This is a genomic window from Ramlibacter albus (assembly GCF_014297445.1).
Lineage (GTDB): Bacteria > Pseudomonadota > Gammaproteobacteria > Burkholderiales > Burkholderiaceae_C > Ramlibacter > Ramlibacter albus.
Genome location: NZ_JACORU010000001.1, coordinates 1,406,060 through 1,457,930, shown reverse-complemented (window position 1 = coordinate 1,457,930; position 51,871 = coordinate 1,406,060). Strand labels below are relative to the sequence as shown.

Here is a 51,871-nt window from a genome sequence, read left to right as displayed (position 1 = left end):
TGAAGCGCCTGGACAAGGCAATCGGACTCGCATGGTCCGACGACGTGTTTACCGACGAGGTCAATGGGCCGGCATAGCCGAGCGCTGACCGCCAGCGTCAAGGTGCCATCACCGGACGCTTACGATGTGAAGGCGATCTTGGGCGAGTCGAACGCTGCGAACCCCAGATCTAGGTCAATGAATAAGTGGGAGCGACCCCAATGAGGTGGAGCAGCTCGGATTGGTCGGAGGTACTTGCGCCACTTGAAAGTCGCACGTAGTCAGCAAGAACTTGACCATCGAAAGCGCGTGCGGCAGCACCAAAGACTGCATCCGCCTCTAATCCTCCGAGGAGGCGTGTCATGTTGAGGACGACCTGACCGCGCGCCGTCGCATTGATCGAGAAGATGGATGCCACTGCCGATTGGAGCGCCACGTAACTCGCGGCAGGTGACGGTCCGCCGAGACTGCTTGCCCCGATGCCGAAGTCCGTGAGAACGCTCGTTGCTAGAGCACCAGCAGACACACCGGCGTACGTGCCGGCAACGCTCTGCGCATACGCTGACACAGAAGATGTGCGAAGCGCGGAAACCATGCTTCCGTAGCCTGCAGCAGTCGGTGCCGTCCCGACAAACGCTCTATACACACCAAGCGCGTCCATGATGTCGGTGACCGGCGGGCCTGACGGAGCGCGAGAGGAATCATTGATGGTGAGCGATCCACTGGCACCGTTTGAGGTCAGCGTCAATGTCTCGGGTCCCTCGGTCCGCGAATCAGCTGCAATGGCAATATTGGCGACCGCCCGTCCATCACTTCCTACGGTTGCAAGCCCCGAGAGTTGCCCACCAACAATGTCTGCTGCACTCACTCCAGACAGCTGATAGGAGAGAGAAGACCCGACAGGCACATTCTGAGTAGTAATGGTGAAGACGGCCGTGCCCCCTTCGTTCACTGAAGAGGACGTACTGCTAACACTGTATCGGGGGAGCGCCTGCGTTGGAGCAACTAGCAATGAGTCGTTAGAAGAAAAGAAAGACCTGAGGGCTTCCAGTGTGAAGCCGACATCAGCCCAAACGGATGTAGCCGCGCTACCGGCAGATTTCACACCAATCACATATCCGTCACTAGAAAATAGTGGCCCCCCCGAACTGCCAGGCCCCATCGGGTTGGTCGTCGCCGTATAGATTCCAAACAGTGAATTCGAAGTCACCGTGACGTCAGCGGTCATCATTCCCGTGCTGCCGTCGGGATAGCCGATTTCGGTGACAAGCTGAGTAAAGTTTCGGTTCGGATCGACACCGAACCAACCTGTGACGTCACCTACAGGCAGAGAGACGCCAAGAACTGCGACGTCGTACTGACTCTCTGCCGATGTGAGCAGAGGATTGGAGTCCGAGAAAACAGCATCAGGGTAGGCTCTGGCAGTCCAGGAGTACGTACCGGCACGCAGCGCATACGTAAAGGTGGTTGAGTCGAACCTGTCCGTGATCCCGTTGTAATCCGCACCGAAGTAGAAGTCGAAACTGGTACCCCACCCACCGTGCTCCGGAGAATACACGGTGTGCGTCGCAGTGAGGATGTCGTTCCGACCGACCATGGCCGCAGTGCCTTGCGATCGTGTGCCATCGGGCCAATAAACGAACATGACAGCCACGGCCCCGTAGGGATATGACGACCGTTCCGCTGCCGTGACCTCTCTTACTGCCATGTGGAGCCTCCGCCATCCGCCCCCCGGAAGCTCGTCACTTTACGGCAGTCCCGGCCGAGACGCAACGCGCGTGCCCACTACGATTGAGGAATCCCTTGTGGCGCCACAAAAGGAATTGACTAGCTGCCGCGGGATCGAATCCTCAAGAGCTCAATGTAGGCGTCCACCAGCTGCCGGCACATTTCGAAGCGCGCGGCGTTTCCGGTGCTTTCCCCCTCCACATCAAGTGTCGCCTGCAGTTTCGTCGCTGCAATTCGCGCAGTTGAGGGACTTAACGATCCCATGACCGCGATAAGCCCCATTGAAAGCGCCTGGATCTGGCCGGAGAGAACATTGAATTCCTGGTCGGTCATTACTCTCCTTCCAAGCCTTTGAGCGGCAATAGTCACGTTGCTACGTGCAACCGAGACGTTTGTATAGTTGCGCCACGGCTTGCGCAAGAGGGACGATACGGCATTTGTCCGTGGAGACTGAGATGCTCACTCCCGTTGCGCAATACGTGCGGATGTCTACGGTCCAGCAGCCGCTGTCCATTTCGATTCAAATGGCAGCCATCAGTGCTTATGCGCAGAAGCACGGAATGGAGGTAGTGCGCACCTACAGCGACGAAGGCAGGAGCGGACTGAAGATCGATGGCAGGGACGGGATGAGAACCCTGCTGCGCGACGTTCTCGCGGTGCCGAGAAGGTTCGACAAAGTGCTGGTCTTCGATGTGAGTCGCTGGGGCCGGTACCTGGACGTAGATGAATCTGCGTACTACGAGTACCACTGCCGCAAGCATGGAGTGGCAGTCATCTACGTGGCGGAGCACTTCACCGCGGAGATGACGCCATTCGACTCGCTGCTCAAGCAGTTGAAGCGTACGATGGCCGCCGAGTACAGCCGCGAGCTGGGTGCGAAGTGCCGCTCGGGACAGGTGGAGACCGTCAAGCGCGGTTTCGCCACTGGGCAGCTTCCGTGCCTTGGCTATCGTAGGCAGTCTGTCTCGCAGGGTGGAGATCCAGGAAAGTTGCTCGGACCGCACGAGCGGAAGCCTATGGCCACTGATCGCGTGCGATGGGTCTTGGGACCGCCGGAGGAAGTCGCGACGGTGCAGAAGATCTTCCGGGAGTATGCGGACGGCGTCAATCTGGCCACGATCGCGCGACGCTTGAAGGCAGCGAAGGTCCGCAGTCACAACGGCAGCCCCGTGACCGTGGACATGATCAAGAAGCTCGTTCGATCTAGCGTGGTTCTGGGCACCTTCTCATGGGGGCATCGGAGTAAGCGGCGTCGCACATCGACGGGCATCCCTGCATTGCCACAACCCGCTACGAATACGCACATGGTTGATCCCATCATTGACCCGGATACCTGGGCTTCGGTGCAACAGAGGATCGCCGCTGCTCGCAAGTGGTTCGAATTCGGCTACGACGACGAACTTCTACTCAATCGCCTCCGCGAGGTTCTTGCTCGCCACCCAGATTTGTCGTACTCCAAGTTCGCGCGCTACGGATTGCCACAGCCTGCGACATACATTCGGCACTTTGGCTCAGTGACGGCAGCCTATGTAGCTGCAGGACGCGACGATCCCACGGAACGAGTCCGTCGACCTCGTCAAGCCCTCTCCAGCTGCATCGGAAAGCGGTTCACCTCGGACGTGTTCGACCTTGTCGCGCCGCATGCTGAATCGTGCAGGCTGGAAAGGCGATTGAATCTTGTCTGCTTGGATGGAGCCGAGGTCAAAGTGAGGGTCGCCAAAGCGTGTCGAACCCGCGCTTCTCAGCCGTATTGGTTCGTGGATCACCTCGAAAGAACTGAGAAGGTGGGGCGGTGGCTGCTCATCCTATGCCTGAACCACGACACCCCGACCGGGAACGAGTTCGTGCTTCTTCCGCCGAATGAACACACGAAGTTCAGTGGTCGCCTGACGACGAAGGTGCTCGAACGGTTCGCCCCATACCGCATCGGTGACGCTGAAACTCTCAGACAGAGGCTACTGCAAGTTTGCACCAGTCCTGATGGCGGCCGGCAGCTTGCGCTCGATCTCTAATTCTGCGTTGTAGCTAAAGCTGCGCGGGTGATGTAATGCGGCGCCTCAATCACTCCTTTGAGGTACCTCATGACGATTCGTGCAGCCCAATACCTGCGAATGTCCACCGACCAGCAGCCGCTGTCCATTGAGTCGCAGCGCTCGGCCATCAGCCTGTACGCCCGCGATCACGGGTACGAAGTGGTCGCAACTTACCTGGACCAAGCAAAGAGCGGCGTGAAGCTATCGGGCCGCGACGGCATGCAGGCCCTGCTGCGCGACGTGATGAACGCGCCAGACTACAAGGCTGTTCTCGTCCTGGACGTTTCGAGGTGGGGCCGCTTCCAAGACGTTGATGAAAGCGCGTACTACGAGTATCACTGTCGGAAGAACGGCGTGCAGATCGTGTATGTCGGCGAGCTGTTCCGCAGTTCATCGTCACCTTTCGACGCGGTGATGAAGCAGTTGAAACGCACGATGGCAGCTGAGTACTCGCGTGAGCTTGCGCACAAGTCCCGCTCCGGCCAGGTGACGGCTATCAAGCTTGGCTTCGCTACTGGAAGGCCGCCGTGTCTGGGGTACCGGCGAGAAGCCATCTCGGCTGATGGAAGCCGCCGCCTTCTGGCGCAAGGCGAGCGCAAACCGCGAATGACTGATCGTGTGAGATGGATTCTCGGTCCGAAGCGAGAGCGAGACGCCGTCGCATGGGTGTTCGAGCAGTACGCTTACAAAGATGCGTCCTTGCGCGACATTGCTCGGGCACTCAATCGGAGAGGGGTGACGTCGTACCGCGGCGAAGCGATCACCGACTTCATGGTGCGCAACTTGTTGGAAGCCGAAGTGGTGACCGGCAAGTTCACTTGGGGCTTACGCAGCGGAAAGACCTCCGTAACGGACATCCCCCGCCTCGCAGAATCGGCCGCGAACACGACGATGGTGCCGGCGCTTGTCGATCGCAAAACCTGGGATCGGGCGCAAGAGCGCCTTCGCCAATCTGCACATCTTTACCACCATGGCACCGACAGAACAATGATGCTTCGCAAGCTGGCGAAGGTCGTTGCGAAACATCCGGCGCTTTCGTGGTCAGAGTTTGGCCGCTATGGCTTGGTCCACGCCTCGACCTATCAAAAGCATTTCGGGTCGCTTGCCGAAGCCTACCGGCAGGCAGGTGCGCGTGCAGCGGTGGAGCATGGAGATGAGGGTACGTTGGTCCGTACGAACAAGCGCTTCTTCTTGCGCGACCTCTACAACTTGGTATCAGACGCTGGGGCTCAGGCGCGTGCACAGCCACATGAGAATCTGCTTTGGATCGGGGACGTGGCGATAAAGCCTCGTGTCGCCAAAGCAAAGCAGTTGCGCTCAGGGGCAAGGTACTGGCTCATAAAGGAGCTCTTTCGAGGAGGCCCGAACCCCTTGCCGTGGCTGCTGGTGTTATGTGAGGAGCGAGGAGCTACGACTCCGGCGTGCTACTACTTACTCAATCCTGAGCAGCATGCGCAGTTCCGTGGCCGTATTGAGCGAGGTCCGATGGAGTCCGGGCTGTACGACGAAATCCGTCCGTCATGCGTGATATCGCGGCTATGCGAGCTTGCTACCTGTTCCTAGGCGGCGCAGGCGCCAAATGCCCGAAGCGGCGGTCCGGTTCCAGCACACGATTTGCTGCAGCTCGGTCCATGATTTGACATCGCCACTTCTGGAACACCCAGTTCCGTTGAGGGCGATGACCGGCTTCCTCAAAGCCGCGAACAAGGAGCTGGTCACCTACGATCGCTACGAGTTCAGGCAGCCAGAGGACCGCCAATGGGGTGTAGCGGTCCATCACGTTCTCTTGGTAGTCGAGAGGCCACAACCGAAGACATTGCTTGCGCGTGTCGTTCGCCTGCATGTAGGTTCCGAGCTGGCCCACAAGTGGGGGCCATTGCGGGACCACTTGCCGACCATCGCGATACAGCTTCTCGACGGCAGCAAACATGTGAATACTGTTTTTATGTACAGTATAGTGCGTCTGTGCACATGCACGCACGTCCTTCAGAAGCTGCGTGCTTTTGCTCTCCAGCGGTAGAAGGCGCATAGCACAGGCAAGATGCGGTTGCTAGCGAACATAGCCTGTGTCATTGCTGAGCGTCACCGACCAAACTCCAACTCTCACCGCCAGGAATTGTCAGGGTAAACACCTATAATTGTGTTGTGGGTTGCCGACAAAGCAGTCCGCCGTTTTGCCTGACGATCCGTTGATTGAGAAAAGCGTGTAGAAATTTGGCCCCCATTTCTGTGGGACGCTGGATTCCACCCACAACAACCAGGAGGTATGAATGGATGCGTATAGGGCCTTGGTTCGCCGCCTCGCAGAAAAGCGCGACCCCGAAATCATCAGCAATAGCTCGATTGATCACGCCACTGTGTTGGTGGCGGAGATGCTTCGCCGTGGTCAAGGTGAGGCCCACATTTTTTCTGGGGCACTGAACCCCGCTCTTTACTCTACGCCGGAAGTAATCGGCGCGATGACGTCGTTTCTCACCGCTGCAGACAGCTGTGTGAAGATCATCGTGCAAGAGAAGGAAAAGGCAATCCCAAACTGGGAGATTTTTCTTTCGAGGATGACCGTCGAGCCCGAGATGCTTGATCGCATCGACATTCGCGTGGGAAATGATTTTGTGGTCAGCCAGCCTTTCCACTTCACAACTGTCGGTTCTGACTTTTTCCGGTTTGAACCGGATCGCGAAAAGCACGAGGCTTTTGCATCCTTTGGACGTCCCGGAGACGTTGCCCAGATGACGGAGGTGTTTGAGGCGTTCTGGGGCTTGTCCCCAACGTCTCTCAAAGAATTAGCTGCGACGGCCTAAGCAGTCGTACCGGCACCCAAAGGACCACGCAGTGCGTGGTCTTTTTTTAGCAGGAGGAAATGTGGCTACCGGATTTCTTAATCTGGCCTATATGGCTGAGCTCTCCTTCGTGGTCAACCTCGCCTACCTCGAGCTGAAGTCGTTGCGCTATCTGAAGAACGCGCAAGACATGATGGATGAAGTAAAGCTTGGCCTCAACGATAGGCGATTGAGCAGCGGCGCCTCCATCGAACAGTTCATGGAGCTCTACACGCAAGTCAAAAATATGTTCTGCGCCGACAGCACCGATCGCAGCGCAGCCTGGTATGTGGTTAACAACGGCGGGAAGTTACGTTTCAAGAAGTGCGCGACGATGCTGTTCCCGTTGTTCTCGCACGAGTATGACCGTCGGCTCTCGACCGGTCTCCTAGTGATCTCTGCCCTATCCGTTTTTACAATCACATTGATTTCGCGATTGGCCCCGGACGCTTGGCAGAGCACATCAGAGGCAACGTTCCTCTGGTACGCCATCATGACTCTCCTCACCGCTGGACTAGTATTTCCAAGCGCGTTCATCTTCCTGGGCCGGGAGATGAAGCAGATTAGTGAGCGGATCGCCCTTGACGTGAAGTCGCGGAAGGCAGAAATTGCCAGCGCCATCATGCACTCGCAGCTGCAACGGGCTAGACCGTCTGTGCCAAGCGTGTTCGCCCCACCACATCCTTCGTTTCAACCGGGGCCGATGCCCCGTCCACGTTAGCTGTTGTCAATCCACCCAGGCCTTCCGACCCAAGACAGGACGCAGCCAGCTAGGTAAGACTTGGCGGCTCACGCACATAGCCGCGCTGGTAATTCACGAGCGCAGCTGGGGATTGATCTGGCGCGGGCGATGGACGAGAAGATGGTGCGAATGAGGTGAAGCCCGGACCTTCCTCACGAACCACCAAAGCGCGGATTACAACAAGATTATGCAGCTACGCGTCGGCCAGTCTTCTTTACCGGGGGCGCACGTAAGAGTGCTTCCGTCCTGTCTCGATATTGCTCTAACAGGAAAGCGACACGCTCTGCATCACTTCCAAAGCTACGCCTCCCATACGCCGCATCAACCGCCCGATCGAGCTTCCGATGCGCAGCTAGCAAATCGGCAGGCATGCTCAGCGGTTCGTAGAGTTCCGCGAGGGTTTCGCCTTTGTGTGCTGCGCGGCAGTCAAGAACCGCCTGCGCACACTCAGCGATCGCGCGGCGCCTCACATCCGTGACGTTTTCCGGCCAAGGGAAGTTGTTGTAGACGATGCTCGCCGAGTAACGGAAGTCACTCTTGATGCGTCCTCCAATACCGGCTACCCAAGCGTTGTGCATCAGGGAGGACAAGACGCCGAACTCATAGAGACCGGCGTTTGGAACCATGAGATTAGCGTCTCCGCAGATCTGGTCTTGGCGCATGAATCCCATTGGGATGTAGCGCCTGTTTTCGCCAGTGTGTCGCGGCACAAGCAGATAGCGCCCTTTCGGCTGGCGAATTTCGCCAAAAAGTGCGGGGGCAGCAGCTAGCTTGCGGGTTGCTGGTCTTTCGCTTTTCGCGCGATGTGCTTTGCAGGCACCAACCCGCTCCTTGATCGGCGCAATCCGGGTAATGTCCGCACTTGGCGCGTCGACAAGCCAGAGGCAGTACCGCTTCTCGTTGTAGAGGAACTGCTCCACTTGGAAGAACGGCTTGATGTACGCTGCCGCGGCCCTGTCGCGGCTAAGCATCTCTTTACGCTCCGCTTCTTCGAGCAGCAGAGCGCCACCGTCGTTAGCCATCGACCCGAAGCACATAGCGGGCGTGGCCGTGTCGAGTGTGCTAGTGCGGTCGATCACGAGGATGTTGTCGGCGTCAACCAAATACGGGCTTATATTCCTGGCGGATTTTTCAAGCGGCTCGCCATTCACGGACGCGTAGTCGAACAATCGTTTCTTTGTGTGCGGAAAACGACTGAAGCCGATGATCACGCAATGGACTGCGGCGACCTTCCCTGCCTCGTTCGCCCACTTGAACGTACGGTGCGCAAATTTGATATCCACTCCTAGGCCCAGCAGGTAGCTCCAAAGAATGCCGACCTGCTCGCCCTGAGTGATCGAGTTCGTCGAGACCAGGGCAGCTTCGGCTCGCGGGCTCAAGTAATGCGCAGTCTTCACATACCAACCTGCAACATAGTCGAGGTTGTTTGCACCGGGAACACCATGCAGTGCGAGAGCAGCAGTCGCCTTTTGCTGCGTCGACATCAACCGTGCGCCGCGGAAAGGAGGATTACCGAGCACGAAGTCGCACCGCGCGGAAGGTAGGACGTCGTTCCAATCCGTCTCCAAAGCGTCCGCCTGAAGAATATTTGCGCTCTTAACAAGCGGCACACGGACGAAAGCGTTCCCGAACTCCTTGCTCACCATGACGTTCATCTGGTGATCGATTAGCCACATCGCAACGCGAGCAATCTGGGCAGGCCACTCTTCAATTTCGATGCCGTAGAACTGATCTACGTCGACCTTCACAAACGACGCCATGGCATCTAGAGCGAGCTGGTGCCGACCCGTGCGACCGTGCCGCGCCCGTATTACGTCGAGTTCGAGAAGGCGCAATTCCCGATAGGCGATGACCAGGAAGTTTCCGCACCCACAAGCGGGATCAAGGAACCGGAGCTCTGAAAGCCTCCCATGAAACTGCTCCAGCTTTCCCTGTTGTGTCTTGATGCTTTCAAATTCGGCCCGTAGATTGTCAAGGAACAGCGGGCCAATCGCCTTCAGAATGTTCTTCTCGCTCGTGTAGTGAGCGCCGAGCGCGCGACGCTCGTCTTTCTTCATGATGGACTGGAACAGGCTGCCAAAGATTGCAGGGCTAATCTGGCCCCAGTTCACATCGCAGCACTCCAGCAAGGCGCCTCGGAGCTTGGCAGTGAATGAAACAGTCGATATCGACTCGGCAAACAGGGTGCCGTTCACATAAGGAAACTGAGCTAGTTGCTCATCAAGAGACCGATATCTTTTCTCAACTGGTCGGTTAAGCGTCTGAAAGAGTTCTTGCAGGTGCCCACCTAGGTCACTTCCATCTTCGCTGGTGCGCTGCAAGATGTAGTCGTGGAATATGTCTCTGGGCACAAAGATGCCGGTGTCGTCAGCAAACAAGCAGAACAGGAGCCGGACCAAGTAAACCTCCAGCTCATGGCCTTCGTAGCCAATCTCTTTCAGTTCATCGTGGAGCGCTCCAAGCTTCAGTGCGGCCTGTGCGTTGACAGGATCTTGTTCCCGGATCTCCCTCTTCTCGTATCCAGCAATGAACCCCAGTCGCTGAATTTCGTCCGGCAAGTCCTCTAGCTTGAATTCATTGTCATCCCCGGTGTCGAGATCGATGATGCGAAATCTCGCAAAGTCGCAAACGACAACATACCGAGGCAATTCACTATCCTTCAAGCCGGGGAAGTAGTCTTTCGCCTGTTTGTGGGCCATCTCCAAGTCCTTGCCTCGGGACTTGTGCTCCACCAACAACATCTTTTTCCAGAGTAAATCGATGTAGCCTCTGCTGCCGTCAATCTTCTTGACGCGCGACTCGAACGATGCAACACGTCGCCGTGGCACGCCAAATACACGGAACAAGTCGTCCCAAAAGCTTTTCGCGTCTGCGTGCTCCTCTTTCGCGTCAGCCCAATCACGGCTGAACGCAACCGCAAGCGTTCGAATCTCGTTCCAGCTCATTGGCATTTTCGGCTCCTCCCCGATTCAGCCAACGCGCTAGGTGTGCCAGCGAAAGCTTGCGACGGGTACATCTCTACGGTGCAACAGTATTTGTGCTGGCATTGTCCGCTGAACCTGCGTCAGGTCAATCAACGCGGATGGCACGCAACCCAAAACGATGCGTCGCGACGACAAGAGTGGGGTTCGGGTCGGCTAACGATGATAGGTACGTTTCGTAGGCGGCGACAGCGGGGATCGACGCAACACCCCGGCCGCGCCCTCCCTTCGCATGGGCACGAGCCGTATCCCGCTTTCGGCAAGCCCACTGTCCCGTCCCAATTGGCATGCGATCGAATGAAAACGCCCCGGAAGCCGAAGCAACCGAGGCGTCTAGATCTGGTGGCCTGGGGCGGAATCGAACCACCGACACGCGGATTTTCAATCCGCTGCTCTACCAACTGAGCTACCGGGCCGTGAGCCGGCAATTATATCAGCCGGCCAGCGTCTTCTTCCCGCGCGACAAATCCACCCCCAGCTGCTTGAGCTTGCGGTACAGGTGGGTCCTTTCAAGACCCGTCTTCTCCGCCACGCGCGTCATCGAGCCCCCCTCCTTCGCAAGGTGAAACTCGAAGTAGCTCTTCTCGAACTCATCCCGCGCATCGCGCAGCGGCTTGTCCAGCTCGAACATCTGCCGCGCCTGCGGCCCCATCTCCACCGGCGCGGGTATCTGCTGGCCGCCGGTCATGGCATGTTCCACCGTCAGTTCGGCCGGTGGCACCTGCATCACCGGCACGCCGGCCATGCCGGGCTTGCGCGGGGGCGCGGGCGTCGTGGGGTTGGGTGGCGTGAGGCCCAGGCCCGCTTCCACCGCACGCAGCAGCTTCTGCATGGTGATGGGCTTTTCCAGGAAGCTGTGCGCGCCGATCTTGGTGGCCTCCACCGCCGTCTCGATGGTGGCGTGGCCGCTCATCATCACCACGGGCATGTTCAGCTGCCCCGAGATGCTCCACTCCTTCAGCAGCGTCACACCGTCGGTGTCCGGCATCCAGATATCCAGCAGCACCAGGTCCGGCCGCGTGCGCTGGCGCGCGGCACGCGCCTGCGCCGCGTTCTGCGCCAGGTCCACGGTGTGGCCTTCGTCGTTCAGGATTTCGGACAGCAGGTCCCGGATGCCAAGCTCGTCGTCGACCACCAATATGTTTGCCATGCGCCCGCTTTAGTTCGCTGTTGTCAATTTGCAACTGCGAATGATAACGACACTTGCGCCCCCTGGATGACACCGTCTGAAACCCGGTTCTTCAGGTCCACCCGGGCACCATGCTCATCCGCGATCTTCTTCACCACCGCCAGCCCCAGGCCCGTGCCCTTCTCCTTGGTGGTCACGTAGGGCTCGAAGGCCCGCTTCAATATGTGCTCGGGGAAGCCCGTGCCGTTGTCCAGCACCGAGAGGCGCACGCGCTTGGTCGTGGGGTTCCACTGCGTGCGCACCGTCACCTCGCGCGCGGGCCGGCCCTCGGTGGCGTCCTGCGCGTTCTGCAGCAGGTTGTGGATGACCTGGCGCAACTGCTGGGCGTCGCCCAGCACGCGCGGGCACTCGGGGTCCAGCTCCAGGCGGATGGGCACCTGGCTGCCGTCGCGCGCGGCCTCGCCTTCGCGCACGTAGAGCTGCATCACGTCGTTGATCAGGGCGTTCAGGTCCACGGGCTTGAGCTCGGCCGCGGGCAGGCGCGCGTAGTCGCGGAACTCGTTCACCAGCCGCTTCATCGCGTCCACCTGGTCCACGATGGTGTGCACGGCCTTGGCCAGCACGCCCTGCTCCGGCTCCTGCAGCTTGCCCGTCAGCTTCATCTCCAGCCGCTCGGCGCTCAGCTGGATGGGGGTGAGCGGGTTCTTGATCTCGTGCGCGAGCCTTCTCGCCACCTCGCCCCAGGCCTGCGCGCGCTGCGCGCTGACGATCTCGCTGATGTCGTCGAACACCAGCAGCCGCCCGTTGTCCGGCATCTCGGCGCCGCGCGCCACCAGCGTCACCATGTTGGCCGCCGTGGCGCCGGGCAGCGCGGTGTTGAGCTCGAAGCTTTGCTGCCAGTGGTCCACACCATGCTGGCGGCGCTCGTTCATGAACTCGTCGAACTGCTGCTGCACCGCGTGGCCGAAGGCTTCCAGGCCCGGCACTTCTTCCAGCTTGCGGCCCTCGTTGGCGGCCAGCGGCGCGCGCAGGATGCGCGTGGCGCCGGGGTTGCTGCTTTCGATGCGGCCTTTCTCGTCCAGCACGATCACCCCGGCGGTGAGGTTGTCCAATATCGTCTGCACGTGCGCCTGCGCGGCGCTCACTTCGTCGATGCTCTTTTGCACGGCGGCGCGCGCGTCGGCCAGCTGCTGCGTCATGTCGGCGAAGCTGCGCGTCAGGCCGCCGAGTTCGTCCTTGCCCAGCAGAACGGGCTTGGGGCTCAGGTCGCCGGCCGCCACTTCGCGCACGCCGGCTGCCAGCAGCAGCAAGGGCCTGGCGAGCTGGTTGCCCAATATCACCGCCAGCAGCACCGCGCCGAACACGCTGAGGAAGAGGCTGAGCGTGAGCGTGCCGATGTACATGCGGCGCAGGCCTTGCCGTGCGAGGGCGCGCTCCTGGTATTCGCGGTTGGCCTCCTGCACCGCCAACGCGTTGGCCACCAGCGTGGGCGGGATGCCGATGGTGGCCTGCAGGAACCTCGTTTCGGCCAGCAGGCCCACGCTGGGCTGCGGCACGAGCGCGATGGCCTTGATGCGCGCATTGTTCGTGGTGGCGGGGTCGTCGAGGCCTTCTACGGAGGCGACCACGCGCTGCGCACGCGCGTTGCGCAGTTGCTGAGGCGACGGGCGCTCGGGGCTGAGCTGGTAGCGGCTCTGGCCCGCGGCCGCGATCACCTGCCCGTTGGCGCTCCACAGGATGAGGTCGCTCGCGGAGAGCTGCTCGCGCAGCTTGTCCAGCACCACGGGTGCGGTGGTGTCGGAGGTTTCGGCCAGCTGGCCCGCGGTGGCGCGAGTCTTGTTGGCGAAGTCGTTGGAGAGCGTGTCCAGCGTCACGCGGCCCAGGTTGAGGCCGGCGTCGAGCGCGCCTTCCACCTTCACGTCGAACCAGCTTTCGATGGAGCGCGAGACGAATTGGTACGACACCACGTAGATCAAGAGGCCGGGCATGAAGCCGACGAACGCAAAGATGGCCGCCAGCTTGATCAGCAGGCGCGTGCCGAACTTGCCCCTTCTCAGCCTCGAAGCGAGCCGCCAGCAGATCCACACCAGCACCGCCAGCAGGATGATCGCCACCACGATGTTCACGATGAACAGCAGGCCGTAGTTGCGCTCGTACAGCTCGCGGTTGCCGGTGGCCTGCGTCAGCAGGAAGAGCAGCACGATCGCGATGGCGACCATGATGCTGGCGCCCACCAGCACGGCCCAGCGCACGGCGCGCTGCGTCTGGAACAGCGGGCGTGACGGGGGGACGACCGGGGACATGGCGGTCACCTGGCGGGCTCGGTGATGAGGCGCATGTTGCGCGAGGCGTTGATGTTCCAGTCCGCTTGGCCGACGGCGCCGATCTGGAAGGGGCGCGGCAACTGCGACACGTCCAGGCGGAAGCGGAAGTCGATGTTGTGGCGCGAGTCGGGGTCCACGTCGGATGGGTCTGCCACCTTCCAGTGCGAGATACGTTGGATGGCTGCGAGCGCTTCTTCGCGTGTCTCAAACGTCTGGCCCAAAGCGAGGCCGGAGCTACCGATCGGCTGGCTGGAGACCTGCAGGCGCCACTTGCGCGTGAGCGGCTGGTAGCTCAGGCGCATGTGCCGCTGCGCCATGGCCACGTGCTTGTCGTACCAGTACCAGCGGTCGCGCAGCAACGTCGCCTCCGCGACGAAAAACATCGGGATGCCCTTGGCCAGCGCGTCCTCCACCACCGGCGGCAGGTCGATCCTCAGGGTGGCGGAGAGCAGCACGCCCTCGTCGGTGCGTTCGGCCTTGAGCTGCACGATCTCGGCGTTGGACGGGCCGCCCACCTGGGCGAAAGCGGGTGCCAGCGCCAAGGCCAGCAACATGCAGGCGGCCGCAAGCAGGCGCCCCGGCCTAGCCGCGCTTCCCAACCACCCCGTAGAAAAACCCGTCGTGATCACCTGCCCCATTGTCCCGGACGGCCCCCGGCTTGCCCCCGTTTTGGGGCAGCAAATGGCCCGGCGAGGGCATCAAAAAGGCCTCTTTGTTGTTGGAGAGAAACGATTGGATCTGCGCCTCTCCTTCGGCCTTGAAGACGGAACATGTGCAGTAGATGAGGGCACCACCCGGCGCCAGCAAGGGCCAGAGTGAAGTGAGCAGGCGCTGTTGTTGCTGGGCCAGGCTTGTAATGTCCGATTCGCGCCGGAGCCAGCGCACGTCGGGGTGGCGGCGGACGATGCCGCTGGCGGTGCAGGGGGCGTCGAGGAGGATGGCGTCGAATGGCACGCCGTCCCACCACTTCGCCGTGTTGGCCGCGTCTTCGGCGAGCACGGTGGCGTGCAGGCCGAGGCGGCGGAGGTTGTCGTGGATGCGTTCGCAGCGGGTGGGGTCGACGTCGAGGGCGATCAACTCCGAGTCGAGGAGTTCGGCGATGTGGGCGGTCTTGCCGCCGGGGGCGGCGCAGGCGTCGAGGATGCGCCTGGCGTTGGGGGCGTGCTGGGCGACGAGCGTGCCGGCGAGTTGGGCACCGGCGTCTTGGACCGAGACCACGCCTTCGGCGAAACCGGGGATTTCGTGCACGGGTTTCGGCTTGGCGAGGATCACGCCCTGTTCGCCGACCGGCGTGCCTTCGACTTGCGCGAGGTAGTCGTCGCGCGTGCTCTTGCGCGCGTTCACGCGCAGCGTGAGCGGCGCGGCGCTGTTGTTCGCCTCGAGGATGGCCTGCCACTGCTGCGGGTGGTCCTGCTTGAGCCGCGCGATCCACCACTTGGGGTGGTTCCACTTCGCCACAGGGTCATTGTCGGTGGCGGCGACGAGTGCATCGCGTTCGCGCAGCAGGCGGCGCAGGCACGCGTTGATGAAGTTGGCCTGGGCCTTGGTCTCCGGGCTGCGCTTCGCGGCTTCGACGGCCTGGTCGACGAGCGTGAACGGCTCGTACGGCGCGTTCGCTTCGTCCCATGCGAGTGCGATCGCCGTGCACAGCAGCGCATCCGCTTTCGGCGGCGGCGGGCGGTTCGCGAGCTGCTTGCGCAGCGCCTCCGCGCGGCCGAGATTGCGCAACGCGTGGAAAGCGAGCGATTGCGCGCCCGCGCGCACGTCACCCGCGATGCGCGCAAGCGCGGGCGTGGCGGACTCGCCTGCGCGCACCGCAGCCACCACCGAGGCCGCCGTCTGCAATTGCTGCCAGAGCGCGATCATTCAGGGCCGCGCCCGCAGGCCGCGAGCTGCGCGGAAGCCGAAGATCCACGCGAGTACCGAGGCCGGGAACTGGTCGATCGCGTCGTTGTACTGCGCGACAGCGTTGTTGAACTGCTCCGTGGCCGCGACGGACAGGCGCACGAGCTGTTGACGCTCGGCGCTGATGTTCTCCGGCAGTCGCGGGCCGGCGAGGTCGTGCGCGTCGTCGCGCTCGGCGCGATCCCATGACATGTTCAGCACTTCGTGCGCTGCGCCGAGCGCCGCCATGCGCTCAGGGTCGAGCGGCCGCGCCTTCGCTGCGGCGAGCGAGGCATTGAACTGCAGCACCGCGCCGCGCAACCCGCTCCAGAAAGCACTGCCGCCTTCGAACTGCGATTGCCCCGCCTCTTCTTCTTCGGGCAGGCACTGCAACGCCAGCGCCACTTGCTTCGCAAACTCCGCCTCGAGCGCGCCGAACGCCGTGTTCGCCTCGGATCGCTTGCGCACGAGGCGGTTGTATGCGCCCACGGCCCAGAAGGCCAGCACGGCGAGGACTACCCAGAACAGAAGCGACGAGGTCATTTGGAAAGAAAAAGGCGCCGCCCCTTTCGGGAGCGGCGCCTGAGTTTAGTGGCTAGCTGGCTCGGCTTATTCGGCCGGGCTCTCCGGCGTCTCAGCAGGCGCGGCTTCCGCACCCACGCTCGCCAGCTCGGCCGCCTCGGCGTCGGCGATGGCGCGGCGCTCGGCCTCGTCCATCTGGTCCTTCGCCTTGCGCGCACCGTGGTACGCCATGCCGGTGCCCGCGGGGATCAGGCGGCCGACGATGACGTTTTCCTTCAGGCCACGCAGCTCGTCGCGCTTGCCCATGATGGCGGCTTCGGTCAGCACGCGCGTCGTTTCCTGGAACGACGCGGCGGAGATGAACGAGTCCGTCGACAGCGAGGCCTTCGTGATACCGAGCAGCAGGTTGCTGTAGGTGGCGGCGATCTTGTTCTCGGCGTGCAGCTTGTCGTTGGTGTCGAGGATCTCCGAACGCTCGACCTGCTCGCCGGCGATGTAGCCGCTCTCGCCCGGGTTCTCGACCACGACACGGCGCAGCATCTGGCGAACGATCACCTCGATGTGCTTGTCGTTGATCTTCACACCCTGCAGGCGATAGACGTCCTGCACTTCGTCGACGATGTAGCGCGCAAGCTCTTCCATGCCCAGCAGGCGCAGGATGTCCTGCGGGTCGGCCGGGCCGTCCACCACGCTTTCGCCCTTGTTCACCACCTGGCCTTCGTGCACCAGGATGTTCTTCTCCTTGGGCACCAGCTCTTCCCACACCTTGCCTTCCGGGTCGGTGATCTGCAGGCGGATCTTGCCCTTGGTCTCCTTGCCGAACGACACGGTGCCGGTCATCTCGGCCAGCACGCCCTTGTCCTTGGGCGAACGGGCTTCGAAGAGCTCGGCCACGCGAGGCAGACCACCCGTGATGTCACGCGTCTTCTGGCCTTCGACCGGGATGCGCGCCAGCACTTCGCCGGGGCCCACGTCCTGGCCGTCGCGCACCTGGATGAGCGCGCCCACCTGGAAGGCGATGGTCACCGAGTGGTCGGTACCGGGGATCTTCACCTCGTTGCCGCTCGCGTCCACCAGCTTCACCTGCGGGCGAACCACCTTGGCGGAGCCGCGGCGCTTCGGGTCGATCACCACCAGCGTCGACAGGCCGGTGACTTCGTCCACCTGCTTGGCGACCGTCAGGCCCTCTTCCACGTTCTCGAACTTCACCTTGCCGGCGAATTCCGTGATGATGGGTCGGGTCAGCGGGTCCCAGTTGGCCAGCACCGTGCCGGCCTTGATCTGCTGGTCGGCCTTGATCGCCAGGATGGCGCCGTACGGCACCTTGTGGCGCTCGCGCTCGCGGCCGTGCTCGTCGTGGATCACGATTTCGCCCGAACGCGAGATGACGACCAGCTCGCCCTTGCTGTTGGTCACGTAGCGCATCGTGGTGTTGAAGCCCACGAGGCCCGCGGACTTGGCTTCCACGCTGGACGCCACGGCGGCGCGCGAAGCGGCACCACCGATGTGGAACGTCCGCATCGTCAGCTGCGTGCCCGGTTCGCCGATGGACTGGGCGGCGATGACGCCGACAGCCTCACCCACGTTGACCATGCCGCCGCGGCCGAGGTCGCGGCCGTAGCACTTGGCGCACAGGCCGTAGCGCGTGGCGCAGGTCAGCGCCGTGCGCACCTTCACTTCGTCGACGCCCGCGCCCTCGATCTCGTCCAGCGCGTCTTCGTCCAGCATCTTGCCGGCGCCGACGATCACCGCACGCGTCTCGGGGTGCAGCACGTCCTCGGCAGCGACGCGGCCGAGGATACGGTCACGCAGCGACTCGATGACTTCACCGCCCTCGACGATGGCGCGCATCAGCGAGCCTTCGGTCGTTTCGCAGTCGTCTTCCACCACCACGAGGTCCTGCGTCACGTCGACCAGGCGGCGCGTCAGGTAGCCCGAGTTCGCGGTCTTCAGCGCCGTGTCGGCAAGACCCTTACGGGCGCCGTGCGTCGAGATGAAGTACTGCAGCACGTTCAGGCCTTCGCGGAAGTTGGCCGTGATGGGCGTCTCGATGATCGAGCCGTCCGGCTTGGCCATCAGGCCCCGCATGCCCGCCAGCTGGCGGATCTGCGCGGCGGAACCGCGGGCGCCGGAGTCGGCCATCATGTAGATGGAGTTGAACGACTCCTGGTCCACTTCCTTGCCGTGGCGGTCGGTGACCTTTTCCTTGGCGAGCTGGGCCATCATGACCTTCGACACTTCGTCGCCGGCCTTGCCCCAGATGTCCACCACCTTGTTGTAGCGCTCGCCGGCGGTGACGAGGCCCGAGCTGTACTGCTGCTCGATCTCCTTCACTTCCTTCTCGCTGCGCTCGATGATGGCGTGCTTCTCCTTCGGCACCAGCATGTCGTCGATGGCGATGGAGATGCCCGCGCGCGTGGCCAGGCGGAAGCCGTTCTGCAGCAGCTTGTCCGCGAACACCACGGTTTCCTTCAGGCCGCAGCGGCGGAAGGACGTGTTGATCAGGCGCGAGATTTCCTTCTTCTTCAGCGCCTTGTTCAGGTTGCTGAAGGGCAGGCCCTTCGGCAGGATCTCCGACAGCAGCGCACGGCCCACCGTGGTGTCGACCAGCGACGTGGACGGCACGAACTCGCCGGTCGTCTTGTCACGGTTCCACTCGGTCAGGCGCACGCTGATCTTGGTCGTGATCTCGACCACGTTGTTGTCCAGCGCGCGCTGCACTTCCGGCACGTCGGAGAAGATCATGCCTTCGCCCTTGGCGTTCACGCGCTCGCGGGTCGTGTAGTACAGGCCCAGCACCACGTCCTGCGACGGCACGATGGAGGGCTCGCCCGAGGCGGGGAACAGCACGTTGTTGGACGCCAGCATCAGCGTGCGGGCTTCCATCTGCGCTTCCACCGACAGCGGCACGTGCACGGCCATCTGGTCGCCGTCGAAGTCGGCGTTGAACGCCGCGCAAACCAGCGGGTGCAGCTGGATGGCCTTGCCTTCGATCAGGATCGGCTCGAAGGCCTGGATGCCCAGGCGGTGCAGCGTGGGGGCGCGGTTCAGCAGGACGGGGTGCTCCTTGATCACCTCTTCCAGGATGTCCCACACCACCGGCGTGCCGGCTTCGACTTCCTTCTTCGCGGCCTTGATGGTCGTGGCGATGCCCATCGCTTCGAGGCGCGAGAAGATGAAGGGCTTGAACAGCTCCAGGGCCATCAGCTTCGGCAGGCCGCACTGGTGCAGCTTGAGCGTCGGGCCCACGGTGATGACCGAACGGCCCGAGTAGTCGACGCGCTTGCCCAGCAGGTTCTGGCGGAAGCGGCCGCTCTTGCCCTTGATCATGTCGGCCAGCGACTTCAGGGCGCGCTTGTTGGCGCCGGTCATCGCCTTGCCGCGACGGCCGTTGTCCAGCAGCGAGTCCACCGCCTCCTGCAGCATGCGCTTCTCGTTGCGCGCGATGATCTCGGGCGCCTTCAGCTCCAGCAGGCGCTTCAGGCGGCTGTTGCGGTTGATGACGCGGCGATAGAGGTCGTTCAGGTCGGAGGTCGCGAAGCGGCCACCGTCCAGCGGCACCAGCGGACGCAGGTCCGGCGGCAGCACGGGCAGCACGTCCAGCACCATCCAGTTGGGCTTCATGCCCGACTTCTTGAAGGCCTCGAGGACCTTCAGGCGCTTGGCGTTCTTCTTGACCTTGACTTCGCTGCCGGTCAAGTCGCCGCGCAGCTTCTCGATCTCGATGTCGAGGTCCAGGCCTTCGAGCAGGTCCTTGATGCCTTCGGCGCCCATCTTGGCGATGAACTCATCGCCGTATTCCTTGCGCTTGGCGTCGTAGTCGTCCTCGGACATGATGCTGAACTTCTTCAGCGGGGTCATGCCGGGGTCCGTCACCACGTACGCTTCGAAGTACAGCACGCGCTCGATGTCGCGCAGCGTCATGTCGAGCACGAGGCCCAGGCGCGACGGCAGCGACTTGAGGAACCAGATGTGCGCGCAGGGCGCGGCCAGGTCGATGTGGCCCATGCGCTCGCGGCGCACCTTGGTCTGCGTGACTTCGACGCCGCACTTCTCGCAGATGACCCCGCGGTGCTTCAGGCGCTTGTACTTGCCGCACAGGCACTCGTAGTCCTTGATGGGGCCGAAGATCTTGGCGCAGAAGAGACCATCCCGCTCGGGCTTGAACGTGCGGTAGTTGATGGTTTCCGGCTTCTTGACTTCACCGAAGGACCAGGAACGGATCTTCTCGGGCGAGGCGATGCCGATGCGTATGGCATCGAAATGCTCGTCCGGCGTGAACTGCTTGAACAGGTCGAGTAGCGATTTCATTGCTTGTCGTTCCTTTCCCGTTTAGGTGCGCTCGAGCTCGATATCGATACCGAGCGACCTGATTTCCTTGACCAGCACGTTGAACGACTCGGGCATGCCCGCATCGATCGCGTGTTCGCCCTTGACGATGGACTCGTACACCTTGGTGCGGCCCTGCACGTCGTCGGACTTCACGGTCAGCATTTCCTGCAGCGTGTAGGAAGCGCCGTAGGCTTCGAGCGCCCACACTTCCATCTCGCCGAAACGCTGGCCGCCGAATTGCGCCTTGCCGCCCAGGGGCTGCTGCGTGACCAGCGAGTACGGGCCGGTCGAGCGCGCGTGCATCTTGTCGTCCACCAGGTGGTGCAGCTTCAGCACGTGCATGTAGCCGACGGTGACCGGGCGCTCGAACTGCTCGCCCGTGCGGCCGTCGTACAGGTGCGCCTGCGTGCGCGTCGCCGTCAGGCCCTTGGCCTTGGCGATCTCTTCCGGGTAGGCCATCTGCAGCATGCCGCGGATTTCCTCTTCGGACGCGCCGTCGAACACCGGCGTGGCGAAGGGCACGCCCTTGGCCAGCTGGCCCGCCATCTCGAACAGGTCCTTCTCGGACAGCTCGGCGAGCGCTTCCTTCTTGCCGGACTTGTTGTACAGCTGGTCGAGGAACGAACGCACTTCAGCGGCGGCGGACTGCTTCTGCAGCATGTCGCCGATGCGCTGGCCGATGCCCTTGCCGGCCCAGCCCAGGTGCACTTCGAGCACCTGGCCCACGTTCATGCGCGAAGGCACGCCCAGCGGGTTGAGCACGATGTCGCACGGCGTGCCGTCGGCCATGTAGGGCATGTCTTCGACCGGGACGATCTTGGACACGACACCCTTGTTGCCGTGGCGGCCGGCCATCTTGTCGCCGGGCTGCAGGCGGCGCTTGACGGCCAGGTACACCTTGACCATCTTGAGCACGCCCGCCGGCAGCTCGTCGCCCTGCGTGAGCTTCTTGCGCTTTTCTTCGAACGCGAGGTCGAAGCTGTGGCGCGTCTGCTCGAGCGAGTTCTTGATCGACTCGAGCTGCGAAGCGATGTCGTCCTCGGCCGGGCGGATATCGAACCAGTGGTACTTCTCCACGGAGTCCATGTACGCCTTGTCGATCTTGGCGCCCTTGGCCAGCTTGTTCGGGCCGCCGTTGGCCATGCGGCCGTTCAGCAGCTTGGCGATACGGTCGAAGGCGTCGGCCTCCACGATGCGCAGCTGGTCGTTCAGGTCGAGGCGGAAGCGCTTGAGCTCGTCGTCGATGATCTGCTGGGCGCGCTTGTCGCGCTGGATGCCTTCACGCGTGAACACCTGCACGTCGATGACGGTGCCCTGCGAGCCCTGGTCGACGCGCAGCGACGTGTCCTTCACGTCCGAAGCCTTCTCGCCGAAGATGGCGCGCAGCAGCTTCTCTTCCGGCGTCAGCGTGGTCTCGCCCTTCGGCGTGACCTTGCCCACCAGCACGTCGCCGGGCTGCACTTCGGCGCCCACGTAGATGATGCCGGACTCGTCCAGGCGGTTGAGCTGCTGCTCGGACAGGTTCGGGATGTCGCGCGTGATTTCCTCGGGGCCCAGCTTCGTGTCGCGGGCCATCACCACCAGCTCCTCGATGTGGATCGAGGTGTAGCGGTCGTCGGCGACGACGCGCTCGCTGATGAGGATCGAGTCCTCGAAGTTGTAGCCGTTCCAGGGCATGAACGCCACCAGCATGTTCTGGCCGAGGGCCAGCTCGCCCAGGTCCGTCGACGCGCCGTCGGCGATCACGTCGCCCTTGGCGATGCGGTCACCGCGCTGCACGATGGGGCGCTGGTGGATGTTGGTGTTCTGGTTGGAACGCTGGTACTTGATGAGGTTGTAGATGTCGACACCGACTTCGCCGGCCGCCGCTTCCTCGTCATTCACGCGCACCACGATGCGGGTGGCGTCGACGTAGTCGACCACGCCGCCGCGGTTGGCCGTGACCACCGTGCCGGAGTCGACCGCGGAGACGCGCTCGATGCCCGTGCCCACGAAGGCCTTCTCGGGGCGCAGCACCGGCACCGCCTGGCGCTGCATGTTGGCGCCCATCAGCGCGCGGTTCGCGTCGTCGTGCTCGAGGAACGGCACGAGCGAAGCGGCCACCGACACGATCTGCGCGGGCGACACGTCCATGTACTGGATGCGCTCGGCGCCGACGAGGATGGATTCGCCCTTTTCACGCGCGGAGACCAGGTCGCCGGTGAGGCGGCCGTCCTTGTCGAGCGTGGCGTTGGCCTGCGCGATGACGTACTTGCCTTCCTCGATGGCGGACAGGTAGTCGATCTCGTTCGTGACCTTGCCGTCATGCACGCGGCGGTACGGCGTCTCGATGAAACCGTACTCGTTCAGGCGCGCATACAGGGCCAGCGAGTTGATCAGGCCGATGTTCGGGCCTTCCGGCGTTTCGATCGGGCACACGCGGCCGTAGTGCGTGACGTGCACGTCGCGCACTTCGAAGCCCGCGCGCTCGCGCGTCAGGCCGCCCGGGCCGAGGGCCGAGACGCGGCGCTTGTGCGTGATCTCGGACAGCGGGTTGGTCTGGTCCATGAACTGCGACAGCTGCGACGCGCCGAAGAACTCCTTGAGCGCCGCGGAGATCGGCTTGGAGTTGATCAGGTCGTGCGGCATCAGCGGCTCTTGCTCGGCTTGGCCAAGACGCTCCTTCACGGCCTTCTCGATGCGGGCGAGGCCGGTGCGGTACTGGTTCTCGGCCAGTTCGCCGACGCAGCGCACGCGGCGGTTGCCGAGGTGGTCGATGTCGTCCACTTCGCCGCGGCCGTTGCGCAGGTCCACGAGGATCTTCACGACGGCCAGGATGTCGTCGTTGGTCAGCACCATCGGGCCCGTGCTCTCGTCACGGCCGACCTTGGCGTTGAACTTCATGCGGCCCACGCGCGACAGGTCGTACGTGTCCGGGTTGTAGAACAGGCGCTGGAACAGCGCTTGCACGGCGTCTTCCGTCGGCGGCTCACCGGGGCGCATCATGCGGTAGATGGCCACGCGCGCGGCGAACTCGTCCACCGTCTCGTCGATGCGCAGCGTCTGGCTGATGTACGGGCCCTGGTCCAGCTCGTTCGTGTAGATCGCCTGGATGTCCTGGATGCCGGCGGCGCGCAGCTTCTTGAGCAGCGACTCGGTCAGCTCGTCGTTCGCCTTGGCGATGATCTCGCCCGTGTCGGGGTCGATGATGTTGCGGGCGACGACGCGGCCCACGAGGTAGTCCTCGGGCACGCTGATGTGAGTGGTGCCGGACTGCTCCAGCTCACGCGTGTGGCGCGCGGTGACGCGCTTGTCCTTGGCCACCACGACCTTGCCGGACTTGTCGGTGATGTCGAAACGCGCGACTTCGCCTCGGATGCGCTCGGAAACGAATTCCATCTGCGCGCCCGTGTCCATCAGGCGGAAGTTGTCGTTGACGAAGAAGTTCGCGAGGATGGTCTCCGGCGTCAGGCCGATGGCCTTGAGCAGGATCGTCACCGGCATCTTGCGGCGGCGGTCGACGCGGAAGTACAGCACGTCCTTCGGGTCGAACTCGAAGTCGAGCCACGAGCCGCGGTAGGGGATGATGCGCGCGCTGAACAGCAGCTTGCCCGAGCTGTGGGTCTTGCCCTTGTCGTGCTCGAAGAACACGCCCGGCGAGCGGTGCAGCTGCGACACGATCACGCGCTCGGTGCCGTTGATGATGAACGAGCCCTTGTCGGTCATGAGCGGCACTTCGCCCATGTAGACCTCCTGCTCCTTCACTTCCTTCACCACCTTGGACTGCGGCGTCGAGGACTCGCGGTCATAGATGATCAGTTGCACCTTGGCACGCACGGCGGACGCGAAGGTCAGGCCGCGGGTCTGGCACTCGCGCACGTCGAACGCGGGCTTGGCCAGGTTGTACTCGATGAACTTCATCTCCACGAAACCGTTGTGGGAGACGATGGGGAACGCGGCGTCGAACGCGGCCTGCAGGCCTTCGATGGTGCGCTTCTGCGGGGCCTTGTCAGCCTGCAGGAAGGCGGTGTAGGCATCCTTCTGCATCTGCAGGAGGTACGGCACTTCGAGCACGCTGTCGCGCTTGCCGAAGCTCTTGCGGATGCGCTTGCGTTCGGTATAGGAATAGGGCATGAGATCTCCGTGGTCAGGTCTCACAACTGGCGCGCCCTGATCGGGCTTCTTGGCGGGTTGGCCACTACCAACCTTGGCGGACGGCCCCGCGTTGCACGGGGCCCGAACCAAGCAGTCTTCTGCAGTCGGGTCAGAAGACACTAAAAATCGCCCTTTTGATCACTTTTTGCGTCGAACTTCGTTCGCCGCGAAAAGCGACAAAAGGTCGCTTTTTGGTGTGCTCTTCAAGCACCAAAGGCTGGAGGCCCCCGAAGGGACGCTCCAGCCTCGGACCGAGATCGAATTACTTGAGTTCGACCTTGGCGCCGGCGTCTTCCAGCTTCTTCTTGGCAGCTTCGGCGTCGGCCTTGGCAATGCCTTCCTTGACGGGCTTCGGAGCGCCGTCCACCAGGTCCTTCGCTTCCTTCAGGCCCAGGCCCGTGATCTCGCGAACGGCCTTGATGACCGACACCTTGTTCGCGCCGGCTTCGAGCAGCTGGACTGTGAACTCGGTCTTCTCTTCCGCGGCGGGGGCGGCAGCGCCACCGGCGCCACCGGCGGCCGGGGCGGCCATCGCGGCGGCGGACACGCCGAACTTCTCTTCAATGGCCTTGACCAGGTCATTGAGCTCCATGACGGACATGCTGTCGAGGGCCGTCAGGAATTCGTCTTTGTTGAATGCCATGATTGTCTACTTTCCGAAATAAGTGGGTGGTGAGCAGGGTCGCTTTCAAGCGGCAGCCGGCTCTTCCTTTTTCTTCGCCAGAGCCGCCAGCACGCCCGCGGTGCGGGAAATGGGCGACTGCAGCAGGCCGCAAAGCTGAGCCAGCAGAACTTCCTTGGTGGGAATGTTCGCGAGCGTCTTAACGCCGGCAACGTCCAGGGCCTTGCCGCCGTACACACCGCCGCGGATGACGAGCTTGTCGTTCGTCTTCGCGAAATCGGCCACCACTTTCGCGGCGGCCACGGGGTCGACGGAGAAGCCGTAGATCAGCGGGCCGGTCATCTGGTCGCCTGCCACTTCGAAGCTGCTGCCGGCAACAGCCCGGCGGGCCAGCGTGTTCTTCAGAACACTCAGGTCCACGCCCTGGCTGCGCGCTGCGCTGCGCAGTTTCGTCATGTCGGCGACCGTGATGCCGCGGTATTCCGCCATCACCAGCGTTTGAGCTTTAGCGGCGAGAGTGGTCACCTCTTCGATGACCGCTTGCTTCTCACTGCGATTCAGACTCAAGGTCTACTCCTTCACTCTAGATTGCAGCGACCAACCACTTCAGGGAACTTTCGAATCCATCTGCGGCGGGATCGCCATCTGCGTTGGCTTTGCGGTATTAAGGGGCTCCGCGCCCCGCCAACGGTCTTGGATGGCCTGCCCGCTTACGAGGGCAGCCCACCAGGTTGCGATTTACGCCGCAGACGTGCCGGTTGCGAGCGATTGCGTATCCACGCGCACGCCCAGGCCCATCGTCGACGAAACCGCGACTTTCCTCAGGTACACACCCTTGCTCGAAGCCGGCTTGGCCTTGTTCAGGGCATCGATCAGCGCCACCAGGTTGCCTTGCAGCTTGTCGGCCTCGAACGAGCGGCGGCCGATGGTGGCGTGGATGATGCCGGCCTTGTCGGCGCGGAACTGCACCTGGCCCGCCTTGGCGTTCTTCACCGCCGTGGCGACGTCCGGCGTGACCGTGCCGACCTTCGGGTTCGGCATCAGGCCACGGGGACCCAGGATCTGGCCCAGCTGGCCGACCACGCGCATCGCGTCCGGCGCGGCGATCACCACGTCGAACGGCATGTCGCCGGCCTTCACCTTGGCAGCCAGGTCGTCCATGCCGACGATGTCGGCGCCGGCGGCCTTGGCTTCTTCGGCCTTGGCGCCCTGTGCGAACACGGCCACGCGCTTGGTCTTGCCGGTGCCGTTGGGCATCACGACGGCGCCGCGGACCACCTGGTCCGACTTCTTGGGGTCGATGCCCAGCTGCACGGCCACGTCGATGGACTCATCGAACTTGGCGGTGGCGGCTTCCTTGACCATGCCGAGGGCGTCGGTCAGGGGGTACAGCTTGGTGCTGTCGACCTTGCCTTGCAGGGCTTTCTGCTTCTTCGTGAGCTTTGCCATGATTACAGGCCCTCCACCGTGATGCCCATGGAGCGGGCCGAGCCGGCGAGCGTGCGGACGGCGGCGTCCACGCTGGCGGCGTTCATGTCCTTCAGCTTGGTCTTGGCGATCTCCTCGAGCTGCGCACGGGTGATCTTGCCGACCTTGTCGGTATGGGGCTTGGACGAGCCCTTGTCCACCTTCACGGCCTTCTTGATCAGGACCGTCGCCGGGGGCGTCTTGATGATGAACGTGAAGCTCTTGTCCGCGAACGCGGTGATGACCACCGGCAGCGGCAGACCGGGCTCGACGCCCTGGGTCTGGGCGTTGAACGCCTTGCAGAACTCCATGATGTTCAGGCCGCGTTGACCGAGCGCGGGGCCGATCGGCGGGCTGGGGTTGGCCTTACCAGCTGGCACTTGCAGCTTGATGAAGCCGACGATTTTCTTCGCCATTGCTTACTCTCCTTGCGGGTACGAACGCCGGGCTTTCGCCTCGGCTCCCCGGGGTTTAAAGAAATCTCTCAGGTCTTCTCGACCTGGGAGAACTCGAGCTCCACGGGCGTCGCACGACCGAAGATCGTGACGGACACGCGGACCTTGCTCTTCTCGTAGTTGACTTCCTCGACCGTGCCGTTGAAGTCGGTGAACGGGCCGTCCTTGACGCGCACGTACTCGCCCACCACGAATTCGACCTTGTGGCGCGGCTTTTCCACGCCCTCCACCATCTGGCCCATGATCTTGGCGACCTCGTCGTCGCTGATCGGGGCCGGGCGGTTCTTGGCACCGCCCACGAAACCCGTCACCTTGTTGGTGTGCTTCACCAGGTGCCAGGTGTCGTCGTTCATGACCATCTGCACCAGCACGTAGCCGGGGTAGAAGCGGCGCTCGGAGGTGCGCTTCTGGCCGTTCTTGATCTCCACGACCTCTTCGGTGGGCACGAGGATCTCGCCGAAGACGTCCTGCATGCCCGCGCGGTTGATGCGCTCCTTGATGTTGCGCTCGACCGCCTTCTCCATGCCGGAGTACGCGTGCACCACGTACCACTTCATGTCCGGGTGCTTGGGCGCGGCGGGCGCCTGCACTTCCGGGTTGTCCTGGTTGTTGTCGGCTTCGGTCATTACTTCTTCCATCCCAGGATGAGGTCGTAGAAGACCCATTCAAGGGTCTTGTCCGTGAACCACAGGAACAGGGCCATGACGACGACGAAGCCGAACACGTAGGCCGTCATCTGGATCGCTTCCTTGCGCGTGGGCCACACGACCTTGCGCACTTCCTTCCAGGCGTCGCGGCCGAAGGCCACGAACTGCTTGCCCGGCTCGGACGTGAAGAACACGGCCACGGCCGCGACGAGGAACGCGATGAGCGCGCCCCACTGCGCGAGCTGGCCCTGCTTGGAGAGCAGGTAGAACGCCGCCAGCGCCGCGACCACGAGGGCGATCGCAGCGCCGACCTTGGCCTTGTCGGCGCCGGTCGTGACGGTTTCAACTTGAGTCGTGGCCATGTTTTGGCGCTATTCCTTAAAGAACTGAAGCCCGGCAGGTGCCGGGCTCGTGGCAGGGGCAGTAGGAATCGAACCTACAACCTTCGGTTTTGGAGACCGACGCTCTGCCAATTGAGCTATACCCCTACTCCCTAACTCACTCCATGATCTTGGCAACCACACCCGCGCCGACGGTCTTGCCGCCTTCACGGATGGCGAAGCGCAGGCCTTCTTCCATGGCGATCGGGGCGATCAGCTTGACCGTGATCGTCACGTTGTCGCCGGGCATGACCATTTCCTTGTCCTTCGGCAGCTCGATCGAGCCGGTGACGTCGGTCGTGCGGAAGTAGAACTGCGGGCGGTAGTTGTTGAAGAACGGCGTGTGGCGGCCGCCTTCGTCCTTGCTCAGAACGTACACCTCGGCCGTGAAGTGCGTGTGCGGCTTGATGGAGCCGGGCTTGCACAGCACCTGGCCGCGCTCGACTTCTTCGCGCTTGGTCCCGCGCAGCAGGATACCGACGTTGTCGCCGGCCTGGCCCTGGTCCAGCAGCTTGCGGAACATCTCGACGCCCGTGCAGGTGGTCTTGAGCGTCGGCTTGATGCCCACGATCTCGATTTCCTCGCCGACCTTGATGATGCCGCGCTCGACACGGCCCGTCACCACGGTGCCGCGGCCGGAGATGGAGAACACGTCTTCCACCGGCATCAGGAACGCGCCGTCGATGGCACGCTCAGGGGTGGGGATGTAGGTGTCCAGCGCATCGGCCAGCTTCATGATGGCCTGCTCGCCCAGCGCGCCCTTGTCGCCTTCCATGGCCAGCTTGGCGCTGCCGTGGATGATGGGCGTGTCGTCACCGGGGAATTCGTACTTGGACAGAAGCTCGCGCACTTCCATCTCGACGAGCTCCAGCAGCTCGGCGTCATCGACCATGTCGCACTTGTTCAGGAACACGATGATGTAGGGCACGCCCACCTGGCGGGCCAGCAGGATGTGCTCGCGCGTCTGGGGCATCGGGCCGTCAGCGGCCGACACCACCAGGATGGCGCCATCCATCTGGGCGGCGCCGGTGATCATGTTCTTCACGTAGTCGGCGTGGCCCGGGCAGTCCACGTGCGCGTAGTGGCGGTTGGCCGTCTCGTACTCGACGTGCGCGGTGTTGATCGTGATGCCGCGCGCCTTTTCTTCCGGAGCCGCGTCGATCTGGTCGTACGCCTTGGCTTCGCCGCCGAACTTGGTCGACAGCACGGTGGTGATCGCCGCGGTCAGCGTCGTCTTGCCGTGGTCCACGTGGCCGATCGTGCCGACGTTGACGTGCGGCTTGGTCCGCTCGAATTTGCCCTTTGCCATTTTTCGACTCTCCGAAGAAAGAAACTACGCTCAAAAAGTACCTGGTGCCCTTGGCGGGAATCGGACCCGCGACCTCTCCCTTACCAAGGGAGTGCTCTACCACTGAGCCACAAGGGCGAAATTCTTTACCTGAACCGTTGCCTTGGAGCGGGAGACGGGAATCGAACCCGCGTCATTAGCTTGGAAGGCTAAGGTTCTGCCATTGAACTACTCCCGCTTTGGGAACATTCACTTCGCCGTTACCAGGAAATCTGGTGGAGGAGGCTGGATTCGAACCAGCGTAGGCGTAAGCCAACAGATTTACAGTCTGCCCCCTTTAGCCACTCGGGCACCCCTCCGGCGAACCTCGAAATATAGCACGAGTCGTCGGCCCCTGCCTTGCCGGCGCGTCAGAAAACGCCCTGCACACCCCGCTGGGCCAGCCATTCCCGCGCCCGCACGAAATGCCCGCAGCCCAGGAACGGGACCGGCGGGCGGCTCGCGGAAAGCGGAGAGGGGTGGTTGGCTTCAAGGATCAAAGCCTCGCGGGCGTGTTGGACCGCGGTGGACCGGATCAGTTCCGCCTTTGCCTGCGCGTGCGCGCCCCAGAGGAGGTACACGCACGGCGAAGCCGTTGCGGCCACCTTCTTCAGCAGGGCGTCGGTAAGCGCCTCCCAGCCCTTGCGGGCGTGGCTGCTGGCCTGGCCCTCCTCGACCGTGAGGCTGGCGTTGAGCAGCAGGATGCCGCGCTGCGCCCAGTCCACGAGCGAGCCGTTGGCGCGCGTGACGCCCAGCTCCTTGAAGATGTTGCGCAGCGATGGCGGCACTTTGACGCCGGGTTGGACGGAGAAGGCGAGGCCGTGGGCCTGGCCCGGGCCGTGGTACGGGTCTTGGCCAAGCACGACGGCGCGCACTTTGGCCAGCGGGGTGAGCTCCAACGCGTGGAAGGGCGTGGGCGGGTAGATCACCGCGCCGGCCGCCAGCCTCTGCCGCATGAACACGGCGAGGGCCCTGCCTTCATGGCTGTGCAGGAAGTCGTGGATGACGTCCTCCCAGCCCTCGCCTACGGGCCAGCGCTCCGGCGCCCACGCCTCCAGACGGTCGGCGAACATCAGGCTTGAAACAGCTCAGCCAGCGCAGCGCCCGGATCTGGTGCGCGCATGAATGCCTCGCCGACGAGGAAGGCGTGGACACCGGCCGCGCGCATCTTCTGCACGTCGGTGCGGCCGAGGATGCCGGACTCGGTGACCAGCAGTCGGTCCGCCGGCACATCGGGCAGCATGCCGAGCGTGGTGTCGAGGGACACGTCGAAGGTGCGCAGGTTGCGGTTGTTGATACCGACGAGCTTCGTCCTGAGCTTGAGCGCGCGCTGCAGCTCGTCGCGGTCGTGCACCTCGACCAGCACCGCCATGTCGAGCGAACGCGCGATGGCCTCCAGCTCGGCCATCTGGGCGTCGTCCAGGCAGGCCGCGATCAGCAGGATGCAGTCGGCGCCCATGGCACGCGACTCGTAGACCTGGTAGGGGTCGACCATGAAGTCCTTGCGCAGCACCGGCAGGTCGCACGAGGCGCGGGCCTGCTTCAGGTAGTCGGGCTGGCCCTGGAAGAACTGGCGGTCCGTCAGCACGGAGAGGCACGCGGCGCCGTGCTCGGCGTAGCTCTGCGCGATGTCGGCCGGGATGAAGTCCGCGCGCAGCACACCTTTGCTCGGGCTGGCTTTCTTCACCTCGGCAATGACCGCGGCCTTGCCGGCAGCGACCTTCGCGCGCAATGCACCTTCGAAGTCGCGCGTGAGGACGCGGCTTTCCGCGTCGGCGCGCATCGCCTCGAAGGATTTCCTGCCCTTCGCCGCCGCGACTTCCTCGCGCTTGACCGCGACGATCTTGTCGAGGATGTCCGCCATCAGCTGCCCAGCGCCTTCGAAACGCGGACCAGCTGCTCGAGCTTGGCCTTGGCCGCACCCGACTCGACCGCCGCGCGGGCCTTCTCGATGCCGTCCTTGATGCTCCCCGCGACGTTGGCCGCATACAGCGCCGCGCCCGCGTTGAAGATGACGATGTCGCGCGCGGGGCCCGCCTGGTTGTCCAGCACGGCACGCATCATCTCGCGCGACTGCTCCGGCGTCTCGACCTTGAGCGCGCGGTTGCTCGACATCGGCAGGCCGAAGTCCTCGGGGTGGATCTCGTACTCGGTGATCTCGCCGTTCTTCAGCTCGCCCACCATCGTGGCCGCGCCCAGGCTCACTTCGTCCATGCCGTCGCGGCCATAGACGACCACCGCGTGCTCGGCCCCGAGACGCTGCAGCGCGCGCACCTGGATGCCCACGAGGTCCGGGTGGAACACGCCCATCAGGATGTTGGGCGCACTCGCCGGGTTGGTCAGCGGCCCGAGGATGTTGAAGATGGTGCGCACGCCCATCTCCTTGCGCACCGGCGCCACGTTCTTCATCGCGGGGTGGTGGTTGGGCGCGAACATGAAGCCGATGCCGACCTCGGCAATGCACTTCGCGATCGCTTCGGGCGACAGGTTGATGTTCAGGCCCAGCGACTCCAGCACGTCCGCGCTGCCGCTCTTGCTCGACACGCTGCGGCCGCCATGCTTGCTCACCTTGGCGCCCGCCGCCGCGGCAACGAACATCGAGCAGGTCGAGATGTTGAAGGTGTGCGAACCGTCCCCGCCCGTGCCGACGATGTCGACGAGGTGCGTCTTGTCCGCCACGTGCACCTTGGTCGAGAATTCGCGCATCACCTGCGCGGCGGCGGTGATCTCGCCGATCGTTTCCTTCTTGACACGCAGGCCGGTGATCAGCGCCGCCGTCATCACGGGCGACAGCTCGCCGCTCATGATCGTCCGCATGATCTTGAGCATCTCGTCGTGGAAGATCTCGCGGTGCTCGATGGTGCGCTGCAGCGCTTCCTGGGGGGTGATGGGCATGGGAGCCTCCTCGGTCTGGCTTTTAGCTGGAAGGATTGTCGGACAAGGCCAGCTTCAGCCCGAAGCCGACGAACATGAGGCCGGCCGCGCGGTCCAGCCAGCGCATGCCGCGCTGCACGGCGCCGCGCCTGGCCATCCAGGCCGCCGCCAGCGCCCACCCCGAGTTCACCGGGATGGCGTTGATGTTGAACAGCGTGCCGAGCGCGATGAACGCCAGCGCCTTGTTGTCGGCGTCGGGCGCGATGAACTGCGGCACGAAGGCCAGGAAGAAGATCGCGACCTTGGGGTTGAGCACGTTGGTGAGGAAGCCGCCGAGGAAGACTTCTCTCAACGACACGCGGCCGTCATCCCCGCGGAGGCGGGGATCCAAGGCTTCCAATTCCAACGCCTTGGGTTCCCGCCTGCGCGGGAACGACGAGGCCAGGAGCCCGAACCCTACCCACATCAGGTAAGCGGCGCCGGCCCATTTCAGCACGGTGAATGCCGTGGCTGACATCGCCAGCAGCGCGCTGACCCCGAGCGCCGCCGCAAAGACGTGCACGAAGCAGCCGCCCGTGATGCCCAGCCCCGCAACGAGCCCGGCCTTCACGCCGGAGCGCAGCGAGTTCGTCACGATGTACAGCACGTCCGGCCCCGGCGTGAGATTCAGCAGCCACCCGGCCGCGACGAAGAGGAGCAGGTGCTGCGCGTCAGGCACGGAAGAAACCCCGGATCGCGCCGATCGCGCGATCGACGCCTTGCTCATCCACGTCGAGGTGCGTGACGAACCGCAGCCGGTACAGCCCGATCGCCAGCACGCCATGCGACTTGAGGTGCGCCAGCAGCGCGGCCGACTTCTCGCGCGCGTCGCCGACGAGGTCGACGAACAGGATGTTGGTTTCGGGCGCCTCGACCTTCAGGCCGTCGATGCCCGCGAGCCCGTCGGCGAGCTTGCGCGCGTTCGCGTGGTCTTGCGCGAGGCGATCGACATGGTGGTCCAGCGCATACGACGCAGCTGCCGCGAGCACACCCGCCTGCCGCATGCCGCCGCCCGCCATCTTGCGGATACGGCGCGCCTTCGCGATGAGGTCGCGCGACCCGCACAGCGCGGAACCCACCGGCGCGCCCAGCCCCTTGCTGAAGCACACCGACACCGAGTCGAAATGCTTCGCGATGCGCCTCGCCTCCGCGCGCGCATCGCTCCCGCCGGCACGCGCCTGCGCAACGGCCGCATTGAACAGCCGGGCGCCATCGAGGTGCGCCGCCAGGCCGCGCGAATGCGCGAGGGTCGTTGCCTTCTCGATGTAGTCGTCGGGGATGACCTTGCCGCCCAGCGTGTTCTCCAGCGCCAGCAGCTTCGACTTCGCGAAGTGCGGGTCGTCGGGCTTGATCGCCGCTTCGATGTCCGCAAGCGCCAGCGTGCCGTCGGCCTGATGCGCCAGCGGCTGCGGCTGCACGCTGCCGAACACGGCCGCACCGCCGCCTTCCCAGCGGTAGCAGTGCTGCATCTGCCCCACGATGTATTCGTCGCCGCGCTGGCAGTGCGACAACACGCCGCACAAGTTGCTCTGTGTGCCCGTCGGAACGAACAGCGCCGCCTCGAAGCCGAGCATGCCGGCGATCTTCTCCTGCAGCGCGTTGACGCTCGGGTCGTCGCCGAACACGTCGTCGCCGAGCGGTGCCGAAGCCATCGCTTCGCGCATGCCGGGCGTGGGTTGGGTCACGGTGTCGCTGCGGAGATCCACTGGCTTCATGACTTCTGCTCCAGGAAATTCTTCAGCATGGCGTGGCCGTGCTCGGTGAGGATGGACTCGGGGTGGAACTGCACGCCTTCGAGCGGCAGCTCCTTGTGGCGCACGCCCATGATCTCGCCGTCGTCCGTCCACGCCGTCACCTTCAGCTCGGCGGGGCAGCTCTCGCGCTCGATCGCGAGCGAGTGGTAGCGGTTGACGGTGAACTTCTCCGGAAGGCCGGAGAACACGCCTTCGCGCGTGGTGGTGATCACGCTCGTCTTGCCGTGCATCAGCTGCTGCGCGCGGATGATCCTGCCGCCCAGCGCCGCGCCGATGCTCTGGTGGCCGAGGCACACACCCAGCACCGGCAGCTTGCCGGCGAAGTGGCGGATGGCTTCGACCGAGATGCCGGCCTCCGCGGGCGAGCACGGGCCGGGCGAGATCACGAGCCGGTCCGGCCGGCGCGCCGCGATGCCCGCGACGTCGATCTCGTCGTTGCGGAACACCTCCACGTCGGCGCCCAGCTCGCCGAAGTACTGCACCAGGTTGTAGGTGAAGCTGTCGTAGTTGTCGACCATGAGGAGCTTCATTCCAGGCCCTCCTCGACCAGCTCGGACGCGCGCAGCAGCGCACGCGCCTTCGCTTCGGTTTCCTTCCATTCCAGTTCCGGCACCGAATCGGCGACCACACCGGCTGCCGCCTGCACGTAGAGCATCTGGTCCTTGATGATGCCGGTGCGGATGGCGATCGCCACGTCCATGTCGCCCGCGTACGAGAGGTAGCCGCAAGCCCCGCCATAGATGCCGCGCTTGTTCGGCTCCAGCTGGTCGATCAGCTCCATCGCGTGCACCTTCGGCGCGCCGGTCAGCGTGCCCGCCGGAAAAGTGGCGCGCAGCACGTCCATGCTCGTCATGCCGTCCTTCAGGATGCCTTCGACGTTGCTCACGATGTGCATCACGTGGCTGTAGCGCTCCACGACGAACGCCTCCGTCACCTTCACCGAACCCGTCTTCGCGATGCGGCCGATGTCGTTGCGAGCCAGGTCGATCAGCATCACGTGCTCGGCGCGTTCCTTCGGGTCGGCGATCAGCTCCTGCTCGGTCAGCTTGTCCACCTCGGGCGTCGCGCCACGCGGGCGCGTGCCGGCCAGCGGGCGGATCGTCACCTTCTGGCCCTCGGCCGTGTGCTCCTGCCGCACCAGGATCTCCGGCGACGCGCCCACCACGTGGCAATCGCTCGACGTGCCGTCGGCGCCGGTGAGGTTGTAGTAATACATGTAGGGGCTCGGGTTGAGCGAGCGCAGCGCGCGGTACAGCGACAGCGGCGACTCGGTGTAGCGCTTCTTGATGCGCTGGCCCACCTGCACCTGCATGAAGTCGCCCGCGGCAATGAGCTCCTTCGCGCGCTCGACCGCCTTCAAGTAGTCGGCCTTGGCGAACTCGCGCTCGGCCGGGAAGCCCTGCGTCTGCTTCACCACGGGTGCGCTCACCGAGTACTTCAGCTGCTCCTTCAGCTCGCGCAGTCGCTTCTTGCCGTTGGAATACGCCTCGGGCTTGCCGGGGTCGGCGTAGACGATCAGGTAGAGCTTGCCCGACAGGTTGTCGATGACGGCGAGCTCCTCGCACTGCAGCAGCAGGATGTCCGGGCAGTGCAGCGTATCGACCGGGCAGCTTTTCTCCAGCTTCTTCTCGATGTAGCGCACCGTGTCGTAGCCGAAGTAGCCGGCGAGCCCGCCGCAAAAGCGCGGCAGCCCCGGGCGCAGCGCCACCTTGAAGCGCTTCTGGTATTCCGCGATGAAGTCGAGCGGATTGCCTTTCGCCGTCTCGACGACTTCGCCATCGGTCACCACTTCGGTCTTCGCGTCCACGCCGAAGCCGGTGGCCCGCAGGAATGTGCGCGCCGGCAGCCCGATGAAGCTGTAGCGCCCGAAGCGCTCGCCGCCCACCACGGACTCCAGAAGGAACGACAGGCGCCCGCCGCCCTTGGCGTGGGCGAGCTTCAGGTAAAGGGACAGCGGGGTCTCGAGGTCCGCAAAGGCTTCCGCGATGAGCGGGATGCGGTTGTAACCCTGCAAGGCAAGGCTCTTGAATTCGAGTTCGGTGATCAAGGGAAGGCCTCCACAAGCCCGGCGGCATACGCCGCCTCTATCCAATACATGCCTCGCCGGCGGGCGGGGCGCGGGGCACGGGCAGCCCCCGTGCGATCAGTTGCGCGCGTGAACAGGCTTGCGCCAGGGCCAGGCTCCCCGGTCACTGCAACCTGTGATGGACGTGCGGTGGATGAACATCGACGGCCAGTGTAGCAAAGGCACTTGGGCAAGCCCTCTAAACATTCAGTTACAGGCGAAAACCCTGTTGCGCCGGCTCCACGGCGCCCGAACAATCCCGGAATCGAACGCTCGTTCGTTTTTATCTGGAGTACGCAATGAAGTCGTGGAAATCGCTGCTGGCCGTGTTCGTGTTCGCGCTCGGCACCGGTGCCTGGGCCCAGACCACCGTGTCCGGCGTGAAGTACGCCGAATCGATCGACCTGGCCGGCCAGAAGCTGCAGCTCAACGGCGCGGGAGTTCGCTACCGCGCCATCGTCAAGGTCTACACCGCCGGGCTGTACATGACCAGGAAGGCCGACACGACCGACGCCGTGCTGGCAACGCCCGGCGCCAAGCGCATGTCGATCACGATGCTGCGCGACATCGACTCGGGCGAGCTGGGCAAGCTGTTCACGCGTGGCGTGGAAGACAACATGGACAAGGCCGCGTTTTCCAAGCTGATCCCCGGGCTGATGCGCATGAGCCAGCTTTTCACGGACGTGAAGAAGCTCAACACCAACGACACGTTCACCATCGACTGGATCCCCGGCACGGGCACCGTCATCAGCGTGAAGGGCGTGCAGCAGGGCGAGCCCTTCAAGGAGCCCGAGTTCTACAACGCGCTGCTGCGCATCTGGCTCGGCCCCGTCCCCGCGGACTGGAAGCTGAAGGACGCGCTGCTCGGCAAGGCCGGCTAGGCCCCGGCCTGGATCTGCGCGATCGAATCGACGAAGCCATCGGCATCCACGGCGTGCACCGGCTCGCCGTGGTTGTAGCCGTAGGTCACCAGCACCACCTTGCACCCTGCGGCGCGCGCGGCCCGCGCGTCGTTGCTCGAGTCACCGATCATCAGCGTGGCTGAAGGCGAGACGCCGAGCGCCTCGCAGGTCTTGAGCAGCGGCAACGGGTCGGGCTTCTTCTTCTCGAAGGCGTCGCCGCCGAAGGTCACCTCGAAGAAGTCGGCGACGCCCTTGTCGAGCAGCAGGGGCAGCGCGAAGGCGGTGGGTTTGTTCGTCAGGCACGCGAGCTTCAGGCCGCGCGACTTGAGGGCGCGCAGGCCTTCGAGCGCGCCCGGGTACAGGTCCGAGTGCTGCCCGTTGATCGCGAGGTAGTACTGCTGGTAGAGCGGCCACGCGGTCTCGAAGCGCTCCGGGGCGGCGCCGACGTGCGCGAGCATGGAGCGGATCAGGTGCTCCGAGCCCTTGCCGATCATCCGCTCGATCTCCTTGCGCGTGATCGAGGGCAGCGCCATCTCGCGCAGCACGCGGTTGAGCGCGACGTCGAAGTCGCCGAGGGTGTCGATCAGGGTGCCGTCGAGGTCGACGATGGCGGCGGCGAGGCCGTCGAGGGCAAAGCTTTTCACCGCGCGAGCATACCGCTCACGCGGGAATCCCCTCGACACCCGGCCGCAGCCAGTGCCGGTGCCGCCCGATCGCCGCGATGAACGCCTGCGCCAGCTCGTTGCGCGTGACGGGGTCGTTCTTGCCGATCACCACACCGGCCGCGGCCGCGCTCTCCGGCGTGAGCACATCGCGCACGCGCAGCAGCTCGACCGACTCGCCGATCACGCACAGAGGCTTGCAGTGGCGGTACGCCTCCAGCACGAAGTGCACCGCGTCGCCGCTGGCCAGCAGGTTCTGCGCGCAGCTCGGCCCGCCGGGCACGAGCACCGCGTCGAACATCACCGACGGCATCGTTGCGAACGTGTGGTCCACCGGCAGTTGCTGGCCCGACGACGACGTGATGAAGCCCAGGTGCGACGCGACGACACGCGTCGACGCACCCGCATCGAGCAGCGCCTGCTGGATCACCTTGAATGCGCCCAGCTCCACGCCTTGCGCGACGACCACCGCAACCTTGCGGCCATGGATGTTGCCGCCCTGTGCCTCGAGGCTGAGCGACGGCGACGACTCCTGCGACAAGGAGCCCTTCCCTTCGCGATAGCCGGCGCGCCCCGCGGCCGCACGCGCATCCGGCGGGCCGATGCCCAGCGGCTCGGCCACTTTGCGCGCGAGACGCATGTCGACGTGCGCGAGGTTGTCCACCACGCGCTGGCGGATCGCCGGCGTCTCGACGCGCGACAGCTCGTACTGCAACGCGGCGACGAGGTGTTCCTTTTCGCCCGCGCTCTGGCTGTTCCAGAACAGCGTGGCCTGGCTGAAGTGGTCGTCGAAGCTGGTGCTGCGCCGCCGCGTCTTCTCGCCGGTGGCCGACTCGCTGCTCTGGAAGCCCTGCTGGCCGCCGTCGTGCCGCAACTCGGAGCCGGTCGCCAGCGTGTTGGGCTCGTAGGCGACGCGCCCCTTCGCGATCAGGCTGCGCTGCGCGCCGTCCCGCTGGAAGTTGTGCATCGGGCACAGGCCGCGGTTGATCGGCAGCTCGTGGTGGTTGGGCCCGCCCAGCCGCCCCAACTGCGCGTCGCTGTACGAGAACAGGCGCCCTTGCAGCAGCGGGTCGTTGGTGAAGTCGATGCCCGGCACGATGTGGCCCGGGTGGAAGGCCACCTGCTCCGTCTCGGCGAAGAAGTTGTCCGGGTTGCGGTTGAGCACGAGCTTGCCGACCGTGGTGATCGGCACCACTTCCTCGGGGAGCAGCTTCGTCGGGTCCAGCAGGTCCACACCCAGCGACCCGGCCTTGTCCTCGTCGATGAGTTGCAGGCCCAGCTCCCATTCCGGGTACTCGCCGCGGTCGATGGCGTCCCACAGGTCGCGGCGCAGGAAATCCGGGTCACGACCCGCGATGCGCTGCGCTTCCTCGAACAGCAAGGCATGCCGGCCCAGCTTGGGCCGCCAGTGGAACTTGACGAAGTGGGACGCGCCGCGCGCGTTGGTGAGGCGGAACGTGTGCACGCCGAAGCCGGCCGTCATGCGCCAGCTGCGCGGCAGCGCGTGGTCCGACATCAGCCACATGAGCATGTGCGTGCACTCGGGCACGAGCGAGGCAAAGTCCCAGAACGTGTCGTGCGCGCTCGACGCCTGCGGCATGCCGTTGTGCGGCTCGGGCTTGAGCGCATGCACGAGGTCCGGGAACTTCATCGCGTCCTGCACGAAGCTCACCGGCATGTTGCTGCCCACCAGGTCGTAGTTGCCTTCGCGGGTGTAGAACTTGACCGCGAAGCCGCGCACGTCGCGCACCGTGTCGGCGGAACCGCGCGCACCCGTGAGGTTGGAGAAGCGCACGAACACCGGCGTGCGGCTGCCCACCTCCTGCAGGAACTCGGCGCGGGTGTATTCGACGAGCGAGCGCGTCAGCTCGAAGTAGCCGTGCGCCGCGGCGCCGCGAGCGAACACCACGCGCTCGGGGATGCGCTCATGGTCGAAGTGCTGCAGCTTCTCGCGCAGGATGAAGTCTTCCAGCAGCGAGGGGCCGCGCGCCCCCGCGCGCAGCGAGTTGTGGTTGTCCGGGACCACCACGCCCTGGTTGGTGGTCAGCAGGTTCTCGGTGGCCTGGGAGTAGCCCTCCAGCTGTTTCAACTTGCCGGCGGCGGCGTCGCCCGGCTTGGCCCGGCTGCGGGCCTCGGAACGGGATTGGGGCATGCGTCAGCGCGCTTCGAGGTCGAGCACAGTGCCGAGGATGCTCGCGACCGACGCGAGCGCAACCGCACCCGCGCACCCGGCGGCGCACCACACCAGCCAGTCGGGGATGGCTGAGAGCAACTCCATGACGACCTCCTTCACTTCGTGACCTGCCATTACACGCAAGCTCCGCAGGAAGCACCGTAGCTCGCCAGCGGGCGAGTTCGTCAGCGCCCGCCGCCATGGACCGTAGGAGGCCTCCGACACGAAAACGGGTGCGCGGCTCCTACGATGGAGGCAACCAAGGAGTGCACATGGAACGCAAAGTTGGACCCGGCGAGACCACGCCGGTACAGGGCGAGACGCAGCAGCCGTCGCCCCGCATGCCGCACGAACGCGACGAATCCTCCGGCAGCCAGGCCGCCGACGAGCCCACCGGCCGCGAGATCGGCGAGCTGGGCCGCAAGGACGTCGAGCGGGGTGTCAAGGACACCACCAAGCAATCGGAACTCGAAAAAACCTACGATCGCCTATCGGGCCGTGGCTAGCTGCGTGCGCATGGCGTCGATCACGCATTTGTAATCCGGCTTGCCGAAGATGGCGCTGCCGGCAACAAACGTGTCGGCGCCGGCGCTCGCCACGCGCGCGATGTTGTCGGCCCTGATGCCGCCGTCCACCTCGAGGCGGATGTCGCGCCCGCTCGCGTCGATGCGCTTGCGGGCCTGCTCGATCTTGCGCAGCGCCGAATCGATGAAGCCCTGGCCGCCGAAACCCGGGTTGACGCTCATGATGAGGATGAGGTCGATCTCGTCGATCATCCAGTCCAGCACGTCGAGTGGCGCAGCCGGGTTGAACACCAGCCCGGCCTTGCAACCCTTGGCCTTGATCGCCTGCACGCTGCGGTGCACGTGCGTCGACGCGTCCGGGTGGAAGCTGATGTAGTCGGCACCCGCGTCCGCGAACGCCTGCGCCAGCGCATCGACCGGTGACACCATCAGGTGCACGTCGACCGGCACCGTCGAGTGCGGCTTGAGCGCCGAGCAGATCATCGGGCCGAAGGTGAGGTTGGGCACGTAATGGTTGTCCATCACGTCGAAATGGATCCAGTCGGCGCCCGCCGCGATGACGTTCTTCACTTCCTCGCCCAGCCGTGCGAAGTCGGCGGACAGAATCGAGGGGGCAATTCGATACGTAGCGCTCATACGCGGATTGTCTCTTATGTACCATCGGGCCCATGGCCAAGTACCAGTTCGGCGTTCAGGTGGTGCCGCAATTCCTGCCGGAGCAGTCCTCGCCCGAACAGGGGTTGTGGAGCTTCGCGTACACCATCACGATCACCAACACCGGTGAGGTGCCCGCGCAGCTGATCTCGCGCCACTGGCTGATCACCCATGCGAACGGGCAGGTCGAGGAGGTCAAGGGCCTCGGCGTCGTGGGACACCAGCCCCTGCTCAAGCCGGGCGAGGCGTTCGAGTACACGAGCGGCTGCCGGCTGCGCACCCCCAACGGCACCATGCAGGGCAGCTATTTCTGCGTGGCCGAGGACGGCGAGCGCTTCGAAGTGGACATCCCGATCTTCGTGCTGGACGACGGGACCAGCCGCGTGCTCCATTAGTTGCATTAGTTCCATTGGTTCCATAAGTCCTGTCGTCCTACACGGCTGTTGAGCTTCGCGGGCTAGAGTCCCCCGCGAAGGAAAACGCTGATGGACGAAATCATGGCCATCTGGTCCGAGTGGCTCAAGCCTTCGGCCGGACTGCCCACCGTGCAATGGTCCTTCCTGCTGGCCATTGCGGCGGCCACGGGCCATTTGCTGCAACGGCGGACGGGCCTGCCGAAAGTGGTCGGCTATTCGGTCGTGGGCACACTCGCGGGCCTGGCGGGTTTCTCGGGCGCCGTGTGGCCGCTGCAGGGCGTGGGCCTGTTCCTGCTGGAGCTGGGCGTTTCGGTCGTGCTGTTCGAAGCCGGCGGGCGCATCGCGCTGCGCTGGTTCCGCCACAACCCGATGGTGCTGCTGCAAAGCGTGGCCGAGTCGCTGCTGTCCGCGCTGGCCGTCTACTACGTGCTGCGGTGGATGGACGTGCGCGGGCAGGTGGCCGAGGCGGTGGCGCTGATTGCCATGGCCGCTTCACCCGCGGTGCTCAGTCGCGTGGTGATGGACACGCGCGCCGCCGGGCCGGTCACCGAGCGCGCCATGGTGCTGTCGACGCTGAGCTCGTTCTACGCGCTCACGCTGGTGAGCGCGCGTGCGGGCACGCTTCACCGGCCGCGCACCGAGCTGCTCGAAACGCTCTACCCGGTGGCGGTGGTGCTGGGCATCTCCTTCGTCGTCGGCGCGGCGCTCGCGCTCGTGCTGCGCATGGCCCTGCGCGTGATGAGCCCCACGTCCGAAAACACCTCGATCATGTTCGTGGCGCTGATCGCCGCGGCCACGGCGCTGTCGGCGCACTTCGGCGGCTCGGCGCCGCTGGCCGCGCTGATCGGCGGGCTGATGCTCAAGCAGCTCAACCCGCGCCCGTGGGCGTGGACGCGCCCGCTCGGCGCGTCCATGTCGCTGCTGACGATGCTGATGTTCGTGCTGGTTTCCGTGGTGGCGGCCACCGCGGAATGGAGCGTCGCCGTCGCCGGGCTCGTGGCGCTGCTCGTGCTCGCGCGCGGGGTGGCCAAGATCGTCGGCGTGGAGTTCGCCAACTGGGGCAGCGGCACCAGCTGGCGGCAGGCGTTCTGGATCGGCTGCGCCCAGTCGCCGATGTCGTCGGTGGCGCTGCTGCTGGTGTCGCAGTTCGTCTCGTCCTCGCTCACGCTCGGGCCACGCATCGCCAGCATCGCCCTGCCCGCGATCCTGCTGATGGAAGTCGCGGGGGCGATCATCGCCACGTTCGCGATCTACCGCGCGGGCGAGAGCATCAAGCCGTGGCAACCGCAGGGCACGTCGTCGCCGATGCTTGCAGGCGCGGGGGAAGTGCGTGGATAGGTCCGTGGAACCGCGCATCCATGACCCCGTGCCGGACCTGGAGCCGTTCCGGCACTCGGCCGCGCTGTCGCTCGGCGTCGAGCTGGAGCTGCAGCTCGTCAACACGCACGACTACGACCTCGCACCCTACTCCGACGAGATGCTGCGGCTGATGAAGCGCATCCCGCTGCCGGGCTCGGTGGTGCCGGAGATGACCTCCAGCATGATCGAGGTGTCCACCGGCGTGTGCCACTCGTCGAGCGAGGTGCTCGGCCAGCTCACGCAGACGCGCGACGCGCTGGTCAAGTGCGCGGACAAGCTGAACATCGCCGTGGTGGGCGGCGGCACGCACCCGTTCCAGCAGTGGCACGAGCAGCGCATCTACAACCGCCCGCGCTTCCACCAGCTGACGGAGCTGTACGGCTACCTCACCAAGCAGTTCACCATCTTCGGCCAGCACGTGCACATCGGCTGCCCGGACGCGGACGCGGCGCTCTTGATGCTGCACCGCATGTCGCGCTACATCCCGCACTTCATCGCGTTGTCGGCGAGCTCCCCCTACGTGCAGGCGCAGGACACGCAGTTCGATTCGGCGCGGCTCAACTCGGTGTTCGCGTTCCCGATGTCGGGGCGCGCGCCGTTCACGCTCAGCTGGGACGAGTTCCGCAACTGGTTCCGCAAGACCACGCGCACGGGCGTGGTCAAGAGCATGAAGGACTTCTACTGGGACATCCGGCCGAAGCCCGAGTACGGCACGATCGAGATCCGCGTGTTCGACACCCCGCTCACCATCGAGCGCGCGGCGGCGCTCTCGGGCTTCGTGCAGGCGCTGGCCGCATGGTTCATCCACGAGCAGCCGTTCACGCCCGTGGAAGACGACTACATGGTCTACACCTACAACCGCTTCCAGGCATGCCGCTTCGGGCTGGACGCGGTGTATGTCGAGCCTTCGACGGGCGAGCACGTGCCGCTGCGCGAGCACATCGTGTCGACCTTGCGGCGCATCGACGAGCATGCGCACGACGTCGGCGCGACGGCGGCGATCGACATGCTGGCGCTGTCGGCGGACCTGGGCGCGAATGACGCCAAGTGGTTGCGCGAGACGCATGCGCGGGAGCAGCTTCTTGCGGAGATGGTCCGCCAGGCCTCCGAGCGTTTTCGCGGAGCGAAATAGTCTGCGCGTATCCTCTCGGGCATGGGTGAATTCGAGCTGATCGAGCGCTACTTCAAGCGCCCCTCGCAGCGCAACGTGCTGGGCGTCGGCGACGACTGCGCGCTGCTCAGGCCGGGGCCGGGGATGGAGCTGGCGGTGTCGACCGACATGCTGGTCGAGGGGCGGCATTTCCTTTCCACCGTGAATCCGCGCCGGCTCGGCTACAAGTCGCTGGCGGTCAATTTGAGCGACCTCGCCGCGTGCGGTGCGAAGCCGCTGGCGTTCACGCTCGCGCTCTCGCTGCCTGCGGCCGATGAAGCGTGGCTTGCGCCTTTCGCGGAAGGGCTCTTTGCGCTCGCCGACGAACACGGCTGCGAAGTGGTCGGCGGCGACACGACGCGCGGGCCGCTCGTCATCGGCATCACGGTGTTCGGCGAAGTGCCCACGGGTGAGGCGCTGCTGCGCTCGGGGGCGCACGTCGGTGACGACATCTGGGTGAGCGGCACGACCGGCGATGCGCGCGTGGCGCTGGAGGTGTTCCGCGGCACGATGTCGCTGCCCTCCGAAGTGTTCGAGCAGGCACGTGCCCGCATGGAGCTGCCCACGCCGCGTGTGGCGCTCGGGCAGGCGCTGCGCGGCGTGGCGACGGCGGCCGTGGACATCAGCGATGGGTTGCTGGGTGACCTGTCGCATGTGCTGAGGGCGAGTGGTGTCGGTGCGCGGATCGACGCGGAGGCGGCTTCGTCGCTGCTGGATGTCGAGGTTCCATCGGAGCGGCGGCTGGAGTTCGCGCTGTCCGGCGGCGACGACTACGAGCTCGCGTTCACCGCGCCCGCGCATCGCCGCGACGACGTGGAGCGCGCTGCCCGGGCCGTGCACACGCGCGTGACGCGCATCGGGCGCATCGAAGGCGAACGCGGTGTGCGGGTGGTCGATGCGGCCGGGCATCCAGTGCCTGCCTCTTTCGCGTCCTTCGATCACTTCGGTTAGCAGCGCGCGTCATCCCGGGCTCGACCCGGCATGACAGCAAGGGCGTGTCGTCGCCGGAGCACTCACGTGCGTTGACGAGAGATGCGCGCCCTTCTCATGACGATCCTGCTGCTTGTCGCAGCCAGCACCCACGCGCGCACATACAGCGGCGAAGTCACGCACGTCACCGACGGCGACACGCTGTGGGTGCGCAGCGCTCGCGGCAAGCCGCGCCAGGTGCGCCTGCGCGGCGTCGACGCGCCCGAGCTGTGCCAGCCGTTCGGCCGCGAGGCGCGGCAGGCGCTGGCCTCACGCGTGCTGCACCAGCGCGTCGCCGTCTCGCTGTCGGGGAAGGACGACTACCAACGCTGGCTGGGCACGGTGCGCTCCGACGGTGAGGACGTCGGCGCCTGGCTCGTCGCGCAAGGCTACGCGTGGGCGCACCGCTGGCGCCGCCAGGCGAGCGGTCCGTATGCAGCCCTGGAAGCGAAGGCGCGCGAAGATCGCCGCGGGCTGTGGTCCGAGCGCGGCGCACTCGACCCGCGCGACTTCCGCAAGCTGCACGGCAAGTGCCACTAGCCGATACTGCGCAGCCGCTCGTGGCGCCGCAGGCTCGCGGCCAGGCGTTGGGCCGACCGGCGCAACGTGGCCGCGGCGCTCGTGAACAGCGAGTCGAACGACTCGTCGCGCAGTTGCATGGCACGCTGGCGGGCAGCGAGCTGCAGGTTGGGAGAAGCGAGCGGGGTGGTGATCATGGCGGCCTCCTTTCGGCGTGTGCTTGCACTGTAGGAAGCGCCGCCCTTTCCCGAAACGGCACGCGCGGGAAATCGGTGTTGCACGCCGAGCAAAGGCCCGCCCGTGCCGCTACCATGCAAGCCATGCGCGACCTGCAATTCGCCGACATGCACCTCTTCGCCCGCGTGGCGGAGCTGGGCACGCTGTCGGCCGTCGCGCGCGAACGCGACGCGCCGGTGAGCCAGGTCTCGCGCAACCTCGCACGCATCGAGAAGGCCTGCGGCGCACGCCTGATCCACCGCTCGACGCACGGCCTGTCGCTCACGGCCGAAGGCCAGACCTTCTTCGAGTACTGCCGGCGCATGCTCGGCACGCTCGACGAACTGGAAGGCGAATTCGCCAGCAAGGCCGGCGAGCCGAGCGGGGTCGTGCGCGTGGCCGCCAGCACCGTGATCGCGCACTACCAGCTCGTGCCCAGCCTCGGCGGCCTGACGCAGCGCCACCCACGCTTGCGCATCGAGCTGGAGGTGGGCGACCGCATGGTGGACATGGCGCGCGAAGGCATCGACATCGCGATCCGCACCGTCACCAGCCTGCCGGACACGGTTGTCGCCCGCCAGATCGGCACACTCGGCCGCGCGCTCTACGCCGCGCCCGGCTACATCGCCGCGGCGGGCCAGCCGGCCACGCCGGACGAGCTGGCCCACCACCGCCTCGTCACCAACAGCGCCGTCAACATGCTCAACGAGTGGCGTTTCGTGGTGAAGGGCAAGCCGCACGTCTTCCACGCCGAAGGCCAGTGGAAAGCCAACGACACCAACATGGCCGCGACCATGGTCGTGCAGGGCCTGGGCATCGGCCGCCTCGCCACGATCGTCGGCGAAACGCTGGTGCGGCAGAAGCTGCTGGTGCCGGTGCTCGCGAAGTACATCGACGACACCACCGTGCCGGTGTACGCGGTCACGATGAGCGGGCGCCATCGCCTGCCGAAGATCCGCGCCTGCATCGACTACTGGGCGGAGTGGTTCGCGGCTGCAGGCGCGCAGCCCGATGCCAAGGTGCAACGCATCGCGCCGCGCAGGGCGGCCGGATGACGACGCCGCTGGCGCCACCGCTGCAACCCCCGGTGCGTCGCCCGGGCTTGCGCTTCTTGCTGCGCAACCCGCTGCACACGATCGCGCTCGGGTTCGGCGCGGGCCTGTCGCCCGTTGCGCCGGGCACGGTCGGTACGCTGTGGGCCTGGGTCGCGTGGCTCGTGCTGCAGCAATGGCTGTCGCCCTACGCGATGGGCTGGGTGCTCGCGCTCTCGTTGCCGGTCGGCTGGTGGGCGTGCACCGTCACCGCGCGGAACATGCGCGTGCTGGACCCGGGCGCCATCGTGTGGGACGAGGTCATCGCGTTCTGGCTCGTGCTGTGGCTCGTGCTCCCGGCGTCGTGGGACACGCAGCTGGCCGCCTTCCTGCTGTTCCGCTTCTTCGACGCCGTCAAGCCGGGCCCGGTCGCCTGGGCCGACGAGCTGTACCAGGGCTTCGGCTGGCGCGGCGGCTTCGGCATCATCTTCGACGACCTCGTGGCAGCGTTCTGCACGTTGCTCGTGATAGCGGCGTGGAGGGCGTGGTGAGCGGGCCGTTCGACGAACTTTGCGGTCGGCTGGCCGAAGTGCTGCAGCGCGACGGCCGCATGCTTGCCACCGCCGAGAGCTGCACCGGCGGGATGATCGCGGCCGCTTGCACCGAGCTCTCCGGCTCCAGCAACTGGTTCGAGCGCGGCTTCGTCACGTACTCCAACGAAGCCAAGACCGAGCTGCTGGGTGTGGACCCCGCCCTCATCGCGGCCAACGGCGCGGTCAGCGAAGTGGTCGCGCGCGCGATGGCATTCGGTGCTGTGCGGCACTCGAAAGCCACGGTCGCGGTGGCGGTCACGGGCGTCGCCGGCCCCACCGGCGGCAGCGCGGAGAAGCCCGTGGGCACGGTGTGGTTCGGCTTCATGGTCGACGGCGCGCTCACCAGCGAAACCCGCCGCTTCGACGGCGACCGCGCGACCGTGCGCGCTGCCACCGTGCGCCACGCGCTGCAGCGCCTGCTCGACCTGCTCGGTTGACCCACCCCCGCGCCGGGCACTAGCATGGCCGCACCCGGTGGAGGGACGGCCATGCTTGCTTTCCTGGACTCGATCTACCCCGTGCGCTACACGGCGTTCGCGCTTTGCGTGCTGGGCCTTGCCGCAAGCGCCGGCACGCTGGCGCTGTACGGGCTCGGCTGGACGGCGCTCGGCCTGTTCGCGGCGCTCGTCGCCATCGGCGTCTACGACGTGCGGCAGTCGCGGCGCTCGGTGCTGCGCAACTACCCGATCATCGGCCACATCCGCTACATGCTGGAATACGTGCGGCCGGAGATCCGCCAGTACTTCCTCGAAAGCGATGCCGAGGCGACGCCTTTCTCGCGCGCGCAGCGCTCGCTCGTGTACCAGCGCGCGAAGGCGACGCAGGACAAGCGCCCGTTCGGCACGCAGCTGGACGTGAGCGCGAACGGCTACGAGTGGATCAACCACTCGATGGCGCCGACGAAACTGCCCACGCACGACTTCCGCGTGGACGTCGGCTCGCAATGCACGCAACCCTATTCGGCGAGCGTGCTGAATATCTCGGCGATGAGTTTCGGCGCGCTGTCGGCCAACGCGATCCGCGCGCTGAACGCGGGCGCGAAACGCGGCGGCTTCGCGCACGACACGGGAGAGGGTTCGATCTCCGTGCACCACCGGGCGAACGGCGGCGACCTGATCTGGGAGATCGGCTCCGGCTACTTCGGCTGTCGCGATGAACAGGGGCGCTTCAACGCGGAGCGCTTCGCGCAGAACGCCGCGAACCCGCAGGTGAAGATGATCGAGCTGAAGATGAGCCAGGGCGCGAAGCCCGGCCACGGCGGCGTGCTACCCGGCCCCAAGGTGTCGATCGAGATCGCCGATGCGCGCGGCGTGCCGGTGGGCGTGGACTGCATCTCGCCGGCGTCGCACAGTGCCTTCAGCACGCCGGTGGAGATGATGGAGTTCATCGCGCGCTTGCGCGAGCTGTCGGGCGGCAAGCCCACAGGCTTCAAGTTCTGCGTCGGCCACCCCTGGGAGTGGTTCGCGCTTTGCAAGGCCATGCTGGCCACGGGCATCCACCCGGACTTCATCGTGGTGGATGGTGCCGAGGGCGGCACCGGGGCCGCGCCGCTCGAGTTCACGGACCACGTCGGCGCGCCGCTGCAGGAAGGGCTGCTGCTGGTGCACAACACGCTCAAGGGCATCGGCCTGCGCGGCAAGATCCGCGTGGGCGCCTCGGGCAAGATCATCAGCGCCTTCGACATCGTCCGCGCGATGGCGCTGGGGGCCGACTGGTGCAATTCCGCGCGCGGCTTCATGTTCGCGCTCGGTTGCCTGCAGGCGCAGGCCTGCCACACCGGGCATTGCCCCACGGGCGTCAGCACGCAGGACCCGAACCGCATGAAGGCGCTCGACGTGACGGACAAGTCGGTTCGCGTGTTCCACTTCCACCAGAACACGCTGCATGCGCTGCAGGAGCTGGTGCAGGCCGCCGGCCTGAAGCACCCGCGCGAGATCACGGCGCACCACATCGTGCGGCGCGTCAACGAGAACGACGTGCGGCTGCTGTCGAACCTGGTGCCGCAGGTGGCGGAGGGCGCGCTGCTGGAGGGCCAGGTGGGCACGCTCCACAACGTGTACAAGTACTACTGGCCGGCTGCGAGCGAGAACTCGTTCACGTTGCCGGTGTAGGCCGGCGCCACCGCAGGGCAGCCCAGCTTCTGGATGCGCTTGTTCATCTTGAGGACCTCGCGGTCCTTGCTCACGAGCTGCGCCCGGTGCTGGACCGCCAGGTCGATGAATTTCTGGTCGTCTTCGTCCTTGCAGACGACGGGAGCCCGGGGTGCTTCCTCGTGCAGCAAGGCGTGTCGGTCGAACCTCGAAAGCACGCCGCCCGGCTGCAGGCCGTAGAACTCCAGCTTCTTCACGATGTGCGGATAGGCCAGCACGCGCTCCAGCTCGTCCCGCATGGCTTGCGTTGCCAGCCACTGCACGCGGCCGCTGTCGAGCGCATCCACGAGCGCAACCGTCCGCGCGTCCGAGAACACGAACGCGTCCAGCACGACGTTGGTGTCAATGACCAGTGGACGCATCGCTCTTCGGCGCCGCACGGGCCGAGCCCGCGACCATATCGAAGCGGAACAGGCGGCACTCGATGGGCCCGTTCCACATCGGCACGCGGCGTGATTCCTTCAGCCGCATGCGCGAAGGCAGCTTGAGGTCGGGCGTCAGCACCCACGCGGTCCAGCCCGCGTAATTCTTCTTCCAGTGGGTGGCAAGCTGCGCGAAGAAGTCGCCCGCGTTCTCCATCTGCGCGTTCTCTCGCCCCGCGCGCTTCGCACCCGCAACGCCGCCGGCCTCGATCCGCTCGCCATACGGCGGGTTGAGCAGCATCACGCCGGGCGTGTCGGTGGGCGGCATGCGCTGCAGCGCATCGCCACCGCGCAGGCTCACCGCCTGGTCGACACCCGCGCGCTGCGCGTTGCGCTGCGCGAAATCGACCATGCGGAAGGCCACGTCGCTGCCGAACACGGGCGCAGTCGGCTCGCGCCGCGCCGCTTTCGCTTCGGACTTGAGCGCCGCCCACTCCTGCGCCCGATGCGGCAGCAGCTTCTCGAAGCCGAAGCGCCGCAGCAGCCCCGGCGCGATGTTGCACGCGACCTGCGCGGCCTCGATCGCGATGGTGCCGCTGCCGCAGCACGGGTCGTACAGCGGCGTTTTCGCATCCCAGCCACTGGCCGCGATCATCGCGGCCGCGAGCGTTTCCTTCAGCGGCGCCTCGCCCTTGTCCTCGCGCCAGCCGCGCTTGAAGAGCGGCTCGCCCGAGGTGTCGAGGTACAGCGTGACCGTGTCGGCGGTGAGGTGCGCGAAGATGCGCATGTCCGGAAAGCGCGTCTCCACGTTCGGCCTCGCGCCGCCCTTGTCGCGGAAGCGGTCGGCCACCGCATCCTTGATCTTCAGCGCCGCGAACTTCAGGCTCTTGAGCGGGCTGGCCGTCGCGGTGATCTCGATCTTGAAGGTCTGGCGCAACGTGAACCACTCTTCCCAAGCCACGGCCTTCGCCGCCTCGTAGAGGTCGTTCTCCGCGCGATACGGCGTGTGCGACAGCTGGACCAGCACGCGCTGCGCGAGGCGGCTGTGCAGGTTCATGCGCATCAGCGCCGCCCAGTCCGCCTGCAAGGAGACGCCACCGCGCTCGCGCTGCACGCTTCGAACGCCGAGTGCGGACACTTCCGACGCGAGGTACTCCTCCACGCCACCCGCGCAAGGCAGGAACAGTTGGAAACTCACAGGGCCTTTCGCAGGTTGGCCGGCGCGATGCGCAGCGCCTCGCGGTACTTCGCCACGGTGCGCCGCGCGCACTCGATCCCCTGCTCCTTGAGCATGTCCGAGATCTGGCTGTCCGACAGCGGCTTTTTCGTGTTCTCGGCAGCGACGAACTGCTTGATCAGCGCGCGCACCGCGGTGCTCGACGCGTTGCCGCCCGTCTCTGTCCCCAGTGCCGAGCCGAAGAAGTACTTCAGCTCGAAAGTGCCGAACGGCGTCGCCATGTACTTGGCCGTGGTCACGCGCGAAATCGTCGACTCGTGCAGCCCCAGCTCGTCCGCGATCTCGCGCAGCACCAGCGGCCGCATCGCGAGCTCGCCGTGCACGAAGAAGTTGCGCTGCCGCTCCACGATGGCCGTGGACACGCGCAGGATGGTGTCGAAGCGCTGCTGGATGTTCTTGATGAACCACCGCGCCTCCTGCAGCCGCTGCTGCAGTGCCTGGTGGCCCTCGCCCTTGTGCGACTTGAGCGCGCCCGCATACACGTCGTGCACGCGCAGGCGCGGCATCACGTCGGGGTTGAGCTGCACGCGCAGCCGCATGCTCGCGCCGTTGCCGGCCTTGGTGACGATGACGTCCGGCACGACGATGTTGCGCTCCACGTTCACGAACCGCCGGCCCGGCTTGGGCTCCAGCCGCGTGATAGCGGAGATGGCCGACTTCACCAGCGAGTCCGATTCGCCGCACAGCTGCGCAAGGCGCTTGACGTCGCGGCGCGCG

Annotated in this window: 48 protein-coding genes and 5 tRNA genes (1 of these 53 only partly in view); 15 read left to right on the top strand and 38 right to left on the bottom strand. The window is 65.1% G+C overall.

Going from position 1 to position 51,871, the window contains the following annotated elements; all coding sequences use genetic code 11:
* Nucleotides 1-169: 169 nt before the first annotated feature.
* Both H8R02_RS06800 and H8R02_RS06795 read right to left on the bottom strand, forming a co-directional pair.
* Nucleotides 170-1,624, bottom strand: a complete 1,455-nt coding sequence (locus tag H8R02_RS06800; RefSeq protein ID WP_255429161.1) for a trypsin-like serine peptidase — start codon at nt 1,622-1,624, stop codon at nt 170-172.
* 182 nt (nt 1,625-1,806) lie between these two features.
* A complete protein-coding gene (locus tag H8R02_RS06795) occupies nt 1,807-2,040 on the bottom strand; it encodes a hypothetical protein (RefSeq protein ID WP_187080545.1) in 234 nt (77 codons plus the stop codon).
* A 122-nt stretch (nt 2,041-2,162) separates the two neighbouring features.
* On the opposite strand from H8R02_RS06795, the gene H8R02_RS06790 reads away from it, so the two are divergent.
* The gene (locus tag H8R02_RS06790; protein ID WP_187080544.1) at nt 2,163-3,719 is read left to right on the top strand and encodes a recombinase family protein; all 1,557 of its coding nucleotides are present in this window, start codon (nt 2,163-2,165) and stop codon (nt 3,717-3,719) included.
* Between the two features lie 69 nt (nt 3,720-3,788).
* Complete coding sequence (locus H8R02_RS06785) at nt 3,789-5,303, top strand: recombinase family protein (protein WP_255429160.1); 1,515 nt, start codon at nt 3,789-3,791, stop codon at nt 5,301-5,303.
* On the opposite strand, the gene H8R02_RS06780 is transcribed toward H8R02_RS06785, so the two are convergent.
* Nucleotides 5,290-5,670: a hypothetical protein gene (locus H8R02_RS06780; protein ID WP_187080542.1), complete on the bottom strand. Its 381-nt coding sequence runs from the start codon at nt 5,668-5,670 to the stop codon at nt 5,290-5,292. The genes H8R02_RS06785 and H8R02_RS06780 overlap by 14 nt on opposite strands.
* A gap of 340 nt (nt 5,671-6,010) precedes the next feature.
* On the opposite strand from H8R02_RS06780, the gene H8R02_RS06775 reads away from it, so the two are divergent.
* Nucleotides 6,011-6,541, top strand: coding sequence for a DUF7931 domain-containing protein (locus H8R02_RS06775; RefSeq protein WP_187080541.1), 531 nt, complete (start codon nt 6,011-6,013; stop codon nt 6,539-6,541).
* A gap of 91 nt (nt 6,542-6,632) precedes the next feature.
* A complete protein-coding gene (locus H8R02_RS06770; protein ID WP_187080540.1) occupies nt 6,633-7,280 on the top strand; it encodes a hypothetical protein in 648 nt (215 codons plus the stop codon).
* Between the two features lie 206 nt (nt 7,281-7,486).
* On the opposite strand, the gene H8R02_RS06765 is transcribed toward H8R02_RS06770, so the two are convergent.
* The 27 genes from H8R02_RS06765 to trpE form a co-directional block, all read right to left on the bottom strand.
* Nucleotides 7,487-10,246: a class I SAM-dependent DNA methyltransferase gene (locus tag H8R02_RS06765; RefSeq protein WP_222622328.1), complete on the bottom strand. Its 2,760-nt coding sequence runs from the start codon at nt 10,244-10,246 to the stop codon at nt 7,487-7,489.
* A gap of 376 nt (nt 10,247-10,622) precedes the next feature.
* Nucleotides 10,623-10,698: transfer RNA gene (locus tag H8R02_RS06760), tRNA-Phe, on the bottom strand.
* Between the two features lie 17 nt (nt 10,699-10,715).
* Nucleotides 10,716-11,432, bottom strand: a complete 717-nt coding sequence (locus tag H8R02_RS06755; RefSeq protein WP_187080538.1) for a response regulator — start codon at nt 11,430-11,432, stop codon at nt 10,716-10,718.
* A 23-nt stretch (nt 11,433-11,455) separates the two neighbouring features.
* Nucleotides 11,456-13,714, bottom strand: coding sequence for a sensor histidine kinase (locus tag H8R02_RS06750; RefSeq protein WP_187080537.1), 2,259 nt, complete (start codon nt 13,712-13,714; stop codon nt 11,456-11,458).
* 5 nt (nt 13,715-13,719) lie between these two features.
* A complete protein-coding gene (locus tag H8R02_RS06745; protein WP_187080536.1) occupies nt 13,720-14,289 on the bottom strand; it encodes a DUF4390 domain-containing protein in 570 nt (189 codons plus the stop codon).
* Nucleotides 14,290-14,317: 28 nt separating this feature from the next.
* A complete protein-coding gene (gene rsmB / locus H8R02_RS06740; RefSeq protein WP_187080535.1) occupies nt 14,318-15,601 on the bottom strand; it encodes a 16S rRNA (cytosine(967)-C(5))-methyltransferase RsmB in 1,284 nt (427 codons plus the stop codon).
* The gene (locus H8R02_RS06735; RefSeq protein ID WP_187080534.1) at nt 15,602-16,162 is read right to left on the bottom strand and encodes a LemA family protein; all 561 of its coding nucleotides are present in this window, start codon (nt 16,160-16,162) and stop codon (nt 15,602-15,604) included.
* A gap of 66 nt (nt 16,163-16,228) precedes the next feature.
* Entirely contained in the window at nt 16,229-20,452 is a 4,224-nt protein-coding gene (gene rpoC / locus H8R02_RS06730; RefSeq protein WP_187080533.1) for a DNA-directed RNA polymerase subunit beta', read from the bottom strand.
* Between the two features lie 21 nt (nt 20,453-20,473).
* Nucleotides 20,474-24,586 (bottom strand): DNA-directed RNA polymerase subunit beta, encoded by a 4,113-nt coding sequence (rpoB, locus tag H8R02_RS06725; protein WP_187080532.1) that lies wholly within the window; start codon nt 24,584-24,586, stop codon nt 20,474-20,476.
* Nucleotides 24,587-24,869: 283 nt separating this feature from the next.
* Complete coding sequence (gene rplL / locus H8R02_RS06720) at nt 24,870-25,250, bottom strand: 50S ribosomal protein L7/L12 (RefSeq protein WP_187080531.1); 381 nt, start codon at nt 25,248-25,250, stop codon at nt 24,870-24,872.
* Between the two features lie 45 nt (nt 25,251-25,295).
* Nucleotides 25,296-25,796, bottom strand: coding sequence for a 50S ribosomal protein L10 (rplJ, locus tag H8R02_RS06715; protein WP_187080530.1), 501 nt, complete (start codon nt 25,794-25,796; stop codon nt 25,296-25,298).
* Between the two features lie 171 nt (nt 25,797-25,967).
* On the bottom strand, nt 25,968-26,678 hold the full coding sequence (gene rplA / locus H8R02_RS06710; protein ID WP_187080529.1) for a 50S ribosomal protein L1: 711 nt from the start codon (nt 26,676-26,678) through the stop codon (nt 25,968-25,970).
* Between the two features lie 2 nt (nt 26,679-26,680).
* Entirely contained in the window at nt 26,681-27,112 is a 432-nt protein-coding gene (gene rplK / locus H8R02_RS06705; RefSeq protein WP_187080528.1) for a 50S ribosomal protein L11, read from the bottom strand.
* 68 nt (nt 27,113-27,180) lie between these two features.
* On the bottom strand, nt 27,181-27,777 hold the full coding sequence (nusG, locus tag H8R02_RS06700; RefSeq protein WP_187080527.1) for a transcription termination/antitermination protein NusG: 597 nt from the start codon (nt 27,775-27,777) through the stop codon (nt 27,181-27,183).
* A complete protein-coding gene (secE, locus tag H8R02_RS06695; RefSeq protein WP_187080526.1) occupies nt 27,777-28,160 on the bottom strand; it encodes a preprotein translocase subunit SecE in 384 nt (127 codons plus the stop codon). Before secE ends, nusG begins: the two co-directional genes overlap by 1 nt.
* Before the next feature lie 50 nt (nt 28,161-28,210).
* A tRNA-Trp gene (locus H8R02_RS06690) sits at nt 28,211-28,286 on the bottom strand.
* Between the two features lie 10 nt (nt 28,287-28,296).
* Complete coding sequence (gene tuf / locus H8R02_RS06685) at nt 28,297-29,487, bottom strand: elongation factor Tu (RefSeq protein ID WP_187079907.1); 1,191 nt, start codon at nt 29,485-29,487, stop codon at nt 28,297-28,299.
* Nucleotides 29,488-29,529: 42 nt separating this feature from the next.
* A tRNA-Thr gene (locus tag H8R02_RS06680) sits at nt 29,530-29,604 on the bottom strand.
* Between the two features lie 26 nt (nt 29,605-29,630).
* A tRNA-Gly gene (locus H8R02_RS06675) sits at nt 29,631-29,704 on the bottom strand.
* Between the two features lie 35 nt (nt 29,705-29,739).
* Nucleotides 29,740-29,825, bottom strand: a tRNA-Tyr gene (locus H8R02_RS06670).
* A gap of 51 nt (nt 29,826-29,876) precedes the next feature.
* Complete coding sequence (locus tag H8R02_RS06665; protein ID WP_187080525.1) at nt 29,877-30,578, bottom strand: uracil-DNA glycosylase; 702 nt, start codon at nt 30,576-30,578, stop codon at nt 29,877-29,879.
* On the bottom strand, nt 30,578-31,369 hold the full coding sequence (gene trpC / locus H8R02_RS06660; protein ID WP_187080524.1) for an indole-3-glycerol phosphate synthase TrpC: 792 nt from the start codon (nt 31,367-31,369) through the stop codon (nt 30,578-30,580). Before trpC ends, H8R02_RS06665 begins: the two co-directional genes overlap by 1 nt.
* On the bottom strand, nt 31,369-32,400 hold the full coding sequence (trpD, locus tag H8R02_RS06655; RefSeq protein ID WP_187080523.1) for an anthranilate phosphoribosyltransferase: 1,032 nt from the start codon (nt 32,398-32,400) through the stop codon (nt 31,369-31,371). The genes trpC and trpD overlap by 1 nt, the downstream gene beginning before the upstream one ends.
* Nucleotides 32,401-32,422: 22 nt before the next feature.
* Nucleotides 32,423-33,097, bottom strand: coding sequence for a LysE family translocator (locus H8R02_RS06650; protein ID WP_187080522.1), 675 nt, complete (start codon nt 33,095-33,097; stop codon nt 32,423-32,425).
* Nucleotides 33,090-34,133, bottom strand: a complete 1,044-nt coding sequence (ltaE, locus tag H8R02_RS06645) for a low-specificity L-threonine aldolase (RefSeq protein WP_187080521.1) — start codon at nt 34,131-34,133, stop codon at nt 33,090-33,092. Before ltaE ends, H8R02_RS06650 begins: the two co-directional genes overlap by 8 nt.
* Nucleotides 34,130-34,702, bottom strand: coding sequence for an anthranilate synthase component II (locus H8R02_RS06640; protein ID WP_187080520.1), 573 nt, complete (start codon nt 34,700-34,702; stop codon nt 34,130-34,132). Before H8R02_RS06640 ends, ltaE begins: the two co-directional genes overlap by 4 nt.
* Entirely contained in the window at nt 34,699-36,219 is a 1,521-nt protein-coding gene (gene trpE, locus H8R02_RS06635) for an anthranilate synthase component I (protein WP_187080519.1), read from the bottom strand. The genes H8R02_RS06640 and trpE overlap by 4 nt, the downstream gene beginning before the upstream one ends.
* Before the next feature lie 317 nt (nt 36,220-36,536).
* Between trpE and H8R02_RS06630 the strand changes: the two genes are divergently transcribed.
* A complete protein-coding gene (locus H8R02_RS06630; protein WP_187080518.1) occupies nt 36,537-37,118 on the top strand; it encodes a chalcone isomerase family protein in 582 nt (193 codons plus the stop codon).
* Here H8R02_RS06630 and H8R02_RS06625 read toward each other — a convergent pair.
* From H8R02_RS06625 to H8R02_RS30315, 3 genes are read right to left on the bottom strand one after another with little or no spacing between them, the layout of a single operon-like run.
* Nucleotides 37,115-37,783, bottom strand: coding sequence for a phosphoglycolate phosphatase (locus H8R02_RS06625; protein WP_187080517.1), 669 nt, complete (start codon nt 37,781-37,783; stop codon nt 37,115-37,117). The two genes, H8R02_RS06630 and H8R02_RS06625, sit on opposite strands and share 4 nt — an antisense overlap.
* Nucleotides 37,784-37,799: 16 nt before the next feature.
* The gene (locus tag H8R02_RS06620; protein ID WP_187080516.1) at nt 37,800-39,953 is read right to left on the bottom strand and encodes a catalase; all 2,154 of its coding nucleotides are present in this window, start codon (nt 39,951-39,953) and stop codon (nt 37,800-37,802) included.
* A 3-nt stretch (nt 39,954-39,956) separates the two neighbouring features.
* Nucleotides 39,957-40,079, bottom strand: a complete 123-nt coding sequence (locus H8R02_RS30315) for a hypothetical protein (RefSeq protein ID WP_255429159.1) — start codon at nt 40,077-40,079, stop codon at nt 39,957-39,959.
* 167 nt (nt 40,080-40,246) lie between these two features.
* Between H8R02_RS30315 and H8R02_RS06615 the strand changes: the two genes are divergently transcribed.
* The gene (locus H8R02_RS06615; protein ID WP_187080515.1) at nt 40,247-40,480 is read left to right on the top strand and encodes a hypothetical protein; all 234 of its coding nucleotides are present in this window, start codon (nt 40,247-40,249) and stop codon (nt 40,478-40,480) included.
* On the opposite strand, the gene rpe is transcribed toward H8R02_RS06615, so the two are convergent.
* The gene (gene rpe / locus H8R02_RS06610; protein WP_187080514.1) at nt 40,463-41,134 is read right to left on the bottom strand and encodes a ribulose-phosphate 3-epimerase; all 672 of its coding nucleotides are present in this window, start codon (nt 41,132-41,134) and stop codon (nt 40,463-40,465) included. The two genes, H8R02_RS06615 and rpe, sit on opposite strands and share 18 nt — an antisense overlap.
* Nucleotides 41,135-41,166: 32 nt before the next feature.
* On the opposite strand from rpe, the gene apaG reads away from it, so the two are divergent.
* From apaG to H8R02_RS06585, 5 genes are all read left to right on the top strand, one after another.
* A complete protein-coding gene (gene apaG, locus H8R02_RS06605) occupies nt 41,167-41,547 on the top strand; it encodes a Co2+/Mg2+ efflux facilitator ApaG/CorD (protein WP_187080513.1) in 381 nt (126 codons plus the stop codon).
* A gap of 90 nt (nt 41,548-41,637) precedes the next feature.
* On the top strand, nt 41,638-42,906 hold the full coding sequence (locus H8R02_RS06600) for a cation:proton antiporter (protein ID WP_187080512.1): 1,269 nt from the start codon (nt 41,638-41,640) through the stop codon (nt 42,904-42,906).
* 37 nt (nt 42,907-42,943) lie between these two features.
* Nucleotides 42,944-44,059: a YbdK family carboxylate-amine ligase gene (locus H8R02_RS06595; protein ID WP_187080631.1), complete on the top strand. Its 1,116-nt coding sequence runs from the start codon at nt 42,944-42,946 to the stop codon at nt 44,057-44,059.
* A gap of 21 nt (nt 44,060-44,080) precedes the next feature.
* On the top strand, nt 44,081-45,028 hold the full coding sequence (thiL, locus tag H8R02_RS06590) for a thiamine-phosphate kinase (protein ID WP_187080511.1): 948 nt from the start codon (nt 44,081-44,083) through the stop codon (nt 45,026-45,028).
* 81 nt (nt 45,029-45,109) lie between these two features.
* Nucleotides 45,110-45,586, top strand: coding sequence for a thermonuclease family protein (locus H8R02_RS06585; protein ID WP_187080510.1), 477 nt, complete (start codon nt 45,110-45,112; stop codon nt 45,584-45,586).
* On the opposite strand, the gene H8R02_RS06580 is transcribed toward H8R02_RS06585, so the two are convergent.
* Nucleotides 45,583-45,762: a hypothetical protein gene (locus H8R02_RS06580; RefSeq protein ID WP_187080509.1), complete on the bottom strand. Its 180-nt coding sequence runs from the start codon at nt 45,760-45,762 to the stop codon at nt 45,583-45,585. The genes H8R02_RS06585 and H8R02_RS06580 overlap by 4 nt on opposite strands.
* Before the next feature lie 123 nt (nt 45,763-45,885).
* Between H8R02_RS06580 and H8R02_RS06575 the strand changes: the two genes are divergently transcribed.
* From H8R02_RS06575 to H8R02_RS06560, 4 genes are read left to right on the top strand one after another with little or no spacing between them, the layout of a single operon-like run.
* The gene (locus H8R02_RS06575; protein ID WP_187080508.1) at nt 45,886-46,836 is read left to right on the top strand and encodes a LysR family transcriptional regulator; all 951 of its coding nucleotides are present in this window, start codon (nt 45,886-45,888) and stop codon (nt 46,834-46,836) included.
* Entirely contained in the window at nt 46,833-47,363 is a 531-nt protein-coding gene (locus tag H8R02_RS06570) for a phosphatidylglycerophosphatase A family protein (RefSeq protein WP_187080507.1), read from the top strand. The genes H8R02_RS06575 and H8R02_RS06570 overlap by 4 nt, the downstream gene beginning before the upstream one ends.
* A 59-nt stretch (nt 47,364-47,422) precedes the next feature.
* Nucleotides 47,423-47,842 carry a CinA family protein gene (locus H8R02_RS06565; protein WP_187080630.1) on the top strand — a complete coding sequence of 140 codons (420 nt, stop codon included), beginning with the start codon at nt 47,423-47,425 and terminating at the stop codon, nt 47,840-47,842.
* A 51-nt stretch (nt 47,843-47,893) separates the two neighbouring features.
* The gene (locus H8R02_RS06560; RefSeq protein WP_187080506.1) at nt 47,894-49,516 is read left to right on the top strand and encodes an FMN-binding glutamate synthase family protein; all 1,623 of its coding nucleotides are present in this window, start codon (nt 47,894-47,896) and stop codon (nt 49,514-49,516) included.
* Here H8R02_RS06560 and H8R02_RS06555 read toward each other — a convergent pair.
* The 3 genes in view from H8R02_RS06555 to H8R02_RS06545 are tightly spaced (each overlapping or abutting the next) and all read right to left on the bottom strand, a layout consistent with a single transcriptional unit that may run on beyond the window.
* Complete coding sequence (locus H8R02_RS06555; RefSeq protein WP_187080505.1) at nt 49,471-49,917, bottom strand: putative toxin-antitoxin system toxin component, PIN family; 447 nt, start codon at nt 49,915-49,917, stop codon at nt 49,471-49,473. The two genes, H8R02_RS06560 and H8R02_RS06555, sit on opposite strands and share 46 nt — an antisense overlap.
* Nucleotides 49,898-51,115, bottom strand: coding sequence for a THUMP domain-containing class I SAM-dependent RNA methyltransferase (locus H8R02_RS06550; RefSeq protein WP_354004874.1), 1,218 nt, complete (start codon nt 51,113-51,115; stop codon nt 49,898-49,900). The genes H8R02_RS06555 and H8R02_RS06550 overlap by 20 nt, the downstream gene beginning before the upstream one ends.
* A protein-coding gene (locus tag H8R02_RS06545) for an RNA polymerase factor sigma-54 (RefSeq protein WP_187080504.1) crosses the window boundary here: on the bottom strand, nt 51,112-51,871 show its 3' end. It continues 761 nt past the right edge of the window; 760 of the gene's 1,521 nt are visible here — the last part of the coding sequence; its start codon lies beyond the right edge, outside the window; the stop codon is at nt 51,112-51,114. The genes H8R02_RS06550 and H8R02_RS06545 overlap by 4 nt, the downstream gene beginning before the upstream one ends.

Bases quoted from the DNA above. Each gene is read 5' to 3' on its own strand.
- H8R02_RS06800 (WP_255429161.1), bottom strand. From the start codon at position 1,624: ATGTTCGTTTATTGGCCCGATGGCACACGATCGCAAGGCACTGCGGCC.
- H8R02_RS06795 (WP_187080545.1), bottom strand. From the start codon at position 2,040: ATGACCGACCAGGAATTCAATGTTCTCTCCGGCCAGATCCAGGCGCTT.
- H8R02_RS06790 (WP_187080544.1), top strand. From the start codon at position 2,163: ATGCTCACTCCCGTTGCGCAATACGTGCGGATGTCTACGGTCCAGCAG.
- H8R02_RS06785 (WP_255429160.1), top strand. From the start codon at position 3,789: ATGACGATTCGTGCAGCCCAATACCTGCGAATGTCCACCGACCAGCAG.
- H8R02_RS06780 (WP_187080542.1), bottom strand. From the start codon at position 5,670: ATGTTTGCTGCCGTCGAGAAGCTGTATCGCGATGGTCGGCAAGTGGTC.
- H8R02_RS06775 (WP_187080541.1), top strand. From the start codon at position 6,011: ATGGATGCGTATAGGGCCTTGGTTCGCCGCCTCGCAGAAAAGCGCGAC.
- H8R02_RS06770 (WP_187080540.1), top strand. From the start codon at position 6,633: ATGGCTGAGCTCTCCTTCGTGGTCAACCTCGCCTACCTCGAGCTGAAG.
- H8R02_RS06765 (WP_222622328.1), bottom strand. From the start codon at position 10,246: ATGAGCTGGAACGAGATTCGAACGCTTGCGGTTGCGTTCAGCCGTGAT.
- H8R02_RS06755 (WP_187080538.1), bottom strand. From the start codon at position 11,432: ATGGCAAACATATTGGTGGTCGACGACGAGCTTGGCATCCGGGACCTG.
- H8R02_RS06750 (WP_187080537.1), bottom strand. From the start codon at position 13,714: ATGTCCCCGGTCGTCCCCCCGTCACGCCCGCTGTTCCAGACGCAGCGC.
- H8R02_RS06745 (WP_187080536.1), bottom strand. From the start codon at position 14,289: ATGTTGCTGGCCTTGGCGCTGGCACCCGCTTTCGCCCAGGTGGGCGGC.
- rsmB (WP_187080535.1), bottom strand. From the start codon at position 15,601: ATGATCGCGCTCTGGCAGCAATTGCAGACGGCGGCCTCGGTGGTGGCT.
- H8R02_RS06735 (WP_187080534.1), bottom strand. From the start codon at position 16,162: ATGACCTCGTCGCTTCTGTTCTGGGTAGTCCTCGCCGTGCTGGCCTTC.
- rpoC (WP_187080533.1), bottom strand. From the start codon at position 20,452: ATGAAATCGCTACTCGACCTGTTCAAGCAGTTCACGCCGGACGAGCAT.
- rpoB (WP_187080532.1), bottom strand. From the start codon at position 24,586: ATGCCCTATTCCTATACCGAACGCAAGCGCATCCGCAAGAGCTTCGGC.
- rplL (WP_187080531.1), bottom strand. From the start codon at position 25,250: ATGGCATTCAACAAAGACGAATTCCTGACGGCCCTCGACAGCATGTCC.
- rplA (WP_187080529.1), bottom strand. From the start codon at position 26,678: ATGGCAAAGCTCACGAAGAAGCAGAAAGCCCTGCAAGGCAAGGTCGAC.
- rplK (WP_187080528.1), bottom strand. From the start codon at position 27,112: ATGGCGAAGAAAATCGTCGGCTTCATCAAGCTGCAAGTGCCAGCTGGT.
- nusG (WP_187080527.1), bottom strand. From the start codon at position 27,777: ATGACCGAAGCCGACAACAACCAGGACAACCCGGAAGTGCAGGCGCCC.
- secE (WP_187080526.1), bottom strand. From the start codon at position 28,160: ATGGCCACGACTCAAGTTGAAACCGTCACGACCGGCGCCGACAAGGCC.
- tuf (WP_187079907.1), bottom strand. From the start codon at position 29,487: ATGGCAAAGGGCAAATTCGAGCGGACCAAGCCGCACGTCAACGTCGGC.
- H8R02_RS06665 (WP_187080525.1), bottom strand. From the start codon at position 30,578: ATGTTCGCCGACCGTCTGGAGGCGTGGGCGCCGGAGCGCTGGCCCGTA.
- trpC (WP_187080524.1), bottom strand. From the start codon at position 31,369: ATGGCGGACATCCTCGACAAGATCGTCGCGGTCAAGCGCGAGGAAGTC.
- trpD (WP_187080523.1), bottom strand. From the start codon at position 32,400: ATGCCCATCACCCCCCAGGAAGCGCTGCAGCGCACCATCGAGCACCGC.
- ltaE (WP_187080521.1), bottom strand. From the start codon at position 34,133: ATGAAGCCAGTGGATCTCCGCAGCGACACCGTGACCCAACCCACGCCC.
- H8R02_RS06640 (WP_187080520.1), bottom strand. From the start codon at position 34,702: ATGAAGCTCCTCATGGTCGACAACTACGACAGCTTCACCTACAACCTG.
- H8R02_RS06630 (WP_187080518.1), top strand. From the start codon at position 36,537: ATGAAGTCGTGGAAATCGCTGCTGGCCGTGTTCGTGTTCGCGCTCGGC.
- H8R02_RS06620 (WP_187080516.1), bottom strand. From the start codon at position 39,953: ATGCCCCAATCCCGTTCCGAGGCCCGCAGCCGGGCCAAGCCGGGCGAC.
- H8R02_RS30315 (WP_255429159.1), bottom strand. From the start codon at position 40,079: ATGGAGTTGCTCTCAGCCATCCCCGACTGGCTGGTGTGGTGCGCCGCC.
- H8R02_RS06615 (WP_187080515.1), top strand. From the start codon at position 40,247: ATGGAACGCAAAGTTGGACCCGGCGAGACCACGCCGGTACAGGGCGAG.
- rpe (WP_187080514.1), bottom strand. From the start codon at position 41,134: ATGAGCGCTACGTATCGAATTGCCCCCTCGATTCTGTCCGCCGACTTC.
- apaG (WP_187080513.1), top strand. From the start codon at position 41,167: ATGGCCAAGTACCAGTTCGGCGTTCAGGTGGTGCCGCAATTCCTGCCG.
- H8R02_RS06600 (WP_187080512.1), top strand. From the start codon at position 41,638: ATGGACGAAATCATGGCCATCTGGTCCGAGTGGCTCAAGCCTTCGGCC.
- thiL (WP_187080511.1), top strand. From the start codon at position 44,081: ATGGGTGAATTCGAGCTGATCGAGCGCTACTTCAAGCGCCCCTCGCAG.
- H8R02_RS06585 (WP_187080510.1), top strand. From the start codon at position 45,110: ATGCGCGCCCTTCTCATGACGATCCTGCTGCTTGTCGCAGCCAGCACC.
- H8R02_RS06580 (WP_187080509.1), bottom strand. From the start codon at position 45,762: ATGATCACCACCCCGCTCGCTTCTCCCAACCTGCAGCTCGCTGCCCGC.
- H8R02_RS06575 (WP_187080508.1), top strand. From the start codon at position 45,886: ATGCGCGACCTGCAATTCGCCGACATGCACCTCTTCGCCCGCGTGGCG.
- H8R02_RS06570 (WP_187080507.1), top strand. From the start codon at position 46,833: ATGACGACGCCGCTGGCGCCACCGCTGCAACCCCCGGTGCGTCGCCCG.
- H8R02_RS06565 (WP_187080630.1), top strand. From the start codon at position 47,423: ATGCTTGCCACCGCCGAGAGCTGCACCGGCGGGATGATCGCGGCCGCT.
- H8R02_RS06560 (WP_187080506.1), top strand. From the start codon at position 47,894: ATGCTTGCTTTCCTGGACTCGATCTACCCCGTGCGCTACACGGCGTTC.
- H8R02_RS06555 (WP_187080505.1), bottom strand. From the start codon at position 49,917: ATGCGTCCACTGGTCATTGACACCAACGTCGTGCTGGACGCGTTCGTG.